This is a genomic window from Desulfocastanea catecholica (assembly GCF_054657295.1).
Window position 1 is genome coordinate 114,639 of record NZ_BAAHYZ010000010.1, and the last position, 57,671, is coordinate 172,309.

The following is a 57,671-nucleotide window of genomic DNA, read 5'->3' on the forward strand; positions in this document are numbered from 1 at the left end:
GTGCCGAATATCTTTTGACTGGGCTTCATCGACGATGACAAGCAGGCCGATTCCCATGTTAAAGGTTCGATACATTTCGTCCTCCGGGACTTCACCTAATCTCTGCAGAAATGGGAAAATAGGCGGCAAGGGCCAGGTTGTCGTATCAAGGACCGCTTTATAGCCTTTGGGCAGAATGCGCGGGATGTTGTCGATAAACCCGCCACCGGTATTGTGTACCATGCCATTGAGAGGATAGTTCTTCAGCACGTTAAGAACCGCCTGGACATATATTTTTGTTGGTCGCAACAGCTCTTCGCCTAAGGTGCAGCCCAGTTCGTCGATGTGCTGTTTGACATCCAGCTGATGGTCGGCAAAACATATTTTTCGCACCAGGGAATAGCCGTTCGAATGGAGGCCGCTGGAGCTAAGGCCGATTATCTGGTCGCCGGCACGGATATCCGACCCATCAATAATCGCATCGCGGTCAACAATTCCGGTAACAAAGCCGGCAAGATCATAGTCCTTGTCCTTGTAGAGGCCGGGCATTTCCGCCGTTTCTCCACCCACAAGTGAACATTGCGCCTGCCTGCAACCTTCAGCGATACCGGTAATGACCTCTTTGGCGATATCCAGTTCCAGTTTTCCGACGGCAAAATAATCGAGAAAGCATAAGGGAACGGCTCCACCAACAATAAGGTCGTTGACACACATGGCGACAAGATCGATGCCGATAGTGTCATGTTTGTTGCAGAGTTGAGCGATAAGGAGTTTGGTACCAACACCATCCGTCGAATTGACGATTACCGGCTTTTTGTATTTCGTCGTATCGATAGCTATATGGGAAGAAAATCCACCGATCCCGCCAAGAACGCTGCGCTGGTGGGTTGAAGCGACAATTTCTTTGATGTTCTCGATGAAAGCGTTGCCCTTGTCGATATCCACACCGGCTTCACTGTATTTGCTCTTTGCTGGTTCGCTCATAGTTAAAGATTGCACATTGTTATAATTTTTGATCAGGAAACAGATCCGTTTTCAGAGGAAGATTTCTGCTATAATATTAGGAGAGTTTTAAAAAAGCAATGCAATTGCATCAAATCACGATAAAAATCGATTACCAGGAGAGCATTGTAAAGTGCATGTTGAAATATTTTGGGTGTTTTGTTAGATAATCCTCCTATGAAATTATTTATTCTTCTCGTCGGCCTTGTTTTGGTTCTGGAAGGCATTCCTTATGTAGCCGCACCCGAGGCGATGCAGGAATGGCTTAAGAAATTGAGTGGCATCAGCCCTGGCCGGCTTCGGACTGTTGGTCTGCTGGCCATGGCCATCGGGCTACTGATTATTTTCGTTGTCCAAAAAACATCTCTCTTCCAATAAACAGCTACAGGTAGAGAGTGCATTGTCCCATCGATGTACCTGTCCCGAATCTGACAGGGGTCCCTTCACTTACAATGTTCTATGGTGCAAATTATGGAAATTAAAACTAAAACAGAAATGATAGGTAATGAAGGGATAGTCATCCTCGATATGGTCAGGCGCTTAAACAGGCGTGGTGCGATCGATCATCTGATGAAGCTCATTCAAAAAACCCATCCGGCGGATATGGCCTGGGTCTACCGCCATCTGACAGAGACGGAAAGAAAAGCAGTCTTCAATATCATCGTTAAAACGAACTCCTTCGGTGCTTTCTTGAGCGAACTTGATGGTTTGCTGGTCACCGACCTGGTCAAGGGCCTTTCTCCGCAGTATATGGCTGATATTCTCTCCGACATGCCCTCCGATGATGCGGTGGATATCCTCGAGGTGCTTCCTGGTGCCTTTGCCGATGAGATCAGAGAACACATGGGCAAAAAGGACCGGGATGAAGTCGAGGAACTTCTGCGCTATGATCCCGAGACCGCCGGCGGTTTGATGTCTCCTGATTTTATGTATCTTGATGAGGAGATGGTGGTCAGTGAGGCGATAAAAAGTGTGCAGAAGCGAAGTGAAGAAAAAGAGATGGTTTTTTATCTGTACATCACCCACGGCGACCATAAGCTGTCTGGGGTGGTTTCTCTGCGGGAGCTGCTGATGCACCCGGCAGATCGCAAACTCAAGGATATCATGAACCCTCATGTCATTTCGGTGGCGACCGATACCGACCAGGGGGAAGTTGCCCATGTCGTGGCGAAATATAATATTCTTGCAGTACCGGTGGTTGACTCGAATTACACCCTGGTTGGGATCGTCACGGTCGATGACATTATCGACGTTATCCGGGAGGAGGCCTCGGAAGAGTTTCTGCAGATGGCCGGTGCCGGTAAAGACAGAGAAATTTTACTCAAGTCGACTACTCAAAGTGCGTTTATTCGGGCGCCGTGGCTGTTTGCCTCATGGATAGGCGGGGTGACGGCAATGCTGATCATCGGTTCGTTTGAAGAGGAGCTGTCAAAGCTGATTGCCCTGGCGTCCTTTATTCCTGTCGTCATTGGTATGGGAGGCAACATTGCAACTCAGTCCTCTACTATTGTCGTGCGCGGGATTGCCACCGGCAGGATAAATCTCGATGAATCTTTTCGTGTCGTGTTTAAAGAAATGCGGGTAGGACTGATCTTGGGGCTTATCTATGGACTGTTTCTTGGTATCGTTGCCTACCTGGGTTTCCCCGAACCTGCCCTCCTGGGTGTTGTCGTCGGCCTGTCAATTTTTTTCTGTATGGTCATGTCCGCCACCTTAGGCACGATGATCCCCCTCATCCTGAAAAGGTTCGATATCGACGCAGCAATAGCCACCGGACCCTTTGTGACGACCTCCATCGATATCCTTGGAGTTCTGATGTTCTTTATGATTGCCAAATATTTCCTCAACCTCTGATATCTGGCACAGAGCAGAATAATCTCACGAGCCGCTGCCTATGCGAACCTCACCTCTTGCAATTATAGTCGTTGCCGGTCTGGCTATCTGGCTGCTTTTTACCCCCATTAAAAGGTTTGTCAGCAGCTATAATGCCGAGCCGCGAGCCGTCACTGCCCGTGGCGACCTGGCTGCCGATGAGCTGAATACCATTGACATCTTCCGCGCCAATTCTCCAGCAGTCGTCTATGTCACCAGTATCGCCCTGCGACGGGGATTCTTTTCTTTGAATGCCGTTGAAATTCCTCAGGGAACCGGCTCGGGTTTTGTCTGGGATAATCAGGGACGTATAGTTACCAACTACCATGTCATAAGTGATGCCAGCCGGGTCCAGGTGACCATGGCCGATAATTCAACATGGAAGGCTGTCTTAGTTGGTGCAGCCCCCGACAAGGATATCGCCGTCCTGCAAATAGATGCACCCAGCTACCTTCTGAAACCAATTGTCATCGGCAGCTCAAAGGATTTGCTCGTTGGCCAGAAAGTCTTTGCCATCGGAAATCCTTTCGGGCTCGATCAAACTATCACATCCGGCATAATCTCAGCCCTCAATCGGGAGATCAAGGCTATTACCGGCCGGGTGATACATGGAGTGATCCAGACGGATGCCGCGATCAACCCAGGAAACTCAGGTGGGCCTCTCCTGGACAGTGCCGGCAGGCTTATCGGGGTGAATACGGCAATTTTCAGTCCCTCCGGCGCCTATGCCGGAATCGGTTTTGCCGTCGCGGTCGACGTGGTCAACGGTATCGTACCGCAGCTTATTAAGCATGGCCGAATTATCCGTCCCGGGATCGGTGCGACACTGGCCGATGAGCGGCTTGCCTCAAGTTTAGGTGTCGAAGGCGTATTGATCTTAGGCATCGAACCAGGCGGTCCTGCTGAGAAGGGCGGTCTGCAGCCGACGACCCAATATCGCGGAGAAATTATCCTCGGCGATATCATCATCGGCGTGGCGGGAGTCCGTATTCGATCTTTAGAGGATTTACTTACCGAACTTGAACGTTACAAGGTTGGTGCGGAAGTACCATTCACCATTGTAAGAAACGGTAGGACACTTGAGGTTACCCTTCGCCTGGCGGCAATAAATTAGTACCTTACAGATTGTTTTTTTACAAGAAACAATCTGTAAGGTACTATCCCGGCTTATTCCCCGTTTACCGGGGTTAGTAAATCACGCATTTCCGGCACCGGTAAATGGTTATAGTCCGGAGGAGGTACTGTCCTGTGGTTTTTCCGCTGCACGGTTACCAGGTTTTTTGAAATTTTTGCGTGAGGCAATATTTCTTGATCTGGCAAGTTCCCGCATATCTTTCGTTTTATCTGATTCGTCAATAATTTCCTGGCCGACTATTTCTTCTATGACATCTTCCATGGAAATAACGCCGGTCATCGTTCCGTATTCGTCCACTACGACAAAAAGATGCTGTCGCCGCTCGAAAAAATCCATAAAAACACGATGCAGCGGCGCGGTTTCAGGAACAAAATGGGCAGGTCGTTTAAATCTGGCCAGGGGTAACTTGTTTTTCCCTTCCGCGGCAGCCTGCAGGATATCTTTACGCATGACAATTCCCGTCACATTATCCGGTTCGCGGCTGTAGATAGGGATACGGCTGTGGCTGCTCAGTTCAGTCAGGGTAGCCATGGCGTTACCCACGGTAATATGCTCGTTTATGGAAAAGGTCACGGTCCGGGGGGTCATCACCTGCCGGACAATTTTTTCTTTTAGTTCGAGGATATTGTTGATAATATTTGCTTCATTTTCTTCGATGTCACCTGATTGTCTGGAAAGAGCGGCAATGGTCTGAATTTCTTGCGAGGATATCGAGTCTTCAACTTTTTGCGGCAGCAGTTTGGTGATGAATTTTGAAAGCCACAGTATTGGCGCAAGGATAAAAACCATGGCGCGCAGGGGGTAGGTGAGCAGGGGTGCAAGTCGGAAGGCATAGGCGACGCCGAGGGTTTTCGGTAAAATTTCGGAGAAAATGAGGATCGTCAGGGTAAAAACAGCGGAAAAAAGAATAAGATTTTCCTGCCCGAAAAGTTTTGCTGCGGCGGCCCCGGCAACGGATGCCCCGATGGTGTTGGCAATGGTGTTCAGGGTAAGGATTGCGGTTATCGGTTTTTCTATATCGGCACGGAGATGCTGCAGGTGTTCGGCAGAGGGATGACCGCTTTTCTTGAGCATTTCCACTTGACTGGCGGAAATGCTGTACAACATCGCCTCACAGATGGAACAAAGCGCGGAGACGGTTATGGCAAGGGACACTGAGATGAATAATGTTTGCAGCACCGGTGTGATACCCTCGAAAATTTGCACCATAAATATTTAACTATTCTATATTGATATTTGAATTATACTGTAAATTATCAGAAAATAAAGCGCCAGAAAATAAAACATCATCAACAGGAATCAGGCAGACTATGAAAATCACAAAGGTTGTTGTTGCGAAAAAAAAAGCGGAACAGTACGCAGGGGAACTTCTTGTAACATTTGTCGCTCGGAACGCCGAAGGTGACCTTGTCGGTGACAGCCTGCTCAAACCACTTTTACCGTCGCTGCATGGGTTTAAAGAATTTTCAGCAAAAAAAGAACAGTATTTTCAAATGTATCCATCTGTCAGTCCGATAAAGGGATTACCGCCATGTAAAAGACTTTTATTGCTTGGGCTTGGGGATATTACGGCAATGTCCGATCCCAGTGAAATATCTGAGCTGCTGCGAACTGCCGGGGGAATTATAGCCGGTCAGTGTAAAAGGAACATGGTGGCGACTGCCGGCATTAACATTCCTGAACTTGAAAGTCTGAATGAGGCCCTTGTTGGGGAATATGTCACGGAAGGGATTCTTCTCGGCGCGTATCAGTTTTTGAAATATCAGAAAAAAGACGACGATGTTTATCCCGGATTAAAAAAAATTGAGTTCTTTTCGCACGAGCACGGTAACCGGTCGGATATCGGTAAAGGTATCGACAAGGGAGTGAGCGGGGCACTCGCTGTCTGCGCCGCAAGGGATATGGCCAATGAGCCTGGAAATTGCTGGACCCCCTGGCATTTTGCCGACTCTGCAAAAAAAATAGCAAAAGAATTAAAGCTGAAATGCACCATCCTGGAAAAATCCGACATGACTCGCCTGGCCATGGGCGGCATCCTTGCCGTCAACAAGGGGTCAGAGGAAGCACCAAAAATGGTCATTCTCGAATACAATCGGCAAAAAAATGTCGATACGGTACTACTGGTCGGAAAAGGACTGACCTTTGACTCAGGGGGGATCAGTCTCAAGCCGGCCCAGGGCATGATGGACATGAAGTATGACATGTGCGGAGGCGCGGCCGTACTGGCGGCGATGGAGGCTATTGCCCGGGAGCGCCCCGAAGTCAATGTCGTCGCCATTGTCCCTTCAACGGATAATATGGCTGGCGGCGGTGCAGTAAAACCTGGGGATGTGATTACCCATTATGGCGGTATTACATCGGAAATCGAAAATACTGATGCGGAAGGCCGCCTTATTCTGGCCGACGCCATTGCCTATGGCATTGAAAAATACCAACCTGCCTGCGTCATTGATCTGGCCACACTTACCGGGGCGGTGATAATCGCCCTGGGTCATCACTATTCCGGGTTGCTGAGTAATAATGACCAGTTGGCTGCACGACTTGTTGCCGCCGGAAAGATGTGTTGTGAACCTCTCTGGCGTTTACCCCTCGGTGAAATGTATGCAAAACAGATAAAATCAAAGGTTGCCGACATAAAAAATACCGGTGGAAAACCGGCAGGCAGCATCACCGCAGCAGAATATCTGCATAAATTTGTCGGCGAGGTTCCCTGGGCCCATCTCGATATTGCCGGTACGGCCTGGGACTTCACGGAAAAATCCTATATGCCGGGCGGCCCCTCCGGTGTTGGTGTAAGAACCTTGATTGAACTGCTCAGATCATGGGAAAATGGCAAACTGACAAATGACAAATCCTGAAATAGGGCAGAGGAGCAATGTTGCAGAAGATTCTGGTGGTAGATAATGAAAAGGTCGTTTGTGATGCCTGTCATTTCGCTCTCGGTCAGCTGGGTTATGGGATCGTTTGTGTCAAGGAAGCCGAGGCTGTTGCCAGAGCGCAACAGGACAGTTTTGATCTGGCGGTGATCAATACCATCCTTTTTGAGATGACTGGGCTGGCGATCTTTAAAACTCTGCGACAAACAAACCCGGGAATTATCGGCATACTTGTTACCGACAATACCAGTCTCGATCTGGTAACCGACGTACTGCATAACGGATTCAGCAGGGTGTGCAGAAAACCACTTGATCACCGGCAGCTGGTCGAGGCGGTGCGCGACACCATGAAAATTGCCAGGCTTCAGGAAGATGCCACCCGTAGAAAAATATTGTTGCCCCTGTATAATGTGAGCCAAAGATTCATTGCTGCAGAAAGTGAGCAGGCTGTCTTCGAAGAATTGGCGGATGCGGTATCCCAGGAAGTGAAAGTACCTGCTGTATCGGTGATGATGTTTGATGAGGGTGCACATTCTTTAAAAGTTGTAGCCTATCGTGGCCTGGCTTCCAGGTATGTGGAAAATCTGCGGATAAAACCCGGTGAACAGATCGCCGGCAGGGTGTTTCAGTCCCAAAAGTCAATTATCCTTAACAAGGTGAATCAACAGCTGAGCCCGTACCTCGACTTCATGAATCGCCGGGAAATTTCCGCAGCAATGTCATTTCCCATGGTCAGCAAGGGCAAAGTCCTCGGCGTTGTCAATGTCAGTGAAACCAAGGAAGGGATGTGTTTTCGGGAAGCCGATATCGAGATGCTGTCAATCATTGTCGACCAGGCAATGATGGCTGTGGAAAATATTCGTACCAGCCGGGAAAGGGAAGAAAACTGCAGAATCAGGGCAATGCTTGAGCAGTATGTCTCTCGGGAAGTATCGAATATGCTGATAGAAAGCAGGCAGGATCTACTCGATGTCGGGCGCGTCGAACCGTTGACTGTTCTTTTTGCCGATATTCGAAATTTCACCTTGCTGGTGCAGCATCTGGAACCGGCACAGTTGCGCATGTTTCTCAATAATTTTTTCGACATGTTCGGCAACATTGTTTTTTCCCACCAGGGGATGCTGGATAAATTTATGGGCGATGCCGCCCTGGTGATTTTCGGTGCTCCGGTGAAAATAGACAGTCCCAATATCGCGGCGGTCTCGGCTGCGTACACCATTATGGTGGAGTTTGAAAAACTGCGTATTTCCTGGCAGAAAAAGAATACCATTTTTGCCAAGGTGGGCCTCGGTATAGGTATTAGTCGAGGGCCGATGTTCCTTGGTAATGTCGGCTCTGCACAGAGGCTCGATTATACCGTCATCGGGCCTGATGTAAACATCGCTCAAAGGCTGGCTTCTAAAACGGGCTATGGGCAAATACTCATTACCGACCGGGTCCAGTCAACATTGACCGGCACCTTCCCGCTCAGAATGCAAGGCAGCATGGTATTGAGGGGAATGGAATCCGGGGTCACTGTCTACTCGTTGTCTGTAGCGGATTTACCGCAAGATCAATAGCCAGGAGCCTGCCGGGTAATCGACCGCAAACAGCACCTACATCTCAAGGTCTACGATCCATGTTCCACCGTCGACAGTTATCTCGTCGAGGTGGCGGAGTTGTTTACCCCGTCTTGTTTCCGTAGCATTGTTTACCATAACCTCGCCATTCTGGATCCTCATCTTAGCCTCAAACCCATCTTGAACGAGATCGGCAAGTTTTAGAAATTGGCCGAGCCGAATCGGCAGGTTTTTCACCTTTATTCTTTTGTTTTGAGCGGACATCTTTTTTTGACCTCCTGTCGGGGCAGGTAATGGAGGGAAAGGTTGAATGTAAAGTTGTTCAAATAATTCAATTATTGTGGTATAACGTTAACGTGTTGTTTTTTGATGATTTGTATATTCATCATTCTCAGTGGAGAGCGGTCCTGTCGTTTGGCAGGATCTTAAGAGAAAAAAGCTACGCGTATATATTTCGAGGTTACGTATAATAATTTTACATGGGGGTTGAGATTATGCAAATGAAAACAATTGGTAATTTTTGTAGTTTAATTCTGTTGATAGGTCTGATGACCGGATGCATGAATGGTACCTTTGGCAGAAGCGGAACAACCGCACAGCCGATAGGCGACGATCTGGCTAATGATACGACCATGGTCGAAAGTTACGGGGATATTGATTTACCGGCTGAGATGAGCTTGATAACCGATAAGAGTATAGCCATGAGTACCGATTCCTTCCAGGGTGGTATTCACAGTTACAGTGGCCGTGTGCAGGTCGGTTCTCTTAAAGATTATCTCATTGCTTCCATGCGTAATAACCAATGGAAACTGGTAGGTGAAGCGTCCTATAAAAACGTCATGCTTGCCTTCACCAAACCCAACAAGACATGCATGGTCGTTTTATCTGAAGGTATAGGCGGAACATTAGGTAAAACCCAGGCCGATTTTTACGTGACGGTCGATGTGGCGGCGATGAAACGAACCAATCCCTTTAACGCGCCGGTCACTCAGTAACCTTGTAACCTTCTCATTCCGCCCACCCTGAGGTAAAATGGACAACCAGGCCTTTGCATGATTGTCCATTTTACCTCAGGGTGGTTTTTTAGCCTTGGCACCAGAGGGAAGTGGCTGGTCCTGCTTTTCGTAAGACTACAACAAAAAAAGCCACCTAGAAATTAATCTAGGTGGCTGTAATTGCTTGGTGACCCCAAGGGGACTCGAACCCCTGTTACCGGCGTGAGAGGGCGGTCTGGTGCGTATTTCACCTGAAATTACTAGATATTTCGCACAAAAAAAGCCATTCTCGACCATAAAAAGCCGTCAAAAAAGCCGTCATTTTAGATCGGTATTTTGGCGGCTTTTGCTTTTTTTTTCATCATTTTTTCATCTGATCTGACCTTCGTATCATCGACTTTAGCATTAACAGCTTTGTCCATTTTCTCAAATCTGTAGAAAACAACTCACCGCAGGACTGCACGTCATCTTGCATTCCGGACGGATTTTTTCAGAGCAATATAGTGTACCCCTCTTTCTGTAATGGAGATGGAGCGAAGAGGGTAACATGTCCGAAGTTACTTCTTGGTCAACCAGCAATGGGAGGAACCTTCTAGTAATGCGAACCTTACTGAGTGGGGGACATGAAGAGTCGCATGACATGAGAGTGTCACGTATGGTTTCGTGAGAGCCTGAGGGTGAGATTCCCCTGGGCGACTCAACTCAATAATTGAAACCGTGACAGCAAGAGATTTTTTGGAACTTATCAATTATTGAAACTGCTCCATTCGGCGCCGTTATTTCGAAAATAATATTGAAATTCTGGAAGTGCCAGAAAGCTCCATTTCGATCCTGATATTCGGGCTTGATCAAGGTCAAAACACTCAGGAATTATGTTGCGAGATTGGTTTTGTTGTGTCTTTTCCTCTCTGTTTGCTTTTCCACCCTCCTTTTGTAGTTGTAAATATTTATCTCTTCTTCCTCCCTTTTCTTTGGATTTCCTTCTTTTCCTTCCTTGCAAGAGGCTGACGGGGAGGTAAGAGATGGCCCAATAAGTTATGTTGCAAAGAAAAGAATAATCATTCCCAAAAATTACATAACGTTTTGAAATGATAAAGAAAAAGAGGCAGTCAGTATTTTGCTTGAAAAGTGAAATAATTTCAGACAGATAGGTCAACTCGCAACATAACAGGAATTAGTTAAACATTTCTTGACTCCTTTTGTTAGAATATGTTATGAAATAAGCAGATGATATGAATCATTTAATCTCATAAAGACAAAGCCAAACCTGCCGTAAGGCAGGGACGGAAAGCTACGGGTCTCAACAGATAGCCGAGCTGCCTTGCGAAAAGGTGGTTCGGCTATCTGTTTTTAATGATTGGATCATTCCTCTGCCAACAATTTGATGTAATGGACAAAACGGTAATCTTAATAGTTCCGTGTCGTTGGGAATTGAGGGTACAATAACCTATCGGTGCACCTACCCCAAGCTTGTGCACTTTCTACAAGATGGTTGTTACGCCAGGATTTGCATCCAGTGCAAATCCTGGCGGAGGCTTTGAATTAGTTCTGCCAGCAAAACATGGCAGAAGGCGTACATCTAACCGATGGGTTAACTCGATGTCACATAAATGCTCAGGGTTTATCGGCCTTGGATGAAGGGGTGGTGTTACAGCCTTGTTAGAAACTTTCTTCATTAGGAGGGAAACATGCCAATCGCAGTCAGCTATCCAGGAGTTTATGTACAAGAGCTCGCCAGTGGTGTGCGCACCATTGTTGGTGTCGGTACGTCAATCGGCATGTTTATTGGTCGTGCCAAATCTGGGCTAATGTTCTCGCCGACTCAGTGTTTGAATTACGAAGACTTTACACGCAATTTCTCTGCGGAATACGCAAATTCTGATCTGGCGCGAGCAATAAAACTGTTCTTTATCAATGGCGGCACTCAATGTTATGTCACACGCATAGCAAAAGGAGCGGTCGCTGCCACAGTGACGCTGAGAAACGATACCCATAATGCCGATGTACTGCTTGTTACCGCGAAATCCGCAGGTCTATTCGGCGAATCAATCCGTGTTGCAGTCAATTACAACACAACATTGCCTGAAGCGACATTTAATTTAGAGGTTTTCCGCTGGAACAAGACGTCAACAGGAGCGCTGCAGAAGACGCAAGTGGAGAACTATGTAGCATTGTCCATGAACCCAAACCATCCGAGGTATGCTCCTGATATCATCCATCCGTCCTCAGCCTTAATCGATGTAAGTGACCTTGGCGCCGCCGTGGCAACCGATGGATACTCCCAATCGGGTTATGCTCTCTCGGCGTCCACGGATACGATATTTCGAACTCAGTGGCGAAGTATGTTAGGTGCGGCAAGCACTAACAATCGCTTTCGTATCAGCGTTGACAGCAATGCGATGGTCGAAATCGACCTCAGTAGCATCGATTTTGACGAAGCGCCTAGCGCAACAAATCCAAATCCCCTCAATACGCCCGCGACAGCTCAAGCAAATCTAGCAACGCGGATTCAATCTGTAATCAATATGGCGTTACCGGCCGGCTCCACAGTAAGCGTTTCAATGCAGCCAGGACCAACAGGTTCCGCAGGTGAAGACAACGCTTCAACCGTGCTGCTACGTATAGCCTCGTTAAATGGCGATGTATTAATCGAACCGGCACAAAACAGCGACCTAACGGTTCCTCTGATGCTGGGAACCGCACAAGGTGGGCGCGAAGTATCAAAATGGGCTACAAAACGACCGGCGCCGTGCGGATACGTGACCTCGATAGGCGATATAACAGCATTTGCACAGCGCGAACAAACCGTGTTTGACACTATCGTTGTCAATGGCAACGATGTAGATGTATCTGCCGTGGGCGCATATTCAATCGGTACGTTGGTGCCCCCGCCCGCCGGAATCGTACAACCCCGTATGTATCAGGATGCCACTGCGACCACCCAGAACAACGGACGAAACGGGGTGCGTGAAAAACTGGCCATTATCGCGTCGGCAATCAATGCCCAAAGTCTGGCGGATAGCAATTTTTCATTTAGTGCGGAAGTGTGGGGTGATCGTCTCGCGGTGATACCGACCGGAGGCAACGACAACGGATTGACAACTGTAACCACAGAGCTGGGCGCCGCAGCGGGCCCAAATTTGTCAACGTCCTCCCCCAATGCACGTTATTACTCACTCGGAGCCACGGGTGTAGGACCGTACCAAACCGCGGGTACTCCGGCAAACGACGGCATTGCCCCGGGAGCATCGGATTATGAGATGGCATACACGGTCATTGATCGTGAAGTGGACCTGTTCAATTTGCTGGTACTTCCCAAGGATGCCGACCACTCGGAAGCGACAACACGCAAATTGTGGGGTCCGGCTTCGGCGTTTTGCCAAAAGCGCCGCTCTTTTCTTCTGATGGATCCGCCTTCAGATTGGAGTGACTCTCAAAAGGCCGTAGACGCAAGTGTTGGCGTCAATACCCTGCGTGTTGGCCTGGTAAAAGACCATAGCGCTGTGTTCTATCCGTGCTTGAAGATCGACGAAAACGGCAAAGAAATTTATGTAGGCCCCTCCGGAGCCGTTGCCGGACTAATGGCACGTATTGATAGTACCCGAGGTGTTTGGAAGGCTCCCGCCGGTACAGAAGCCGACTTGCGTGGTGTAATTGGCGTCGAAAAACGGTTTTCCGACGGCGAAAATGGCGTGATGAACCCCAAGGCGATCAATACGATACGCGTCTTCCCCAATGGTATCGTGAACTGGGGTGCGCGCACTATGGATGGTGATGATAGTTTCGCTTCGGAATATAAATATATCCCCATACGCCGCCTCGCCTTGTTCCTGGAAGAAAGCCTGTATCGCGGATTGAGGTGGGTGGTATTTGAACCCAATGATGAACCGTTATGGGCGCAGATTCGACTCAACGTAGGGGCGTTCATGCATAACTTGTTCCGCCAGGGAGCATTCCAGGGGGCTTCACCTCGTGAGGCCTATTTTGTTAAATGCGATGCTAGCACCACGACGCAAAACGATCGCAATCTAGGAATCGTAAATATTGTCGTCGGTTTCGCCCCGCTCAAGCCTGCTGAATTTGTTGTGCTCTATCTGCAACAAATTGCTGGTCAAATCCAATCCTAATTCCATAAGGAGCGAGCCCTCATGCCACAATTTGCTGTGAATACTCATCGCTTTGACCCTTATAAAAACATGAAATTTCGGATTAAATGGGATGGTCGCTATGTTGCTGGCGTATCCAAGATATCAGCGTTGAAGCGTTCCACTGAGGTTGTCACACACCGTGAAGGGGGCGATCCAAGTACGTCCCGTGTTTCGCCTTCGGTATGGAAATTTGAGCCGATTACCCTGGAACGTGGCGTGACCCATGATGTGGAGTTCGAAACTTGGGCAAATAAAGTCTATAGCGTTGAAGCTGGAATCGTATTGTCGTTAAAGGATTTCCGCAAAGACTTGACCATCGAATTGCTTAATGAGCAAGGCAAGGTCGCCAAAGCATACAAGGTATATCGCTGCTGGGTGACCGAATATCAAGCCTTACCCGAACTCGATGCGAATGGTCACGCCGTGGCAATCGAACACATGGTACTTCAAAACGAGGGTTGGGAGCGCGATACTGACGTCGCAGAGCCCACTGAAACCTAAAAGAGGCTAAACCATGCGACCTGAGCGCGTGATGCTGCGATTTGTTCAGCAAGCGGCCGAACGCCCCGGAGGAAGCGAGCCGCACTATGTCGAACTTCGCGAACTCTGCGGGCACGATGAAATAGAACTGGACGGTGTCAATACAGCGGCCGCCTTGCGTTTGCTCGGGCGTTTGATGGGTGATGCCCCTGAGATCAATACAAGCGACCGCAATCCCAACGTCAGGAAACTATGCGCGAGTGATCGTGATGCTCTATTCGCAGCTCTACATCGGCAGCGTTGGGGAGACCGCATAGTTTCAACTCTATCCTGCCAGGGATGCAGTCGCGAGTTTGACTTGTCGTTTAACTTGTCCACCTTGCAGCGGTCGATATACGGCGACGCGAAACAAGCATCCTTAAAATTGACATCAGAGCAACATCTTACACCCCCGCTCGCCGAGCAAGAACTGGCGGCGGCTGATTACGGCGTTGCAGAAGGCGTTGTCTTTCTGGCCTCATGGGTTGCCGGAAACGCTGACATTGACAGTGGCGGTATGACCTCCGAAACACTATCCCGGCTCAGCGACAGGCTCGATGCGGTAGCTCCGCTGCTTGATGTTGATCTCAAGGCAATCTGCCCCGAATGCGGTCACGAACAAATCGCCCGATTTGATATCCAAACATTTGTCATGCAACGTCTGCTCGGTGAACGTGAACAGCTATTGCAAGATCTTCATTGTATGGCGTTGAACTATAGATGGAGCTTGTCGGAGTTATTATCGCTGCCGACATCGACGCGTCGCGCCATGGCTGAGAGGTTGGTATGAATTACTTCGAACGTTTACTGACACGAGCCTTGGCACAAACTGGAGGGAATACTCAAAGCTTGTTCGATCCTTTCGAGCAAACCGTCGCCGACCTCGAATGGCCGATCTCCAAAGCCGTTCCAACAAACGAAAACAGTGACACAGCTAATGCGATACTGCCTCTCACTTCGCTCGTTGTCCACGAAACGACGTGGTTGAATGGCAAGGCAAGCACCGAGCAGACTGATATATCAGACTCACAGGCACAGGCGATGGCGGAACCAATGACGTCCGATCTTCGAGTCGTACCACCATCAGTTATGCCTAAACCACCAGGCGACGATAATCCGGCCGTAAACCACGACCGCGATTTGGGGTCCGTGACAGAAACGAACCACCATGCCCTGCAACATGCCGATGAATTCATGCGCGCGTTGGGCGTGAATGCGAGCATTGGGACGTCTGTTTCGCCGCGTACGGAAAAAATCGAACCGACCAAAGCGCAAACCGCCAGCGCCATGGCGCCATCACAATTGGTACGTCCACCCGTCGTACCCGTCACACCTAAGACAAGTAAGGAGCGCCCACCATCATCAGGCAGCAGAAGCGCTGATACTGTTTCTGAATCGTCGGCGCAAAAAAACAACGAGCCCCGCGAATCCTTAGCCGAAACAACAATACCCACTCGACTGACTACACCACAGATCGAGACCCATGTTGTGGTTCGTACGTCGTCAATCAGTTGGGTTGAAGAAATACAACAGTCAAGGTCTCGCGCCTTCGGCATGGGGCAGTTATGAGTTTACTCGACCTTAGCCTCGTAACCCGCACCTTCACCAAGTTATTGGAGACGCGTATACCTCTTTTTCCCGAGTGGCCTGCAGGAACGACCCTAACGGTGTCGGCAGGTGCCCCGGACCTGGTTAATGCGACTTACGGGTTGAGTTTCTATTTGTATCATGTACGAGAAGATGCGCATACCAAGTCGCAAGATTGGCAAGCAGATGATCCGGTACCGCAACGATTCAAGCCAATGGGATTGTCTTTGTTTTACGTATTGGCACCGCGCAGTAACATAGATGATGCAAATCAGCGTGCACTGACTGAGCAGTTGATTATGGGATTGGCGTTAAAAACCCTGCATGACATGCCCTACATCGACAATTCCAGTAGCGTTATGACTCCGGGTGGGCCGGTATTGATAATGCCTACGACGATGCGCGGACGACAAAATCGCCTGCGCATTCAGTTGCGTCCCACGCCGGTGGAGGACGCCAGTCAATACTGGCAAGCGGGTACGCAACCCATGCGCCTGACCGGATACTACGAGGTGGCCGCAACGCTGCTGCAGCCCGACGAGCCGTCGACGCGGCGCGGACGCGTATTAACGGTGGGCGTGCATACGCTGCTGCTCGGACAGCCTATAATTGAATCGACCCGCAATATGTTGACATTTACGTTGCCTGGCGAACTCGATGCGCGCACGCTGGAATTGTCGCCGGCGGAAGTTCCCTACGGTGCGACATTGGAGCTGGTTGGCGCCGATTTGAAAGGAGACAGAACGGCCTTATTGCTCAATCATCGCGATTTCGCAGAGCCCGTTGAGGTTGATGCTGCCTGGGCTCTCGTTAGCCGTGGCGATCGCTTAACGGTTACGGTACAGCCGAACGTAGGAGCACAAGCCTTGATACCGGGTATCTATGGCGCCATTGTACAAACCACGAAACGCAGTAGCCTCCCCAATGGTTCCCAGCGTGATTTTGACGCGTATTCGAATGAGGCCGCGTTTGTCATCGCACCGAGTATCAATACTAGTGCGACCAATGCTGGTGTAATTACGCTGACGATGAATGGCTTTGAACCGCACGGCCTCAGCGTTGACGAAATATCGGTGTTCGTCGGGTCCACTCGTTTAACCCGCACAGCAGCGAATCCGCCCACGGCCGGACAATTTCACACACCCGTAGCGCCAATTGCCGAAATACACGATATCCGTTTGCGTATGCCGGCCGGTACCACGCCGGGAAGTATTTTACCGATTCGCATCATCATCCGTGACGCCGAATCAGGACCGCATTGGGAAGTTGCACCATGATTGCCCCGCAGCCGCAAGCGCGGTTTCGCGACGAGTCCTCCGGTGACCGAACGGGGTATATCGAACGCGATCGTCAGCGAGAGCGCGTTATCGCCGCCATGAATGGTGAATTTCTGGAATTGCCGGCAGGTCGTCTTACCGATTTGGCATATCTTTTCGGGCTTAGTCCCCTCGATGTTGATACTCTGGCGGTTTTGTGGGTGGGCGCATTTGATCCGGAGTTACGCCTTCAGCTTGCCAAACGAGAGGTCTTTTGCGGACAGATAACCGCCCGCTTGATCGCCAATTTGTTTGGACATTCTCCCCGCGTGCTATTAATGAGCGAATCGCCGCTTTTGTTGTGGAAAATGGTACAGGAGCATCCATTTGTCGATGGCGGTGCCGCGTTGACCTTAGACCCAGCCATTTTGGCATGGCTGGAGGGTGATCACGAGCTCAATCGAGCCCTTGCGGGAAGGGTACAGCTGCTCGCCAAGGGACATGAGTCATCTCAATGGGCAGTTACACAGCTTGCAGAAAAGGTACAACATGGTCTGCAACGCGGTCAGCGCTGGCGGGTGCAACTTGTTACCGACGATATGCTGGCCGCAAGCTGGTTCGCCGCTGCATTGGGGGGTCGGGTCAGTTTGCCTGTTCTTCATGTCCGTGCAGGCGAACTCTCAGACGAAGCCAATAGTGCCGTGTACCTCCACCGCCAGGCTTTCCTGGATAGCTGTATTCCCTGTGTGTTCATTTCAGACGCAGCGCTGACACGGCCGACAGGAGTACTGGCCTACCCGGTTCAAATAGTTCTAGGAAAAGGGACCTTGCCGCCCGCCTCTGACGTGCAGGATGTCGAATACATACTACCGTTGCCAGACATCGACGAGCGTGAAGCTCTGTGGCGAGCGCTCTGGCCTGAATCCGCGGCGTGGTCTGCGCACGAGCTGGCCGACCTCGCGTTGTGTCATGAGGCGAGCGTGAGTGATATCGCCGAAGCCGCACGTTCAGCACCTTCGAGTGCTGCCCAGGCGGCGCTTTCGCTACGCGAACAAGCGCGCGGTGATTTGGGCCCCCTTGTGCGTCGTATCGATAGCCCTTTCCTCTGGAGTGACCTCGTGTTATCCGAGCCGGTGCATCAACGTTTACAGGAAATAGTCTTCGAGGCGCGAGAACGAACACGTGTATGGGCAGACCCGTCGGCAGCAAGACTCTTTCCCTACGGTCGCGGGCTGGTTGCATTGTTCGCGGGGGCGCCGGGTACGGGCAAGACCATGGCCGCCCAAGTCATCGCGGCAGATCTTGGGCTTGACCTGCTTGCAGTCGATCTCTCGGCAGTGGTCAGCAAGTGGGTGGGCGAGACCGCGCAACACCTTCAGAAAATCCTGTCATCGCGCGCGTCCCAACGTGCCATACTACTCTTTGACGAGGCCGATGCACTTTATGCCAAGCGTGTGGCGGAGGTGCGCGACGCACAGGACCGCTTCGCCAATGTCGATACCAGCCACCTCATGACGGCGCTCGAGGCATATCCCGGCATTGTGCTACTGGCGAGCAACCTCAAGGGCAATATCGACAGCGCCTTCCTGAGGCGTATCCGACATGTGGTTGACTTCCCCAAACCCGACGGCACAGCTCGCGAACGAATTTGGAACCTCGCTGTGGAAGCTTTGTTCGGGGCGTCTGAAGCACAGCGGCTTGCGCCCGATCTGCAGCGCATCGCGAGCATCGAAGCAACGGGCGCGTTGATTAAAAGTGCGGCGCTTTCGTCGCTGTTTGCTGCGCGACGGACGGATCGGCCGCCAGATGTCATACTGTTTGGCGAGATGCTGGCGCGTGAGTTGGCTAAGGAAGGCGTGGGATTGTCGGCGCGGGAACTTGAAGACGTGCTGGGTGATGGGCCATGAAAGGACTCGCAACCCAAGCAAGAAATTCAAGAAAACGCGGACAGCTGGCAACTTCGAGTGTACAGCGAAAGGCTGCAATTCGTATAAGCCAAAGCGATAGCCACGAGCGTCAAGCTGAGCAACGCGGTGTGATGTTTGCCCGTGGCCAAACAGGCCTTTCGCATGGTCTGTCGAGCGTACCGGCTGCGGGATTTGTACTGCCAACGAGCGTTGGCGAACCACTGCCAAGTGAGCTCCGTGCGTCGCTGGAAACAGCGTTTGATGCACAATTCGCTGCTGTGCGAATCCACCGCGATGCCCCGGCCTCACGGGCAGCGGAAAGACAACACGCAAACGCATTCACCAGCGGCACCCATATTTATTTCAATGCAAATCGGTTTCGACCGGACCTGCCCGCTGGACGTGAATTATTGGCACATGAAATCGCGCATGTACTACAGCAGACGGCGCGTGCCGGCTCCTCTCGGGTGCAAGCAACGGAAATTCAAGGCAACGCCGATGTGCAACGTGAGTGGCGCAGCCCATTAACCAGTACGGCGTCAATTCCCGAAATCGATCAGATATTGCTGACGCACCGTAACGCGTTGACCTCCGGCAGCGCTGAGTACGGTCTGATCGACACCTTGCTGCGGCAATACACTGCAGAGAACGCTCAAAACAGTGCTGCCGGTATCGCCTATTGGGCAACTCGCGCCGCCCATGTCCTGTCCGACCAAACCGATCCGGTACTGGGCAGCACACCCAATAACTCCCATATCGCAGTTGCCTCGGCCCTGTATGACGCCTTAAAGGCCAGTTCACAAACGGGTGCCGCCGCCCGCCTGTTAAAAGACCGCTCTGATTTAACTACCACGTTTTTCTCAGCGGAGACCTATCAACAATATGCCGAATCCTTGGGCACAAACATCGCTTCCCTCATACAGCGTGTTTATGCTGACTGGTATGGTTCCAGCTGGTTTGGTACCACCGGATCACCCCGTTTTATGCTTGACCTTACATTGATGACACTTCTGTCACCAACGGTTAGAAACATAGCTTATCACCGGGTTAGTGCTGGTATTCTTTTAGATGTTGTGGACGCTGAATTGAATCGGCGCAATAACGGCCAACTTGGACCGAATGAACTGCATTACATTACGGTAAATGTTGCTTTGGAACTGGAGGCTATACGCCATACGACGCTAACCCGGGTACGCGACGAAGTGGCGAGATTGGCCGGTGTCAGTGAGCGTAATTTAAGCGATATCAAGCTTAGCTGGGCGCGAACACTACTGAACAACGTAAATAGATCATTACGTGAACGTGCGCAAACATATGCCGCCACCACAGGACCGACACCCAGTGTTCGGATGGCACGCGAAACGCTAAATATTTGGTTTGATGACTTTGCTCCCGCACTGCGCGACATGGCGCAATACGCGATTGATTTTTGGGCAGGTGTCAGTCTGTTCTCCCAAAGCTTGAACGACAATGCTGCCATGACCGGCCTCGGCATTACCGCAGCGTCACAGCTTTCACAAATCGAAACAGTCATTCCCGGTTATAAGCAACAATTAACGGATTTTATACGGGCGATTCTGGCACGCCGGTCGGACGGCAGTCTTCACGACCCAGCAACATTTGTCAGCCAACGGGATGCAGCGGTTAGCATGCTCGACCGAGAGGTAAGACTTTTGGTTGAGCGTCCCTTGGCCGATCGCTTGATCGACGCCTTGTCATCGAGTCGTGCCGGTCGCCAAGCCTTTGAATTTAGTGCCACCAGGGCAGCAGCGGCATTGCCACCGGCTACGCGCGCCCTTTACGCTTGGGCGCTGCACACGGCGACTGACTTAAGGCACATGGCGCGCACCGGCTATTCGGCCAGCGAAGATGCCGCCATGATTGCGCGACAGCGTAGCGTCGATCCCCACGCTATGGCAACTGATCTGCGTGATTTCTTCCGTATACGATTTTCCAGAAAAGTCTTCACGATAGCACTACTAGCCGGTTGGGATGATTGGCAAACCCTCGTCCGGCCGATTCTTACTGCCCAGGAAATAAGAGGGGTTGGCGACAGTGGCGCACCGATAACCGGTGATTATGTTGCGTTTCGTGGTGACTGGGCATTACATGAGGGCGTTTCCATTACCCGCATGGAAGAGGACATACCGACATCACCACGCGGTTTTGAACCGTTACACACGCGAGACTTGGTTAACTTCTTTGTTGCCGAGGAATATTTCGCAGTCAGTGAGGAAATAAACACGGTATTGGGCAACACGGCGTGGACTTACGGTTTAACGGCAGAGCCGGTGATCAATACGGCGATGCACAACGCGCGCGCGCGTTTTCGTCCGCAGCGTTACGTTATACCGGAATGGGAGTGGATAACGCCCTGGTTTATACGCAATGGCCGCAACCAACGCGATCCGCGCACCGAGTTACGTGTTTTACTCAGACAACATCCCTTGACCACGGGTTTAATTAATCGCCTGGTGTCAACACATACCAATGTCGCCTGGTCGGTCAACATCGGTGAGCACCAGGGACGCCGTGTACCAGTGCTATGGGCCATGCCTACTCCGTTCTACATTATAGATAGTCTTAAAGAAATCCCCGAAGTTAATGCACTGGTGATAGAGGGTATACCGACTTTAATACGGGTTATGTCTTCCCCTCAAGCGGGCAGCTTCTTGGGAGACAACTTACAACCGCTGCAACTGCCTACGCTACCGTCCCACCTGTCATTGGCGACACTGACGCAAGACCAATTGATGAACCTGGATACTTTGGTATGGTGGAATGTATGGCGCGCGATACTCGCCGTATACCAAGGCGCACAGCGTAGCGGATTGTTACGCCGTTTGCGCAGTGCCATGCTCGCGGCTCACTTGCCACAGGACTTGAGGACACAACGTCAACAGGCGTATCAACAGGTACTACTGGATCAACGCACCGCGCTAACGCACGAAAGGAGGCGCCGTATCGAGACCCAATGGCGACCGGCGCTGGAGGCTTTTGAATCCCGTTCATTTAACCGTTACCGTATCCCAGGCACCCGCGACAGAATCATCGAACGCTTATTGGCAGAGGAAATAGCAACCCGCATTCAAAGCTTTGTAGTATTATTTGACAACCGCGAAGAGTCACGAGCGCAAACAGCAATGGCATTGTTAGAATTGGCAGACACCATCAACGCCAAACTGGGCAGTGAACGGCAGATGAGCAATATTATCCCTTGGGTTCGCATGCTGGACGAGTCGCTGATATGGGCGAACGGCCCGGGCGCCAATGCAACTTTGCGCAATACTTACACCGTGCCGAATGAACATGGCAATACAACACTGTTCGAACAACGCCGGACTCACCTGCAAAATGTGATGGATCACATGGCAACCCGGCTACGTGAACAATACCGGGAGTGGGGTGTGGTTGGTGTCGCCGGTGATAATACCTTGGAAAATACGGGTCACGCGCATCCAGTCGGAAATACGCATCGTACCGTGGGACGCAACCAACCGTTTACCATTGACGGCGTGAATTGGGAAATACTACAGGTCCATACCAATTTCACATTCCATCCGGGCACACCGGCGCTACGCTCCATGCAGACACGCTCTATAGGGGGGTCAATTCTGAAAATCGGCAACGGTCCGGAGTTGGCTGATGATCAACGCCCCAGCGTTCCATTAATGCAAATCAGTATCAATGCAGGCGACCCCATCGACTTGATGGCAAACAATCCGGAACACACGGAGCTTCTAACCAATTTAACCTGGGCGGTACATCAGCACGCGATTCTGGAACAATTAGGCGACCTGGCCGCAGTGATCGAGACCTTTGGCAGTGTCATGATGGATGCCGCTGAACTATTCCCCGGAGCTGGGCAAGCCTTGGCCGCCGCGCGTTTGCTAACCACCGCTCTGGAGTTTGCTACCAGTGATTTGCCCGGTATGGTGGCCGACCTGGTGACCAATCCGCGAGAAACCCTGGAGAACATGCTAGGTCGATTGACCAGCATGATGCAAACTGAAAATCTACTCGGGTACTTGATATTCAGTGATAGTAACTTTGAAGGCTTCATCCGCGCACCGCGTGGCGCTACCCGATCGAGCGTCGCGCGAGGCAGTACCAGCCTTACGTTGCAACGTTTGCTGAGAAAGTTGCATAGCTTAATGCGCAGTGTCGGTCGTGTGTTTGCCCGGGTTCACGGCAACGTGCAGGATCGTCGCCAACAGCTTGAACAGATGGTTCAAGGCTCCCCTTGGGCGGTTCGCCTGGTGCAGATCATCGGCGACTATTATTTATTGATTGCAACGCTTGCCGACTATGCATCTGAATTCGCAGCCGATAGGGATGCGGCACTTGCCGAATTCAATCCCGCCAGCCTCAGCGACAACCTTAATAATATGATCAATGCCTTGGGTGAATTGGAGCTACCGGAGGAAATTCTGCCTTTGGAGGATCTAATTAATGTCTTAATCGACGTCATTGGCCATCGTCTGGGCGGCAAATACAAACTTGGTGTACGTATCCTGTTACAACTCTTGGATTATATAGGGGCACGGCAACGCGTAGTCAATGCCTTGGCCAATGAGCTACGCCGAGCTGACGTCACCACAGAAACTGTCTTGCCAATGTGGGAAGAACAAGTCATACCAGCCATACGGCGTTATTTACAAGACGCACAATCGGCGATACGCAATACCCTCAATGACACCTTTAATGCCTTTGAGGCACCGTTAAACCTGGCGGAACCACGCCCACAGATAAATCTCTCCGGTACCGAGTTCACCGCGGAAGGTCCCGAGGCACAACCATCCCTGACAGGTGACATCCATTCACAAATCAGTGAACAAGCCGGTGGTTACCTGGGCCAAGCGCAGGCAGGAGAGCTATTGCAAAATATTGCCAGCAGCGGTGGTGAACCGTTACCGCAAACGATGCTTGACGAAGCCCGAGTGCGATTCAGTCAGGATTTCTCCCATGTACGCCTGCATCGCGGTTCCAATGCCAGCCGACTAACAGAAGCAATAGGCGCATTCGCGTTGACCAGCGGCAGTCACGTGGTGCTGGGTGGAGGCGTACCGATTGATAGAGGTTCACGCGTTCTTTACCATGAGTTGGCGCATGTGGTTCAACAAACCGGGGTACAGACACCAGACCGTAGAACCCTTCCGTTACCGGGACGACCGGGCCGCGGGCTGGTTTGGAATGCGACAGACGAAACCCAGGCCGATACCCTGGCGACGACAGCAATGCGGGGCGATACGCGTCACATGGCGGGCATACGCCATCCTGGCTCTCGCATTGACGCTTGGCAACCGGCAATGATCGAATTATTGGGTCAACGCTTCTTGCGCCAAATGGTAGATGTCAGTTCAATACGTGAAGAAGTTGAAGATATTGACCGTACCCAAACCGGCACCGGGCGGCGCCTAATTGGGCGTGACGTACGGCATGCGGTCTCACATGTGGCACGAAATCTTAACAGCGTATTCAGACCCGGCAGTTCCGGACTACACACCACAAAACGAACCTATCAGAATAAACTGAACATCATATCCGAACACCTTCTCAACACGCGAACGCGCACGGATATCTCTGAGGCCATAGAAGACATCGCCATCCGATCCAGTTGGGAAGCCGAACCCGCACGTGGACGCCAACCGGCGCGCATGGCCTTGAACATACATGAATTCACCAGACGATTGGAACGCTATATCCTCGGCAAAACCGGCATCATGCTTGAATTAAATGCGGCACAACGCGGTCACGGCAGACGCGCCACCTTTCGCCACCCGAATAACCCTTACCAGAGTGCCGAAGTCAAGTTCGTTTTTCTCGCAGACGTGCATGGCAATTCGCGTTTATGGCGCGAGGCCCTGCAGTATCGCACTGTCGTGGGTGGAGCGCGTGGTGCCATCATTCCAGAAGCAGACCGTGCTACCCTGCGACGGCAGATACGTGCCATCCTACACGATCTCGGCCCGAGCACGTCGATTTGGCTAAGCAACGACTATCGATTCTCTCACCGGATTTTCAGTGCCGCTGAAGAACTTGCCAGCTTGCAACAGCGCGGTGGCATCGGCGGCATTCTTGCACCAGGGGACCTCCCCTCCGTCGACCACTACATCAACACAACCGGTACAGACGCCTCAGGTGTTAACGGCAATATACGCCTGCACCTAGGCACCTATAGCCAAAAAACCAGTGGAGAGCAATCGGGAAGGGAAAGAGAATCTCACCACATTACACAATATTTGTTGGTCGAATATTTTCACAATGGGAAACAAAACTATGCGGAAACCAACCAACGTCGAGCCGGCTTTCCACTGTTGAATAAAGATCTGGCAGCCTACGGCCCGGATATGCATTTAACCGGCAGCGGTAAGCCGGACCGGTTTACCGATATAAAGATTGATGAACTGGACCAAGACCGCGGTGGCAAAATGCCAACCATTTTACTTGCCAGACCGACACACAGGCGTGGCAATTTGCATGTATCCCCGAGCGCAGATGACTTTACCGATGCCGGGGTCAGCACCCAAGCGGGTGCTATTAACCATATCTATAAAAATGCCCTGCCGCGTGAGCAACGCGACTTGGAACGGCGTGTTGCCAACGATGAACGTCCCTATTCCGAATGGGAAACGTATCGCTCACGTCATAATATACGTCAACCCATCATCAACGCCATGCAAACAACCTACCGCTACATGCGCAACTACATGCAGCCACAGCTGAGAACAGCTCTAAAGACCATAGAGCGAGACTACTATAACGACATCTATGCAAGTCAGCATCCAAGCAGTTCGACTGAGCCTTTGACAAGAGACCACATGAACCAAGTCTGGAACCGGGCGGTGCGGCATAACGATGTCGGTGACAGTTCCCGCAACATAAAGGGTTTATCAGATTACGGATGGAGAGTTTAAGATGTCCAATACTGGCTATTCACGATCTCCCAAACTGCTCAAAGGCGCACTGATTTATTTCGGCGCCCCCATGCTCATTCCGATCCCCAATATCATCATCTTCCAATATAACCCTGAAACAATGACGCGTACCCTGACACCGTGGCAGCCGCCGCAGCGTACTCTGCATTGGGGCGAAAACGATGTCATTAACCCGGAAAATCGCTATGAAGCCTTGTCGCGCGAGCAGCGCTTGACCCTGTCGCAACCGTACGATCCGGCGGAAACGTTCACTCTACAACTGGAACTCGACGCGACCGATGCCCTCGAGCGCCCGGAATATCATCCGGTGGCAGTTGTTTCCGGGGTCGCCGACCGCCTCGCCGCCATCGAAATGTTGATGTACCCGCCCGGCGACAGCCTACTCGGTGGGCTGCTGGGCACGGTGTCGGGATCGGTGTCGTTTTCAGGTGGCGGTATCAGCGGCGGGTTTGGCGTCGATAGCGCAGCGGCGACGCAAATCGAAGCCAAGCCGGTGCCGGTGGTGCTGTTTTTCTGGGGGCCGGGGCGCATCGTGCCGGTGCGCATCACCAGTTTGAGCATTGAAGAACAACAATATTCGCCGTTGTTGTATCCACTGCGCGCCAAGGCAACCTTGGGTTTGCGCGTACTCGATTTGGACGATCTGGTACGTGTCAGCGGCGATCCGGCCACCGGCGCCGCGGTGGATATCGCCAAGGCTTGCTACAAGTTTACGCGCGGGCAGAAAGAAGCCTTGGCGTTGGCGAATCTTGCCAACAGCGTAGAGTCTATCATCGGCATGTTGCCAATATAACCGTGAGGGCCCGAACCATGTTCGACAACAAAAGCCGTTACGCAAAATTGAATCTGGTGTTGATGATCGATGCTCGCGGACGCACCGTTCCGGTGGTGCCGCCGGCGCCGGCGCTAGACCAAACCTTGCGGGGTATTCACTTGCTCCGCCAGGGTGAGCGTCCCGACCACCTGGCCACGTTGTATTTGGGCGATCCGAGCAGTTACTGGCGTTTGGCGGAAATGGCCAACGCCATGACCGCCGAGGTGCTTTCCGAGCAGCGCCAAATAAAAATTCCAGACCGTCGCTAAGGAGTGTGAACGTGCCCCTAGCCAATATTCTTATCAACGGCCTGCCCGACCGCACACTTACGCAACCCAATGCAGTGGAGGTTGTCGAAGCCGTCGGTGAATGGACTGTCTTTCGCCTGGAATATAATTTGACGTTGGACAACGAAGATATGCCACTATTGACCGAAGAAAGGTTGGGACCGGACAGCGCCATCGCGATTCAAGTGCGCGACGGCGATGCCTTCGCGGTCTTGGTCAACGGACCCGTCACACAACAAAAGATTCAACTGTATACTGGCGGCGAGGGCTCGAGCCTGCAGGTCATGGGTGGTGACTTGCGCATCACCATGGCGCGCGAACACCGTGTCAAGGTGTGGCCGACGACAACCGACAGCGGTGCGGTACTCGATATTTTATCGAACTATGAAGTAATGCCGCTGGTCGTTCTGCCCAGCACGGTCGTCCACACGGAAAGCAAGAATACCTTGACGCAACGTGAGACCGACTGGCATTTCGTCAACCGCATAGCCGAGCGCAACGGCTGCTGGTTTTGGTTGACCTACGACCCCGTGCTGGCGCTGGCGAGTGCCCACATCAAGCGCCCGCCGGTAGACGAAACACCGGTACTCGATTTGTACCTGTCGGGATCGAATCGAAACATCGAAACGTTCAGCCTGCAATGGAATACCGAGCGCACCGTTTCGGTCAGCTCCCAAGCTATGGACCTGGCCACCCTGGATGCGATGGACGGAGCGGCCGATCGCTCGCCATTGACCTCCCTGGCCTCATTGAGTTTTGCCGACATTGCAGCGTCCAGTCAAAAAGGCCAGTTGAGCGTGCCCATTGACGATGCCGGCGATCTAATCGTACGCAGCGAAGCGGCCTTGATCGAAGCGAGTTGGTTCGTGCAGGCACAGGTCAGCGTACGCTATTCCGTTTTATCGCAAGTTATTCGCAGTCACACCGTGGTCAACGTACATGGTGTGGGCGTGCGCCACAGTGGCAAGTATCTGGTGAGTCGGGTCGCTCACCAAATCACAGACGACGATCATGTAATGGTCGCCGATTTAATTCGGAACGGTTGGAACGCGTGATGGGGGAGTAAGATGGCAACGGATCGTTTAAGCAGACTGGAGAACGCAGTTTACCAGCGCGTCTATGGCAAATATGCCGGCAAAGTTATCGATAACAACGACTCGGCGGGGTTGGGGCGTTTGCTGGTTTCGGTTCCGGCGGTGCTATTGACCGAACAAAAATGGGCCATGCCCTGTGTTCCTTATGCAGGACCGAATGTGGGTAGCTATTTCTTGCCACCTGTAGATGCCGGGGTTTGGGTCGAATTTGAGGGTGGTGATGTTTCGCGGCCGATTTGGGTGGGCTGTTTTTGGGGCGATGGTCAATTGCCGACACAGGCTACCGACCCTGATCAGCGCGTTTTGGTAACGGAAACTTCGGAGCTCAGCATCGACGATAGTGCCGGCAAGGTTTTGATCAAGAACAACCAGAACGTCAGCACCACGTGGGATGCCGACGTCGCCACGCAAGCCGGTGATACCGCGACACATACTGTTGCCGCCAGTGGTATCGTGAGTGAAAACTCACCCGGCAAAGTGGAGGTCGGCAGCAGCGGTGTCAAGATAAACGACGGTGCATTTAGCGTAATGTGAGAACCCTATGACGAACCCACTACTTACCACCGCAAGCAGTCTGCAATGCCCGCATGGTGGAACGGTCAGCATCATTTCGACCAACATACGGGTATCGGCCGACAATGCACCTCTCGCGTTGCTGAGCGATACGTTCACGATCAGCGGCTGCCCGTTTCAAATTCCGATAGGGACCGGCACGGTGCCGCATCCCTGTGTACGGGTGCAATGGGTGCAAGCAAATACCCAGGTCATGGTCAACGGTACGCCGACCTTGTCAAACACCAGCAGCGGCCTATGCCTGGCCGCTGATCAGGCACCGCAAGGCATGATCAGCGTTGTGCAAACCCAATCTAAAGCAGCGGGGCAGTGATGGAAACGTTTACCAGTTTGCGTTATCCGTTCGCCATAGATCCGGCGCAAGGCCGCGTGGCGCAAGAAACCGATTTTAGCGCCCACGTCGAGCAGTTGATCATGCAAGTCTTGATGACCGAGCCGGGCGAACGGGTGCATCGTCCGGATTTCGGCTGCGGCATCAAGAGGCTTGTGTTTGCGCCTGGCGGAGAAGTCGCAGCGACTTTGGCTCAATCCGTGATCTATCAAGCGTTGAACAAGTGGCTTGGCAACGTGATCAGAGTTAACGAAGTGACGGCGCGCGCACATGACGCAATGTTGGAAATTCGCATAGGTTACGTGGTACGTGCACGTGGCGAAAAGCGATTTCTTAACCTGCAGGTGACGTCATGAGTATCGACCGCCTCGACCTGATACGCGCCTCAACCACCCTGACAGGCATTGACTTTGTCCAAGTCGCGCCAAACCAGACGGAAATATTCGTATTTTTCCACCACGATACTCTGCCCGTAGCGGTGCGCAGCGCGCTGGTCGCCTTGGTTTCGTCGGACTTCGCCATTCTGGGTGAAGGCCAAGTCGACCCGCCTCAAGTGAGTGTGGCGCAGAACGTTACCCCTATGCCGAGTTTCGATGGTCGTGAAGTCCTGCACTTGATCGTCGATGCACCCGGCGGCTTTGGCTATTATCGACTGCACATCGAAAGTGCGGCTATCGATCCGTACTACAACGACTTGCGCTTCAATTTCAAAGTCAACTGTTCGAGTGACCTCGATTGCAAAACGCAACCTCGCCTGTGTTCCGAGGATCTAACCAGTGATTTTCCAGTCGATTATCGGGCGCGCGATTTCTGGAGTTTCCGCCAAGCTTTGCTAGATTTTGCCGCCCAGCGCTACCCTGACTGGCAAGACCGGCTCGAAGCCGACCTGGGCATGGTCCTGGTCGAATTATTATCGGCGCTCGGCGATGAATTTTCTTACGCCCAAGACCGGCTCGCGCGTGAGGCTTATTTGGACAGCGCGACACAACGGCGTTCACTCAGGCATTTGGCGCGTTGGGTCGACTACGCCATCGACAACGGCCACGGCGCCTTTGCCTGGATTGATGTCACCGCAATCGCGCCCGGCGTGATCAATGGCGGTACTTTGATCAGCGATGAACAAGCGCAGACTTTTTTCGAGTTCGGACGCGGATTGAACGATCGCGACAAGGGATTTGCCGTGTCGACACCCAATGAACTCTCACCGCATGGCTGGGATGAAAACGACACGTGCTTGATCGCCGGTAGCCGGCAATTGACTTTGCAGGGAGCGCATGCCGCAAGCTTCGTGCCCGATCCCACGATCGATCCGGTCGGTAAATGGGTTTTATTGCAAACGGTACCAACCGATGCCGCGTTGCCGGTACGGCGTCTTATGGTTCGCGTAGTTGATGCAAAAGACCAGAATGACCCGTTATTAGCGCAACCGATTACCCTTATCCGTTGGGATGCGCCGACACCGTTCGATTTGGACCTCGATACTTTGAATATACGCCTCAATTTATTACCCGCCACATCGGGCAAGACCATTGAAACGCGTTTTCGCATTGGTCCGGCGGCCAACCCGGCAGACCCCGACGCTCATCTGCCGCAGGCGATTGAGCGGGTTGGCATCAACAGCTCTTTTTCATACGACAACGATATTGGCCGTGTAAAGACCCTCTTTTCATTAGCCGACTCCGATCAAACCCCCTTGGTTTGGATAAATCGTAACGGCCAATCGCGTCCTGAAATCGAACTAATCCATGAAGGCGACGGTCCTTGGCCTTGGGTGCCATCCATGGTCGGTGAGGAAACCGTCGCAGCCTCCCAAAAAGCATTTACCCTGGAAGACGGATTGTTCCGGCGCGTCATCGGCTTCGAGCGTATGGGCCATGTTAACGAATTTGTTGACTACGCCAGCAGTAACGGCAGCACCATACGTTTTGGCGACAATGAATTCGGATTGGCACCCGCAGAAGGATCGAAATTTACCGTGCGGTACCGGCTTGGCAATGGTCGCTTGATGAACGTCGCACCCGAAACACTTACCCACTTTGCGCTTGGCCTGCCTGCTTTTGTCGGCGGGATCAGCAATCCCCTGGCTGCAACTTTAGGGCGCGATGCCGAAAGTGACGAACAGGTCCGTGTTAATGCTCCACAATCCTTCCGTGCATTGACCTATCGTGCAGTGCGACCGGAGGACTACGCCGCCATCAGCAAACGTCTGCCGTGGGTGCAGCAGTCAGGTGCGTCCATGCGTTGGACCGGTAGTTGGAGTTCGGTGTTTGTCACGCCGGATTCTCTCGATGAGGCAAACTTGTCACCAGCGCACCGCATCGACTTGCAAACGCTGATGGATCGGGTACGCCAAGCGGGCCGTGAAGTCAAAGTGCTAAACCCGAAATATGCGAATATCGATTTGGAAATCGAAATCTGCGTGGCGTGTAATGCCTACCTCGGCGAGGTCAAGGAAGCCGTTTTGCTGGTCTTGTTTGGTGTCGACGGCAAAAGCGGCTTCTTCGATCCAGACAATTTCACCTTTGGAAAGCCTTTATCACGTTCGGCGCTGATAGCCGCCATTCAAAACGTCTCTGGTGTCAAGGCTGTCGAACAAATGCGAGTGCGCCGGCATGGCTGGTTTGACTGGCGTGATTTTATTGAATTTGAATTGACCGTTGGTATGAACGAGATCGTGCGCATCGCAAATTATCGCGATTGGCCGGGACGTGGGTCGGTCAAACTGATGATGGAGGGTGGTGCATGAGCTGCAAATGCGACAAAACCGAATTCCCTCACCTGTTAAACATCGCTGCGGGGCTCAGACGCTTACCCCGCTCGTTGGGCATTTTTGCTGATTGGCGTCACCCCATCCTGGATGCCATCGGGCGGGATCCTGTGCTTGATGATTGGCGGGCCAAAGTGCTCGGGCAGACCAAACAAGACTTGGGGCTGATGCTCGTCGATATGGGTGCCTATGTGTTTGATGTGGTCAGCTTCTATGACCAACTGATCTGTCATGAAAGCTATTTACGAACCGCACAATTGACCGGTGCGCAACGTCGGATGGTCGATTTGCTCGGCTTCTTACCGCGTCCGGCCTTGGCAAGTAAGGCTTGGCTCGCTGCCCATGCCGACGGCAAAAAAGTTGTGTCGCTGCCGACGGGCAACGCGTTTCGCAGCGGCGAATTCGACGGCAATGCCCCTCAAATCTTCGAGTTGAGCAGTGCGACTGCGATCGACCCGCGTTTAAACCTTTTTACGATCGATCGCATAGTCGCGACCCAATGGCCCGCCTCGTTCAGTGAATTTCTCGCAGAGCCGTCGAGCATAAGGGTTCAAACGGGAGATTGGGTTGTATTCGACTTCGCCAGTGCGTTGACACCGGTGCGCATTATCAGTTTTAAAAAGTATCGGTTGCGAGCGCTGCCGGCAGCGCGCCTAGTCGGCCTGTCGACGACCGTCACCCCACCATCGGGGCAGACCTACGTCAATACCCGCGTACTGGGCGGCGGTGCCCGTGCAGGCGCATGGAAGTTGGGAACTGCGAGCGGCGAAACCGCGGTTGTGTCGGGCAACACCGTATTGATCGACACACGTGTGGCGATTCGTGCCAACGATGTCGTGCTGTTCGAATACGGCAATGAGACAGCGGCGTGCCGCGTGTCGAGCGTTAGCGAAGAAAAGCGTCAGTTGCTCTATCCGCAGACCAGCTCCATTGAAGATTCCGCACATCAGGTCAGCACACTGACCAGCCCGGCTATCTATGTCACGGTGTCAAGGCTGACACTTGATAGCGCCTTGCCCTGGAGCAGTCCAAACACCAATCAATTGACCGTACACTATGCGCTGACAACAGCGGCCAAGATCGTCGCTCCGCCCAAGGATACGTTGCTTCAAACCGACACTATCAGTCTTCCCGCCTTGATTGATGCACCGCGCGTAACGCCTGAAAATTTTTTGTTGCAAGACGTGCACGAAGAAGGCGTGTCCAATACCGGCACCTTGGACGCATTGAAACGCACTGTGACTCTCGACACCACCACGCCCTGGGAACAACAATTAACAGTGCCGGTGCAATTATTCGGGAATGTGCTACATGTTACACGCGGTCAAACCGTACAGGGTGAAGTCTTGGGTCTGGGTGATGCCAGCCAGGCTTGGCAATATTTTCATTTGAAAAAGAAACCGTTGACCTATCTGAGCGCGAGCAATGCCGCCGGGCGCGTTACTACCCTGCGGATTCATGTTGATGGCGTGCAATGGAGCGAAGTCGAAACCTTTTATGGCGTCGCATCTGATGCGACGGTCTACACGGTCCGCCATGATGACGAAGGTCAAAGCACGATAACTTTTGGCGGCGGAGCCCGTGTGCCGAGCGGCGCGCGTGTCATTGCGAATTACCGTTTTGGTGCCGGTAGCGCGGTACCGCCCGCCGGATCTATACAGCAAATAGCCAAACCTTTGGCGGGATTGCGCAGTGTTCGCCAAATACTGCCGGCGTTTGGCGGTAGCGATGCGGAGAGCGCACAGGAACTTGAGGTGTATGGTCCGCGTTCGGCCTTATTGCTCGGCCGGGCTATTTCTCTCGCAGATCTCGTGGCCGCGGCACGTCAAGTCTCGGGAGTCAAAGCAGCAAGTAGCTCCTGGCGCTGGGACGCCGCCGGACTGCGTCCGGCCGCCGTCATTACCTATATCGGAGACGCCCAACTGCAACCGGATTTGATGGCCAAATTGCGCTCCTTGTGCGAGCCCGATGCACCGATCACCCTGGAGAGATCAACCCCGCAATACGCGAAACTCAGTATCAATGCTGCCATAGATAACCGCTACGATCCCGATCAAGTCGTCGGCGAAGTGCAAGACGTGCTATTTGCAAAAGTCACTTTGCCAGGCTCCGGCGGTTTGTTGCGCACCGAAAACTTAGGCCCGGGCGAAGCAGTGTTCCAGAGTACCATCGTCGCCGGCATTATGAGTGTCGACGGCATCCAAACCGTGCAGTCGTTGCTATTCAATAACCAGACCTTTACTCAAACCGGCATTGCACCCAATCTTGGCTGCCATTTTGATTTCAGCCTCGGCGGCGTTTGGATCAATGGGCAGGCGGCGGCCTAAGTCATAGGAGCATAGCATGTCCAACGCACGTGATACCTACCAAGAATATTACAGTGATAAATTATGGGACTGGCTGCCGGCGATCTATCGCGAGCTCGACGGACTCGAGGGTGGCAACAGCTTGCGTTCCTTGTTGCAAGCGATAGGCTCACAAGCAGCCTTACTCAAGCGCAGCCAAGACCGTCTCTGGGACGACATGTACGTCGAACTTGCTGACGATTGGGCGTTACCTTATCTGGCCGAATTGGTCGCCACGCGTTTAGTCTCAGCGCTTAACACGCGTGCGCGGCGTGTCGACATCGCTAAAACAATCTACTATCGGCGGCGCAAAGGCACGGTGGCGGTAGTCGAACAATTGATTGCCGACATGACAGGTTGGGACGGCAAAGTCGTCGAAGAATTTCGTCGCCTGGGCCGCTGCCGGCACGGATTGGACGGCATAGCTCAGACCGGTAGCTTAACGCAAACCCCGGAAGGTGGCTGGGCCGATCTGCGCCACGTGCGTGGTGCCGGCCTTGTCGGGGATCCCTTTGACGAGTTTCACTACACGCCCGACGTGCGTCGTCCACAAGGCCGATTGGGTTGGCGTGGCATCGCCAAACTCAGCTTCCATCTGTATCCATGGCAGGCAGTGGAATTTAGCGGCGTGCAGCCGCACCGTTTTGCCAGCTTGGCGAATGGTCACGACAGTTTCACCTTCGATCCAAGCGGTCGTGACATAGCCCTGTTCAGCGCCAATGATTTGGAGCGCGATTGGAGTGCCTGGAGTACCGCCGCTGAATGGGCCTTGCCGCGCCCCATCACCTGCCGACTGCTTGGTGAAGCCGTATATGCGATCAATGACGGTGTCATTGCCTGGATATTGAACGGTGCGCCGATCCCCTCGCTGGCACAGCGCAAGTCCGCGGCCGCTGACTTGCGCAAACTCGGGACAGAACGCTTTTTCAACGCGGCAAGCCTACACCGCGTTCTCAACGGCTTGCCGCGAGGCGCGGTGCTCACGTCGGCGGGCGTGTTGGCCGGGCTACTGAACCGAGCCCTGGTCTCCGATTGCGGTAGCGCTGCGTTATTAGCTGATGACAGCGGCCAAGCCGCGTACACCGAGCCTGCCCTAGCCGTGGGCTTTGCCGGCGCCTCGACGTTGCCGCGCGACCAAGTTCGCTCCGCCAATCTTGCCAGTTGGAGCCCACCGACACTCAGCGGCATCAACGCCTACATCGATCCCGAACGTGGCCGTTTTACCATGAATCTCTCGGGCCGGCCCAGCGGCACGGCACGGGTGCGCTACCACGCGGGCCAATCCGCACCGATCGGCCCCGGTGCCTACGCGCGTACCTCGTTGAACGTAGCCCCAACCATCACGTGGCAAAACGGTTCAATGGTGCCGGGCATTCCCGCCAACGGCATCCTCGAAATCGTCGACAGCTGCACTTACAACGACCCGCCCGACCAGCTCGCAGTGGTTGCCACAACCGTGTGCGCTGGAGAAGCACAACGCCCTTACCTCATATTGGCCAGCGACTGGATCTTGAGCGCAAGCGGCACAAGCCGCCACTTGACACTCGATGGGCTATGGCTGGGTAGCCGCACCAGCCATCGATTGGTCTTGACCGGCAACTTCGAACAGGTGAATTTGCGCTATTGCACCTTAGACCCCGGTGGCGTCGATGCAGCCGGGGGTGCACTAACGCCATGCACTCTGGTGGTCCAAGGATTTGTGGAAAATTTGGTTATCGAACGCAGCATACTCGCGGGTATCAGTTTGCAAGGCGCGAGTGCCAGTGTCGAAAATTGTCAAATAAGCGATTCCATAATCCATAATAGCGTACCGGGCAGCACCGCTCTCCAAATACCGCGCACCACATTGACGTTGCGTCGTTGCACCGTCATTGCCGATATACTGACAACCCTAGCCGTTGATGTCGAGCGACTCGACGCCAGCGACACTTTAATCGCCGGTAAGGTCGACGTCACCGATACCCAGAGCGGCTGTTTTCGCTTCAGCGCACGGGCCCCGCTGTCGCTTGTGCCGCATCCCTATAAATCGCACGAAATCGACGACTTGCCGCGACTATTCCAGTCGCACCTATTCGGCGAAGCCCGCTATGCCCAACTGCTGGAGGTTGCTCCGGTGGGAATCCGTCTGGGCGCGGAAAACGGGGGCGAAATCGGTGTATTCAGCGCCGAGATCAATCCGATAAAACGCACCAGCTTACAGACTAAGGTCGACGAATACTTGCCATTTGGTCGACTGCCCCATTTTTTTGAACACTATTAATCGTCCCGGAGGACATTATGTCTACCATCGACTTATCTCGCCAGGCCACCGACTTCCGTAAGCATTATGCAGGCGTGCGCATGCAACAAGGCCGTGTGCTCACCGACGACGACTTCAACGAAGCCGCTCTGTTGAATGCCGAGGATCAGCGTCGTACACGCTTGCATACAATTGGGGCCTATGGCGCACCCGATGCCGGCTTTTTGACGAAAAATGTAACCGTCGTCTCAGGGAAACCAAGCTTCACCTTGAGCGCTGGCAACCTTTATCTCGGCGGGCTCCATCTCGAACTCACCAAAGACCAAGCCTTTCATTTGCAGAAAAATTGGGTCAATTTCGACCCGGCGGCGGACTGGCCCACAGCTCCGGCCGCGGGCCGGACACGCGTTGACCTGGTTTGGATAGAAGCCTGGCAACAACCGGTTACGGCCATCGAAGACGAAGAACTGTTTGAAGTGGCCTTGTCCGGTGCCGATACCTCAGTGCGCCAACGCACCATGCATCGCGTGCACATTTTGACCGACGCCAGTAGCGACGAATGCACGGCGGCTTGGAATAGTGCATTGACCAGCACCAGTTTCTCCTCGCTAGGCACCTTGGCCCCGGACATGGAACTCGCCACCACGGCCAAGCTCATCGTCGGCTTCAGCGCACCCAAGAGCATGCCCGATCTATGCTCGCCACCTATTGCGGGTGGTTATCTTGGTGTGGAAAACCAAGCAATACGTGTACAAATGATTAGCCCCACTACCTACACCTGGGGCTATAACAACGTTTCACCTTTGTATCGTGTACAAGCCAGTGCAAAAAACGGCCAACTTGTCAAAGTGAAGTTATTGACCGAACCTAAAGATGCGGTGCATTGGCCGCTGCAAAACCAAGTCATCGAAATTTTGCCCTGGTCTGCGGTACTGTCCAATGGCGAACGAATTGCAGACATCGCCGGACACTTGACCAAAGTCACAGTCAGCTATAACCCGGACGACAAAACCTTTGAAATAGGTACGCCACTGCCTGCTAATTTCGGTACCCAATGGAAAACTCGCAGCGACAAAAGTGACTTCTACGACGGCACTTCTGAACAGGACTTTTTTTTCCTGCGCGTTTGGGACCGCGGTGATGACCTCACTTCGCCCGCTGCAATACCCATAGCCACCGGCAATTTGGGTAACACCGGTTTAACTGTCAGTTTTAGCGGCAGCCCGTTGCGCACAGGTGACTATTGGATCATAGCCGCGCGCCCCGCGGCCCCGGATGTCGTCGTGCCTTGGGAAATCGGTAGCATTAACGGCCGCGCACCGCATGGTATCCGTCGTTATCGCGCACCGCTGGCATTGATACGATGGAAATTCCAGAATGGAAAACGCCTGGAACCTGAGGTGCGAGACTGCCGTGCGCCTTTCGTCTCGTTGACGTCCCGGTGGTGGAGGGGAGGATGTTCGATTGTTGTGGCTCCTGTCCCTGGTTGGGAGAGGCTGTTGGGTTATTTCCAGGAAGGACAGGATGTAAGCATCTGCTTTCAGGTGGGTGACTTTAATTTGAATCAGACTCTGAAATTTAAAAAACTCAACTCCGTCAAGATGGTCGGTGCGGGACCCGGTTCTCGAATTATTGTGTCCGGACACGAGACCGCCTTCCTTTTTGATGGTTGCGAATCCACCATCGTTCGAGATCTTCATATCGAATCTCGACCTTCTAAATCCAATATTCAGATTAATGAAAAGCACTTAAACGGAGCCATAACCTTCATAGATTGTACGAATGTTCAGGTGAGCGATTGCGATTTCTCTTGTCCAGATGCTTCTGGTCGCAGGCAGAGTTGCGTGACAATTCGCTGCAAAGAAAACGAAACAAAGGATCGCATCCTGATCGAGCGCAACCGGCTTCTCGTCGGTGCTTGGCAGACCGGGATTTTGCTTGTAAACGCCGACCACGCCGTAATTCGAGAAAACCATATATCAATGGCAGAAGTGCAGAAATATCCGTTTTTTTCGCTGCCCGAGGTTTTCGTCGGCATCTTGGAGTCAGTGATTATGGCAGGTTTCAGCACGGCGGCATCGTCCGCTACAAAGGAGATCAAATTAATAAAATCGAATTTACGGATCAACGTCGTCGCAACATCCTTGGCTGAACCTCTACTGCGTGATTTTGCTAAAATTGCGCCAAAGAACGTGGCAACCGCCCCCGGAGGTGAGGAAGAAGCGCTTAGACGATTTTCCAGAGGACTCGCGGCTGGACTCAAGATAAATTCACTTTCGAAAGCCGGGCGGAACACGCTTGAAGTGATCCGCCAATCCTTGCGCGCGTGCGGCCAGGGGATTGTAGTCGCAGGAACACGGGTTGGAATTGCTCAAATCCTTGAGAATATTGTAGAGGATGCGATACAGGGAATTCATATCGGACTATCCAATCCGGAGGTTGCAGGTCCGGAATCCGTGAAACAGGTCGTCCTCTCCCGTAACACCGTGCACTGCCTGATTCCGCCGTCGTATAGGCGCGATCGGCACGGCATTTTCGTAGGGAATGCAAGGAGCATCAGTATCACCGACACCGTTGCAACATTGAGCCGCACTGAGATTAAGGATACGAAGGAAACGGAAGTGGAGGGGATACGCGTTCATGGAGTACTGGGGCCTTTCATGGTAATTCGGCAAAACAATCTCAGTGGATTCCCGATTGGGATCCGTGTCGTCCCGGAAAACCAGCCGATACCTGCACGAATCTGGGTGGTTGCCGAATTGTTGGCAACCAATTCGAAAAGAGCCTTGGATGCTCCGGCGCAGATACAGCGAGACAGGATCTCGCCATGAATCGGCAGTGGACGAGACTATATTTCCAGCAGCCTTTTTTATTTGACTGCATCAACAATTTATGTCATCTTATGATTGCTCATGGTACAAAGACGCTTGGTGCGCAGGAAAGTACGGTAACGTATTGTTGATGGAATGATGTAAGCAGGATTCAGAACCGTAAGCCGCGTGTTGGCATACCTAACTGGAAAGAGCGAAGCGTCGTAAACTCAATAGCCTGAGGGTTCGACTCCCCGTTCCATGGGCGCCCAATTCAAGGAACATGGTTAACGTTGTTGAATACGATATCCAGTGGCCTCGCCTGTTCGCTGACGAGAAAGCTAGAATTCTTTCTGCACTTTCCACCTTTGATCATCTATTTGCTACTATGGAGCACATCGGCTCCACTGCCGTTCCAGGCTTAGTAGCCAAACCCGTTATAGACATCCTGATCGGAACAAGATTCGCAGAATTGACAAAAGGACATCTTGAAGCCTTGCGTGGTCTTGGATATGGCTATATCCGGGCTCGAAGGAATGGTCTCTGCCTCTATCGGGGTCACCCGCGATCCCATTTCGTTCATATTGTCGAAATTAATTGTCCGGAGTGGTGCGATCTGCTGCTTTTCCGTGATTTCCTGAGGGCGCATTCTGAAGAAGCCAATAAATACGGCGAGCTAAAAACTAAATTATCAGGAAAGTCCCAGCGCCCCACAGATTATATCCAAGGCAAGCGTGCGCTGGTTCTTGAAATTCTCCAGAAAGCGCGACGCTGGAATTACAGCTAACCGGAAAAAAGGGGACGCATTTATTTTTTTCTTTAATCACGCATAACACCTTAAAGTTAACCGACCTCACTTCCAGTTTGAACAAGTTATATAGAGCCGCAATATTGCGTAAGGCTTATTTGTGCTTGGTAACCATCTTTTTCAGGAGCCTGTCGGTTTCCATTGGCAACCAGACGAAGACTCGAAAAGTTAAGAATCCTGGTTTGATTTAAAGTCGATAATATGTATCATTTGCTTGGCCAGATTTGTCTTTACATCGCGCAAATCAGGTCAACTTATCTTTGATAAATCTTAGCATTTCAAAACAAACGTTCGCTTTATATTCCAAGTGATGGACACAAGTGTCCATTCTCCGGCGACCGTATTCAGACCCCGAAACAAAAATTGTCTGAAGCCCAGTATTTGTTTGATAATGCCGAATACCGTTTCGATCGTGCTCTTTCGGTCTGCGTAAGTTTTACGGTCCTCGACTGTCTTCAGTTTATATCTCATCTTGTCGCTCGGCTCTGCGTCTTGCGGCATGGTTCGGGGGGTAATAAATCTCTCCACGAGCGGCTGGTTGTGCTTTACCACTATTCAGTGGAATGAATGGCTCAATCTCGGACTTCTTACAGGCGGTCAGCTTGTCACTGTTGAAATAACAGGCATCGGCCAAAATGGTATCCACCTTACCCAGTTTATCGGGCAGGGCAGCAAGAGATGCAAGGGCCGGCACCAGTTCCTGCTCATCGTTTGGCGCTTGGCTGATGTGCGATTCGACGATAAGCATGGTCTCGCCATCCACTGACGTCTGACCATTATAAGCCTGAACAAATCCCTTGTCCGAGGATGGCATGATGCGGGATTCTTCGTCAGTCAATTTAGCCTGATCTTTCTTATGCGGCCCCAGGGTGGCCGTTTAGGACCGCGCCCACGAGACTTTTTGTCGGTCTTCCTGGATTTTTCCTTGCGGGCAACGATTTTCTTCTCGTACTCTTTCCTGCTCCTAGTGCACTGTATAATTTAATATTTTGGATACAACCGTTTCAGTTTGATTCGAGCGTCATCTGTTTTAAATTGCCAGTCTACTGTTGTTTGTCGGTTGTTACGATCAATATTCCATGCCGCCACCTTTCCCCGCATCTTTTCAATACAATCGATTCGGACTGAAAGGCACTGACGCTTCAAAACACTGAGTTCAATTTCTGCTATATTGAGCCAATTCCCATGCTTTGGTGTGTAATGAATCTCCAGGCGATTCACCAATTTCCTTGCTTCCTTGGGAGGAAAAGCCAAATATAATGAGGCGACGTTGTGAGTATTGAGATTATCCATTATCAAAACCACCTTCTCGGCATCTATATACCGTTCTTCAAGCAAGGTAGTCGTTGAGCATAAAAACTCTACGAAACGTACAAGGATAACGTCAGCAATGGAGTTTATGTGGCAAAAAAAACTGAGATAACCGAGCAAACAAGGCGCTTGAGAGGGACGCTATTAACGTCGCGCCCCTCAGCTTCACGTTAAAAGTCACGATATACTGTAGCGTTAGCCAGAGTTTAAGTTTTGTGCATGGTTTTGTGTCATATGGAATTCCACACCCGTTCTAGCCGGCGGGCCGGAGAGTCGAGCGCCCCCCCGTCGATGCTGATGATTTGTCCAGTAATCCAACCTGCCTGATCAGAAAGTAGGTAAACGACAAGATTGGCAATATCTGTACTGGTGCCAAGTTTCTTTAAGGGGTGAAGCTCTGTCAGCGCCGAGGCAACCTTTTCATTGGCCAAAATCGACTCAGCCAGCGGGGTCTTCGTTAAAGAGGGGGCAACGGCATTGATCCGAATTTTGGGTGCCAGCTCTGAGGCAAGGGACAATGTCAAGCCGCTCACAGCACCCTTTGCCATCCCTACGGAGGGAGAACCGCAACACTAGAAAAGAGAACCACCGAGGGGCAACCAGCACTTTTTTTTAAAGCAGACAACCCACCTTGTATAGCAAGTGCCGCGCCCAGGGCATTTACTTGAAAATCCTGAAGAAAATCAGCCCTGGTAAGTCGTCGAATACTGCCGAAGGTGATGGTTCCAACGCTATAAACAAGTCCATCCCAGGGAGCGGCGAATTCCTCAGTTACCCTGGAGAAAAGGGTTTCTTCGCAGACATCTCCGACGGTGAAGTCGGCATCCAGTTCAGCTGCGAGTGGAGCAAGCTTTGCCTTGTTCCTGCCAACGAGGTGGAGGTCGTGTCCACTTGCCCGTAAAAGCCTGGCGGTTGTCGAGCCGATCCCGCCTGAACCGCCATATATCACAATCCGCTGCGCAATGATACGCTCCTTCCTGACTGTTTGTTCCATTGGTCAAAGAAAATAGTACCCCTGTTAGGGCAAAATGTCCTCTGCTAAAATACAATCAATGCCGGGAAGCAATTTTTCCGATGCGTATCAACGCCAGCCAGCAGACAGGGAGGTAGGCCGCCGCCCACCATGGCATATCAAAGCAGAGTGTCGACGACGTATCACATGTCCGGATGAGTTTGTGACCGGTCGCGCTATACGAGCCGATCCGCCAGCTCCAGAAATCCAGGTCCCTGAATTCACAAATCGTGAAGGGCAGCCGGAGAGAAAACAGTGTCTGCACCCGCCCCTTGCTGCTCAGCCGGATATGCCGATCCCGGCAGTCGACAGCAAAAACAGAAGGCCCCCATATTGACCAGAGTTGGGTATCTGTCAGGATATCCCAGACGCTCTCCGCCGGTGCCGCCATGTTCCTGCAGATTGATATCCTGTTGTTTGTAAAGCGGATCATGTTCGGCTCACTCTCTTGTTGTTTTCAAATATATTTTCGTCATATCAGCAGCTTCAGCCGAGGTACGGAGCCTGATTTGGTGGAAAAGTATTCTGCATTTTTCAAGGGAAAGCTTTTTCACCGCAGTTATCGACTCAAACTCATTGCGGGCGTGAGGAAATTTGTTATCGCCACTCGATATCTCTTCTTTTATGATAATCTTGGAATATATCAGTGCCTGGGCACAGCACAGCTGCCATTTTTGTTGGCTGACCCTGCGTCCAAAAATATAGTCCAGCGTCAGTTCATCGCCAGGACTCAGAAGGCTGCCGTGGAGGGTGAGTATTTTCAGGGCCTCTCTGTCAATGTCCCGGATTCGAAGGCGCCATTCTTTTGAGAGACTTTTGCCAAGCAATCGCTTCAATAAAAGATCCATTGAACCGGCCTCGATATACGTGTTTTTTCCTGGAACCAATACTTCGATAATGCGCTTTGCCCGCAATGAATCACGCAGGATGAATCGCCTGGCATCTGCCATGGCAAAGGCATTCATGGCCGCCAGTATTTTTGGGAAATCATCGTCACCGACTTCGGTATAGTACTCTATCAGACATTTTGTCGCCTCATGTTCGGCACAATACACAGCATGGGCAGGCGTGTTTGGGGGGATTTCATCCGGGCGATGACCGTCAGCAAAAAAATATTGGATCCACAGTAAATGATCAAAATATGGTTCAACCTGCATTATCTCTTTTCCGGCCTTGAAGCATTACCGGAGCAGTCGGTACTGACCCAGGGCAAACGCCGGATAATCTATATCGAGTTCGAGCAAATGGTCTTCGAGCTTGACGGCACCGCCAAGTGCCTAGTGGAAATCAGGATGAAGAGGCTCTTCAAGAAGAATGACATCATGTTCCTTTATGATCCTGGCTGTAAGTACCAGTGTTTCCGGACGATGGGTAGAGTAACAGAGGGTTATGTTGTGCATACACAGAAACTAATCATGATACATGTCGATTGACTACAGAAATTGACAGCCTGTGAAGAAATTCCCGATACATGGAAAGACCCCATTAATGATCGAGTGATTTTCACACAGCCCTTGTTGCTCGATGAGTAACAAGGGCTGTTTTTTTTATCAAGGCAACGCCAACTAAAATGGCTGAGCAGGTGTCAGTGGTGCTCCCTTCTTTGCACTGTGCAAATCCCAAGATAGCCGTCAACTGTTAAAAAATCGCCAGTGTCAATAAGCGATGTCGCATTCACTACTCCGGTGATACAGGGAATTCCATATTCCCTGGCGATAATTGCACCGTGTATCAGCATTCCGCCCCGTCTCTCGATAATCCCGGCAGCCAAAGGGGCCAGAAATGTCATAGTTGGATCAATCGAGTCGATAACCAGAACTTCACCTTTCCTGAAATATTTAAGCTCTCCTCCAGGAGCGATAACCCTGGCCTTTCCCCTCGCTATGCCACTGCTTGCCGCCTGACCTTGCAGTTGTCGAACTTTGACCCGTTTTTCAGGCTGGTGAGAGTTTTGCGCGACAGAAGGTTGTGAACCTGCCGTGGGGCGAATACGACCATGAAGCATCTGTATGAGATCTCTCACAGAGCTTTCGGGGGTGACCAAAATGCCTCGAGCTTGAAGTCGTTTTCGGGCATGGGCCTTGGCGCGTTCCAGTTCCTGAGCGATTCTGCCGATATGAATGTTATCGTCGTCACGAATACGGTAGCTTGCTCGCGCCATCTCAAGAAGCTTTTCAGGATCGACTGGCAGTTTTTCTCTCGCTTTGGCAACAAACAGAGATTTCAGTCGTTCGGAATTATCATCTACTTCCAGTTGTCGCCCCTGGCGGGCACTATCAAGAGATGTATATTGCAAAATCATGGCGGTAATCAGGGCATTGATGCTCACTTCCTCTCCGCCTCCAAGTGCTGCCATAGAAAAGCGGGATTTCAACTGCGTGAGTTTTTGTATAAAGACCTGATTGTCAATTTCTTCTAGGGTGTCAGTCTGAAGAGCACACCTTAGAGAGTTGTCAACGCTCACCATCCTGGCGCATTCATGTAACAGTGCATTACGTTCTGTGCTGAGCATTTCCTGCCCGGTCAGCAGTGCCACGAATTCAAACGGATCGGCTGGTTCAATAATGTCGTTGTAGATTTCCCCAAATAAGCGCACCCCGTGGGCGAAGGGAATGAAATCATTCCAGTAGACAGTTGTCCACTGTTCATTGATGTTTTCCCGACGGTCCAGCTCATCGGCGAGTTCGGCGTCGGCTAAACTTTCCAGCACCACGCTTGCCAAGAAACTCGAATCGTTATCCATCTTCGGCAGGAGCTGCTTGGAGATATTTTGCCAAAGCTGCAAGAGGTTATCGTAACTGCGATTCAGGCTCAAATACCAGGCGCGCTTATCGGACTGATCCCCTCCATTCCTGCTGGCGGTTACAGGTCGGGACTGGAGAATATGGAAATGACCATTGCCTCGTGTCCATTCAACATCCTGGGCCATGCCAAAGAATTTTTCAAGTTCGATTCCCAGGGATGCCACTTTTTGTACCTGTTCTTCATCTAGAGGAGGGACTGCCTGCAGGTCAGGGCGCAGCTTTTGTCGCTGAACCCCTGCATTTGCGGAGCGAAGAAATTGATATTTACGATCTGCTGGCGGACTGTGTATTGGCGGTTTTTCTATGTTCCGGTCAAGAATCCACCGATCTGGTTCAACATCTCCATCAACCAGGCCTTGATTGAGGCCGTAGACTGCCTCAATTATCAGTTGCGATACATCGAGCGGGTTCTTGCTGAAAACGACCCCGGAACTTTCACCTTCAATAAAATTCTGGATGACGACTGCTATTGTGCTGCTTGCCACTTCCAGGCCAAGTTCCTGTCGATAGAGAATGGCTCTGTCAGACCAGAGGGAGGCCCACACTTTTTTTATTTTTTTTAGGACCTGGTCAATACCCGACACATTGACATACGATTCATGAAGACCGGCAAATGAAAGAGCACTGCCATCCTCTCCAGGGGATGAGGAGCGAATGACTACCGGTTGGTTGTTAAATTGTCGGCGTATAAGTTCTGATATATCGAGACGCAGTTCTGCTGGATAAACGCCATGGAGAAACAGGTTCTGGATACGAAGAGAAACATCCCAAATCTCTTCCCAACGCATCTCCTTGAGGTCTTTTCGGTACAGGAGAAGGTTGATTTTTTCTCGCAGATGGTTTTTTTCAACAAACAGCTCGTACCCACTGGTTCCGATGCAGGCGGGTTTTGGTACCGGTAAACCGGCGTTATAGAGCTTGAAGAGAGCCTGGCCTTTTCCGCCAATGACCGCGCTTAGATCGCCTTCTGTTGGTTGCAGGGTGTCAGGAAAATAAATCACTTTCATCGCCTAGCCTGTATTCCATTACATCTTGAAAACGGGAGACCAATACATAGTGGGAGACCGCTATCTTGACGAAAGCTGTTGTCGGAGAGGTAAGAAAATTTTCAAGATAGGGATGTCTCTGCAGATATATTTTCTCGTATCCCGGTCGTTCTGACTGCCCAATAAGCTGCGCTTTTCCTATGACCGTGACCGCAAGGGCGGCGTGAAAATCATTCTCGCTATTGGATCGGTTATCGATGAGAAGGGAAACTCTCGATTCTTGCATAAGGTTTTGATGTTTTCGGGTCGATTTGCCGGTGGCAACAACGATGTTAGCCAGTTCAGGTGTGAAGGCAAAGGCCATTAAGCTGGAATACGGCTGCCCGTCTCTCTGGGTGGACAATACTGCCAGCTGTTGACTGCCGAGCAGGTTTGCTATTTTTTTCTGAATTTCCTCTTCTAAAGCGGACATCCTTTCTCCCGGGTCAAGTTGAGTGCCTTACAAAGTGAGTGCCTTGCAAAGTATTTTAATTTTTCTTGAGCAATTGCCAAAACGCCTTTCTTCTGCGTTTGGTGGAATGCATCCCGTAAATCTTTCAGCATAACTCTTCAACAATCGCCTCTGCTGTTTTGCGGCCTGAGAGCAGAGACCATTGAATTCCCGGCAGGCTTTGATGTTCGCCGCAAACTCGCAGATTTTCACCAACTGGCTCGGGAAGCTGGTATGGGTCCGGGGTAGGAGGTTCCTGGTGTGGCAGAGCATGCTCTATGTGGTATGTGCGAAGATGATCCCAGTCTCTGGCTGCATTGCCAAACCAATCAATGCACTGGCTGCGCACCTGGTTTTCCAGATCTTCCTTGCCGAGATATTTCTGCCCTAAAACTACGACGGCAATAAGCGTTTTACCTGTTACGGAATAACTTGGTGCTACCAGGCTCGGGAAGGCTATGTTGTTGATTGGCCCTTTACCATCTCCATTTAAAACGAGAAAAGGATCTTTAAAGGGTGGTCGCCATTGACCAGCGAAATACAAGCAACTCTCGCCGATGGATGAGTGAGAGGATGGCTGCCCCAAAAGATGTTCAAGAGCTGGTTGCGATGTCGCAATAACGACCTTTCGGCCGATAAGTTTACTGCCATCAGCGAGAGTGACAACAGTGCCGTCGATATGTATTGCTTTGCAGTTCAGGCGAACGGCTCCCTGGGGAAGCTTTGCTGTTAATTGCCTCGGTATATCGCCCATGCCCTGGGAGGGGAGTGCGGCATCTCCTTTAGCAAACATGCGGAAAATATATTGCAGAACACGACTGGAAGCCTGGATGCCCGGGTCAAGGCAGGCTCCGGCAAAAAATGGCCCGAAAAATCTTTTTATAAACCCTTCTGAAAACCCCTGTTCATGCAGAAAATCGATGGTTTTCTGTTCCGGACGAGTAAAAATTCTGGCAAAGCTATCCTGACCTACTGAGCGAGCCAGGCGCACCATGCAGAGACGGTCTTTCAGGGTACCTATCGGCGATGTAAGAGTTGACAGAATATATCGGGGATGATGTCGAGGGTCGGCAATAATATGGAAATTCCCATTGTATCGTACAGCCACGCCAGCCGGGAACTTTTGCAGTTTCAAATCCTTATAGTCCAGTATTTTCTGAGCTTCGGGATACCCGGTCTGCAGCACCTGGAAGCCATGGTCAAGACGGAATCCATCTTTAACATCTGTTTGAATTCTTCCGCCGGGTGTATCTCCAGACTCGACGATGGCAAAAGTGAGATTGTTTTTCTGGAGCGTAAGGGCGCAGCTCAATCCCGCGATTCCCGCACCGATGATAACAACATCAAACTCCATATTTTCTTACCTCCTGTGTAGTATGAGACCGGATTTTCTCCTTGTATTGTCATGAGTCAAGCAGGATAACAGGTGGAGGATGGACCAAGCCTTCAATCCACCGCGCGGGCCACCCTTGCTGTCCATTCAGAGCCCCCAGCAGAGCTCCCAAAACTGCCCCGCGACCGGCATTGTCGCCGCCGCACATAGTGTTGGCAATCATTCCGTCCTCTGGTGCGTCTTGATATTTGAGGGCAAGATAGAGTGTTGCCGGAACAGATTGCTCAACATAACAGGCTGATGAGAAATGTCTCCCGACAACAATCGAATCCGGGTAGTCGGTCAGGTTCTCAAGGGTCTGGGCGTCGAGGTCCAGTGCTGACTGGCTCGCCCCGGCGGCTATGGAATGATGGAGTGTTTGTCCCTGCAGAAGGTTGAGAAGGGTGATGCAAATCAACTCACCCCATTGTCTCATGGCAGAGCCACCATGGGTTAACCCAAGGTGCTGCAAGGAAATTTTACTTGCAGCAGCGGCGTTCTTGGAAAGCGCAATGGTCAACGGCAGCATCAGGCTGAAGCCGCCAATATGTTTTTCGTCCATCCGGCCACACTGAGAAGGCTCTTTGCCTTTGCCATAGTTGATGAAAAAATGCCTGAGATACTCTTCAACATAGGTATCCTGATGACTGCCGGGGGTGGTCATGAAAGCAATAAGCCTGTTGAGCCAGGATGTGGCTGAGTAGTTGCCGTCGGCCTCAAGCAGGAGCAGAAGTTCTCTTGCCAGCTGAACATTGAGGGTGTTTTCCCCCGCCCGAAGGAACTGGTGGTAATGGATATCTCTTTTGCCCCAGTATTGTGCCTGATCGTGGAGTATGTCAGCAGTTCCAGGCGGCGCTGAGTAGGATGAACGCCAGAGAATGGAGTCGGGATGTGGATTACGGGGGGCCAGGTAATCGGTAACCCTGCCATAATCCTTTACGAGGGCCTCGGTGTTATAATACCAGTGGACCGGCATTGCCAGGGCGTCGCCGATAAACATGCCGAGAAGCGCGCCTCTCAGCCGATCTGTTGATGTAATGGCGTTGCTCATGTGAATTATCAAAGCTCCGTTACGCTTTTTCAGCTTTAGTAGAAGCAATCCTTCATTGATTGACTATCTTTCCCACCACATATGGGCCATCCGGAATTACCGCAACGTTCTTGTGCTTTTTCAGCAAATCATCGACGGTAGCCTGGCAGTCCATGACTTTGATTCCCTGAAATCGAGCAACATCCTCTTCTGACAGCCCCGGAGAATAAATAAATATCTTACCGGCATGAGCCAGAGCCTGATAAATATTTTGCGCACACCACTGGTCAATGACGAAATTGTCCGGATCGCTATGATGGCGGTTAAAGTCAGCAGGGGTTGGGTTCGATCGCATAATAGTGCAGAATTCTTCGCTGCCCAGGCCTTCTTCACAACCGCAGGTAACAAGGATCGTGCCGTTTTCCTTGAGGATATCCCGCGCGGCAATAAGACATTTTGAAACCTGGTAAAAAGTTGCATCAAGTGGGTAGCCTCCTGCGGAAGTGACAACCAGATCCACTTTTTCATCCAGGTTTGCCACCGCGTGTTCGGCAACGAGCTGGCATCCCGCCTGATGGGCAAGATCATAATGGCCGCCAAATACGCCTGCCAGCTGACGTTCTTTGTTGATGACCACATTAAGAATGAAATCGACTCCTGCTTTCTCTGTCACCTCCATGGCGTACTGGTGAAATAGATTGTTTTCCAGCCGGCAGTTTGCCTGTTGCAGTTGATCTATCACCTTGAAGGAATGCATGAATTTCATTGTTTCAAAGCTGGAGATGCCTGGCAGAATCGATTTTCGACTTCCTGAAAAACCTGCATAGAAATGTGGCTCAATCAAACCGGTAAGAATTTTGAGATCGGCGTCGAGGTAGTGGCTGTTTATCTCAATGGGTGCGTCGTCAATTCTGGCAATTTCTCTTAATTCCTCTGTTTTCTGGCAGTAATGATTGATGATTTTGTAGTTGTCCATGATCTCTTTGCCAACCATGGAACGAAGCTCGTCGCCAAGGTTAGGCCGATGCATACCCGTAGCTATGAGAATGGTGATATTCTCAGCGGCCATACCTGCCTCTTCAAGGGTCTTCAGTAACGGGGGAAGGATGATTTTATTGGGGACAGGTCTGGTTATATCCGAAATGACAATGCAGGCGTTGTTGCGGCCTTTGGCGATTTCTTTGAGCGGAGGAGTGCCGATGGGGTGGAACAGAGCATCAAGGACAGCAGATTCTGGGTTGGTAAGCGCTTCTGCGGGTTTGTTCTCAATGAGTAGGGTGGAATCCGGCAGTTCGAGATGAATTGTCTCTTTTCCGCATAACAGATTGGCTTTCATAATCGTCTCCCTTTGCTATCGGTTTTACGCTCAAACCATGGGAAAAAACCATTGGTTCTCGCCTTGTAGGCTGCAAATTCCGGATTCCCCTCATATTTTGCCTCAAGCATGGGAATGCCCGAGACCTTGAGGAGGAGAAAAGCGATGGTCAGTGGGCTGATCAGTCCATACAGGCCGAATGGCCCAGCCAGGCCGATAAAAAAAATGCCCCACCACAGCGTTGCCTCGCCAAAATAATTGGGATGGCGGCTATAGCGCCACAGCCCATGCATGATGATTTTACCTTTGTTGGCGCCGCCTCGTTTGAAGACGGTCAGTTGCCAGTCGCTGATCGCTTCAAAGAAAAAACCAAGAGAAAAGAGCAGTATTCCAAGAAGATCGCTCCATGCCAAACCACCCCCCGGTGCCCCGATGCTCAGCAGTATCGGGCTAGCAACCACAAAAACAACCGCACCCTGGAGCATATAGATCTGCAGAAAGCTGCGCCAGATTATGGTGTCGCCCCAATCCTCACGAAATTTACGGTAGCGAAAATCTTCCCCTTGGCCGCGATGCCTCAGGCCGATATGCAGGCCAAGACGCAATCCCCAGAGGGTAAGAAGTGCCAGTAGCAGCAGGGGGCGGAAATGCACAGTCAATCCCTCATTGAGAAACCATGTTCCCCAGCAGGCAACAAGAAAGGCGGGGCCATAGGCAATATCGACCAGACTGTTGTCACGGGCCTTGAGACCGACAAGAAACATACAGCACATATAGCCAAAAAGCAGTAAAGCGGCGGTAAGGAAGAGGGCGGCCATGGTCGGATTCTCCTTTTTTTGCTACTGAAGCCAGACACCTATCAGGTATGAACCTCCACCAACCAGAGTGCAGAGCAGTGTCCCCCAGGCAATGTCAACGAGGACCACGGCAATCGGCCAGTTGCGCAGGGTTGCCAGATTGGTGAGATCATAGGTGGCATATGTGAAAAAGCCGAAAAGTGCTCCAAGCAGACAGGTCCTGGCCAGAGACCCGGCCTCAAGCCCCGGTCGCACCGCAAAAAAGATAATGCCGACGATATAGACGAAGTAGAAAAGAAAGGCCGCCGGCCAGTTCACTTCAGGGCTGAGCAGGTGGTGAAGTTGCGTCTTGTAAAAATTTCGTGCGGCATAGCCCAGCCAGATCATGTCAATGGCAAAGAATACCGGAATGGTCAGAAGGTAGAGTTTCACCCAAAAAATCATGCTCATAATAAGTTACCCTTGTTATGGAAGATAATATTGCTTCGAACAAAGCCCTGCTTCTCCACGTTCTGAACTATTTTTTCTAAAATATCAGGGTGCATTTCCGGGGTGCGGCTGAGTATCCAGAGATATCGCCTGTTCGGGGTTCCAACAACTGCGTATTCATAGTCCCGGCCGAGGCCGATAATCCAGTAATCTCCGCGGAATGGCCAGAAAAAAGAAACTTTGAGTCGGGCATTGCTGTCTTTGTCGACCACCCAGGCACGTCCCTTGGCCTCGCGCAAACTGCCATCCTGTTCGTCCCGGCAACTGTTTACTACATCTATCTTACCGTCAGGGCGAACGGTATACATGGCGGTACTGTCCTTGCAGTCCTTTTGGAAACTGTTTGGGTAACGGCCGATCTCGTACCACAGGCCGACATAGCGATGAAGATCGACATGGGAAACGGTCTGCAAGGGTGGTGGTTGGCTACCGTGTTGGGAAGAAACGCAAGAGCTGAGAAGGGTGAGTAATGCGATTACAGTAAAAGATTTCATAAAATGAACTGAGGCAATGGGTTGACTGGGACCGCCGCATTGTTGGTGATCGGGGGTATGGGTCGCGAATGCAGCGTCTTTTCCTTTTGAGTTTTTAGGCTTTGTTTTGAACATCGTCTTTGTCTGACTCATAAAAGTTGTCAAAATCACTTTTCCAAAAAGGAATTCCAAAGTAATGGTAAGGCAAAAACCTTTATTCTTTGATAATCATTACCCAAGAGGGGTCAACTGGTCGCTCTTCATGAACTTGGGTCGACTTATGGTTAATATTCAATCGCGCTGTGACAAACCGAACAGAATACTCGTGAAAAAAAACAATCCGACTTATGGTATCAGGATAGGATATATCTGCAATAACGGATCATAACATGGCTTGTGAAGAAAGGGACCCTATGCGCTTTGGTCTGTGCTGCCACTTTAAAGATGAGAAAATTGCCTTTCGGATAACCACCGCCAGGGCACTTTCCTCCATGCCGCGCGGTGAACAGCTGAAAAAGTTGTCCGGACTCTGCTATGCCAATAGCCAAAGCCTCGTTCAGGCAGTGCACACAGTCCATCGCCTTGGCATCGGGGCATTTCGTGTCATGTCGCCGCTGTTTCCACGGATGACCCATCCCGAAGTTGGTTACAGCCTTGATGATCTCCCCGATGGAGAAAAAATTGGCAACCTGCTCGGCGTCGTTCGATCTTTTGCGCAGCAGCATGACATTCGCCTCAGCTTCCACCCTGATCAGTTTGTTGTCCTCTCCTCACCTCATCCTCGGGTTGTTGCCAGTTCCATCCGGGAATTGGAGTATCAGGCATGGTTGGCGGAGGCAGTAGGAGCGGGTGTCATTAATCTACATGCCGGCGGGGTCTATGGCGATAAATTATCAGCTCTGCAGCGTTTTAGCCAAGTTTTTGCCGATTTGCCGGAGAATGTGCGCAGCCGCTTGACCCTGGAAAATGACGATGTAAGCTATACCGTATCCGACCTGCTGCCGGTATGTGACAAACTGGCCATTCCCCTGGTCTATGATGTTCATCACCATCGCTGCAAACCGGATGGTTTGTCAGTAGAGGAGGCGACTCAGCTCGCCGCGGCAACATGGCAGCGCCAAGGGAGGGAGCAATATTGCCACCTGTCGTCACCGAAGACCGGCTGGGGGGAAGGGAATCCCAAACCTCATGCCGATTATGTAAATCCAGATGATATTCCCGCCTGTTGGCGGGAGCGTATCATGACCGTCGATATTGAAGCAAAAGCAAAAGAGTTGGCGGTTATTCGATTGATGAAGACCATGAATAATGGATTGTAGACAATGAAACACTATCTGCGAAGGATCATTTTTATGAGCATTTTCACTACATTTCTCTCGGCTTGCGCCGGGAAAAGCGCAAATCATCCGGGAGTATCCGATGGTCGACTGGCCGCCTGCCCCCGTTCTCCAAATTGTGTATTGAGCCAGGCTGAGGACGAGGCACACCGAATAACCCCGCTGGTTTTCGAAGATACACCTGAAATGGCCTTTGTCCGCTTAAAGCAGGTACTTGATGGTCGGGGAGATACCACCATTATTGAAGAACGTCCAGGCTATCTGCGGGTTGAGTTCCATACTCTCCTGTTTGTCGATGACGGAGAATTTTTGATGGATGCTGAGCAGCGGCTTATTCAGGTTCGCTCCGCCTCGCGATTGGGATATTCGGATCTGGGCAAGAATCGCCGGCGTTTGGAAGAGATCCGGCAAAGCTTTACTGAGTGAGAGTATAACCCGCAGGGTTTCATTTCAACAATCAGGCCATGGGTCAATCCGATGTTTGAATATCGTCAGCAGTATGGAGCGTTTGCCATTGGGCAAAAGCCATAGTCCCTGTCCATAAAAGGGCCCAAATTACTGCAAGAAGTGCCAATGAAGAAAAAAGTGGCCAGTGAAAGGTGGCAGCTCCAAGTCGACCTCCAGCCCAATAGGCAAGAGGTCCGCCGAGCGCGCCAAAGAGCGCTGAGACCAGTCGTCGCTTTTTCATCCACGCCAGACTGTGATGTGGCAGGAAGGCCAGGGCTGCCCAGATCACTGCTAACCAGAAGGGGATGGGAAAGCCTGTCCATGTGAAACTGAAGAAACCGATGCCCTGAAGAATGGAGTCTATGAGCACACCTATTGGCAGTAGCAGGGCAATCATCTGCAGGTCAGCACGCCGGTTCGAAGATAGAAGAATGTTCAGAACCAGGAAGGGCAGGGCAAAAAGTGCCCCGGCATGGCCCCCGAGGACGCACAGAAACCAGATTGCCTGGTTAATCCCGATATTAATGAATGGATTCACTCGCTCACCCCATCAATGGTGTTTTTCGGACGGTTTGCCAGAATGTGTACGACGCTGATTGACTGCTCCTGAAAGCCTCCTTCGCAGTAGCAGAGATAATACTCCCAGAGTCTTCTGAAACGCTCGTCGTAGCCCTGTTCCCTCAGGGAGGGAAAAGCCTCGTTGAAACGTTTTCTCCAGTCGCGCAGAGTCCTTGCATAATCAAGCCCAAAGTCTTCGAGATGGCGAACGACCATATCGGTCTTCGATGTAATGAGAGTGAGCATTTTGCTGACCGACAGAATGTGGCCGCCGGGGAAGATATGGTGCTGAATGAAATCAACTGACCGGGAATATTGGTCATATTTTTTGTCACGTATGGTGATCGCCTGAAGCAGCATCATGCCGTTATCACCAAGCAGATCTCCGCATTTTTTAAAAAAGGTCGGTAAGTATTTTCGCCCTACTGCCTCGACCATCTCGATGCTCACCAGCTTGTCAAAACTGCCTTGTAAATCACGGTAGTCGCTTCTCAAAAGGGTAATACGATCAGCAAGACCAGCTGCCAAAATGCGGCTTTTTGCCTCTACATATTGAGCCTCGGAAATGGTGGTTGTCGTAACATGGCAGCCGTAATTGCGGGCAGCATGAATGGCAAAACCGCCCCAGCCACTGCCTATTTCGATCACCCGGTCGGTTGGTTTCAGGTCGAGTTTTTTACAAATGGTTTCAAGTTTATGAAAGGATGCTTCTTCAAGACTGCTTGACTCCTTTGGATAGATCGCAGCCGAATACATCATGGTCGGGTCGAGAAACGACTTGTACAGCGTATTGCCAAGGTCATAATGGGCTATAATATTTCGTTTGGATCCTTTTCGAGAATTGTGTCGGGTGACATGGCCTAGCAGGCGAAAAATCTGGAGAATCCAACCCAGACCACGTTCCATGCGATCCAGCAAGTCCATGTTCAGCACCATTATCCTCGACAGTACTGTGAGATCGTCAACATCCCAGAGATGACCGATATACGCTTCTCCTGCGCCAATAGATCCGCCGAAGACTACCTGGCGATAAAAACTCGGATCACGAATGGTTACATAAGCGGTGAGAGTCTCGTCTGAGCCAAAGGTCCACCGGTTTTCACCGTCCTTTACAACAATTTGCCCAAAATGCATGGCACCGAGCAACCTGAAAATCATCTTTTGGGACAACCTGTCAAGAATGGATGGCGTTTTAGTGTCAACGGTGCATCTCTCATTGGTGGCTGCGTTGTTCATACTGCCTCCTTCGCATAACGAACGTGCGGAATCTTTTACTTTGCCTAACACTAATTCTTTCTGTATATCATTATAAAAAGCGAGGTGTTGTTGGCCACCATAATTTCTTCTATGTAAACCCGAGGCTTTGCCGGGGGACAATAAAAGTTTGACAGTTCCTGAAAAATCATTAAGCCTCACTGTCCTGTGAACCGATCAAAGTCACGAGGAGGAGGCTTCATGAACAACACGCAAAGCTTAAGCCACTCGAAATGGGAATGCAAGTAAACATAGCGCGGACCCATATGGGTCAAAAGAAGAATTGTGCTGGTATGATTTTTTCGGCACGGGTTATTTCGTTTCAATTGTTGGTACCGATGAAGAAGTTGTACGTGCGTATAAAAGAGATAAAGAGAAAGAAGATCATGTATTGAACAGCTGTTGCTATTTCGGGAAACATCATAAGGTGCATGCTATACGGTTACTATGAGGTTGCCAAACCTTATGTATATTTTTTGATCTTCAGCTTCTTCCTCGCGAATCTAAACGAGATCATACTTGCTTTCGGTCATTAATCCGGGTTCTATTACTCGATAGGAACACGATTTACATCCGTTCCTCCAACGACCCTGGTGCCGAAATTTCAACAAACTCTCGGTGCGCTGATTTTGGGGCTTGAAAAAAGATGCCGGTAACCTGCATGCCTGATACCCATACAGATCAACCTTTGACCTGACCACAGAGATAATAGACGAGATATAAAAAATGGAAGAACAGTCTATGAACCTGGTATTTTGCAATTACTGCCCAGGGATTTGCTGTTATCGCCAGGAGGGGTCGACCCTGTATCTGACCGCCATCGATATCAATCGGCTGGCCCGGCATTTTCAGTTGACCGATGGCGAGGTGAGGAAACGATTTCTGGAAGGTAAAAACACCTTTAAAGTGAAACCGGACGGATCCTGTATCTTCCTCCGTGACGATAGGTTAAGCAAACGCTGCTCGATTCATCAATGGCGGCCGCAGCAGTGTCGCGATTTTCCCTATGGCAGGCCATGTCCGTATCTGCAACGGGATGACTTGTTGTCGCAAATTATGCCGCGGATTGAAAAAAGCCTCATGAAATCTATCCCGACAAATTGACGGTTTTGCTTAACAAGAAAGGCTGATATACCCATAAAGGTGGTACGGCACAAGTGGACATTAACCTTTCCATATATCATTTCAATAACCAAACTCTTCGATCTTACTTGACACTTCTAGACTGTTAACTTGAATTGAAAACAGGACAAAACTTGGCATCCTCTCGATCTTCAACGGTCGCAAGATCGCCATATTCTGCACCGGCAGCAAACACGCCGGCGAAAACCTGGCGGCCATTCTGGACAAGCGGCAACACGGTCTTGATCCACCTATCCAGATGTGTGATGCCTTGTCGCGCAATACCTCCGAAGAGTTCCAGATCCTGCTGGCAAATTGTCTCACACACGGCCGCCGCAATTTTGTCGAGGTGGCCGACCACTTTCCCGATGAATGTCAATACTTCGTCGAAACATTGGGGAAGGTCTACCATTTTGACGCAATTGCCGCCACGCAAGGCATGACGCCTGAGCAGCGCTTGCGTTTTCATCAGGACAACAGCGGCCCGTTGATGAAAAATCTGCACCAATGGCTGGAACGGCAGTTTGCCGAGAAGAAGGTCGAACCTAATTCCAGTCTGGGAAAGGCGATCAACTATATGCTCGACCATTGGTCGGCGTTGACGCTCTTTCTCCGGGTTGAAAAGGCGCCGTTGGACAATAACGTCTGTGAACGGGCTCTCAAGATGTCAATTATACATCGAAAAAACTCTCTTTTTTTCAAAACCAAGCATGGGGCATATATCGGCGACCTGTTCATGAGCCTCATCCACACCTGTTTTCTCGGCAACATTAACCCATTTGAGTACCTGACCGCACTGCAGAGAAACAGCGCCGACCTCTTTGCTCATCTGCACCGCTGGCTGCCTTGGAATTATAAGGAGAATGGCAGTGTGCCAGCCTGTTGAGTTAAAGCAGCGACAAAGCGGTCCCTACACATCTTGACGGTTGCATGGTATCATGACGAGCAAGATGAACTCCCCATGCAGGTGTTGCGCAAGGCTTTTGATGCTGGGATGATAGGCAGTGATATTCCAAAAGAGTTTGGTGGGCAG

Annotated in this window: 49 protein-coding genes, 2 pseudogenes and 1 riboswitch (2 of these 52 cut by a window edge); of the genes and pseudogenes, 31 read left to right on the plus strand and 20 right to left on the minus strand. The window is 51.4% G+C overall.

From position 1 onward, the window contains the following. A protein-coding gene (gene purM, locus ACYQ8U_RS11130; RefSeq protein ID WP_459945617.1) for a phosphoribosylformylglycinamidine cyclo-ligase crosses the window boundary here: on the minus strand, positions 1-963 show its 5' portion. The gene continues 93 nt to the left of window position 1, outside the view; only the first 963 of its 1,056 coding nucleotides appear in the window; the start codon lies at positions 961-963; its stop codon lies off the left edge, out of view. Between the two features lie 195 nt (positions 964-1,158). Here purM and ACYQ8U_RS11135 point away from each other — a divergent pair, with 195 nt between their 5' ends. The 3 genes from ACYQ8U_RS11135 (at position 1,159) to ACYQ8U_RS11145 (ending at position 3,967) form a co-directional block, all read left to right on the plus strand. After that, a complete protein-coding gene (locus ACYQ8U_RS11135; protein WP_459945618.1) occupies positions 1,159-1,359 on the plus strand; it encodes a DUF2065 domain-containing protein in 201 nt (66 codons plus the stop codon). A 93-nt stretch (positions 1,360-1,452) separates the two neighbouring features. Then, positions 1,453-2,835 (plus strand): magnesium transporter, encoded by a 1,383-nt coding sequence (gene mgtE, locus ACYQ8U_RS11140; RefSeq protein WP_459945619.1) that lies wholly within the window; start codon positions 1,453-1,455, stop codon positions 2,833-2,835. Between the two features lie 40 nt (positions 2,836-2,875). Beyond that, positions 2,876-3,967, plus strand: coding sequence for a S1C family serine protease (locus tag ACYQ8U_RS11145; protein ID WP_459945620.1), 1,092 nt, complete (start codon positions 2,876-2,878; stop codon positions 3,965-3,967). A gap of 108 nt (positions 3,968-4,075) precedes the next feature. Here ACYQ8U_RS11145 and ACYQ8U_RS11150 read toward each other — a convergent pair whose 3' ends face one another. After that, entirely contained in the window at positions 4,076-5,197 is a 1,122-nt protein-coding gene (locus ACYQ8U_RS11150) for a hemolysin family protein (protein ID WP_459945621.1), read from the minus strand. A gap of 101 nt (positions 5,198-5,298) precedes the next feature. Here ACYQ8U_RS11150 and ACYQ8U_RS11155 point away from each other — a divergent pair, with 101 nt between their 5' ends. Both ACYQ8U_RS11155 and ACYQ8U_RS11160 read left to right on the plus strand, forming a co-directional pair. Beyond that, entirely contained in the window at positions 5,299-6,846 is a 1,548-nt protein-coding gene (locus ACYQ8U_RS11155) for a leucyl aminopeptidase (RefSeq protein ID WP_459945622.1), read from the plus strand. Between the two features lie 17 nt (positions 6,847-6,863). Further along, positions 6,864-8,423, plus strand: a complete 1,560-nt coding sequence (locus ACYQ8U_RS11160) for an adenylate/guanylate cyclase domain-containing protein (protein ID WP_459945623.1) — start codon at positions 6,864-6,866, stop codon at positions 8,421-8,423. Positions 8,424-8,459: 36 nt separating this feature from the next. Here the strand turns inward: ACYQ8U_RS11160 and ACYQ8U_RS11165 are convergent, their stop codons facing one another. After that, a complete protein-coding gene (locus tag ACYQ8U_RS11165) occupies positions 8,460-8,687 on the minus strand; it encodes an RNA-binding S4 domain-containing protein (RefSeq protein ID WP_459945624.1) in 228 nt (75 codons plus the stop codon). 296 nt (positions 8,688-8,983) lie between these two features. Here ACYQ8U_RS11165 and ACYQ8U_RS11170 point away from each other — a divergent pair, with 296 nt between their 5' ends. From ACYQ8U_RS11170 to ACYQ8U_RS11260, 20 genes and pseudogenes are all read left to right on the plus strand, one after another. Continuing rightward, the gene (locus tag ACYQ8U_RS11170; RefSeq protein ID WP_459945625.1) at positions 8,984-9,418 is read left to right on the plus strand and encodes a hypothetical protein; all 435 of its coding nucleotides are present in this window, start codon (positions 8,984-8,986) and stop codon (positions 9,416-9,418) included. 1,250 nt (positions 9,419-10,668) lie between these two features. Further along, a riboswitch (cyclic di-GMP riboswitch) is annotated at positions 10,669-10,742 on the plus strand. A gap of 364 nt (positions 10,743-11,106) precedes the next feature. Further along, positions 11,107-13,545, plus strand: coding sequence for a phage tail sheath family protein (locus ACYQ8U_RS11175; RefSeq protein WP_459945626.1), 2,439 nt, complete (start codon positions 11,107-11,109; stop codon positions 13,543-13,545). A 21-nt stretch (positions 13,546-13,566) separates the two neighbouring features. Continuing rightward, on the plus strand, positions 13,567-14,067 hold the full coding sequence (locus ACYQ8U_RS11180) for a phage tail protein (RefSeq protein ID WP_459945627.1): 501 nt from the start codon (positions 13,567-13,569) through the stop codon (positions 14,065-14,067). 13 nt (positions 14,068-14,080) lie between these two features. Next, positions 14,081-14,875, plus strand: a complete 795-nt coding sequence (locus ACYQ8U_RS11185; protein WP_459945628.1) for a hypothetical protein — start codon at positions 14,081-14,083, stop codon at positions 14,873-14,875. Further along, positions 14,872-15,654, plus strand: a complete 783-nt coding sequence (locus ACYQ8U_RS11190) for a hypothetical protein (protein WP_459945629.1) — start codon at positions 14,872-14,874, stop codon at positions 15,652-15,654. Before ACYQ8U_RS11185 ends, ACYQ8U_RS11190 begins: the two co-directional genes overlap by 4 nt. Beyond that, positions 15,651-16,949: a Pvc16 family protein gene (locus ACYQ8U_RS11195; RefSeq protein WP_459945630.1), complete on the plus strand. Its 1,299-nt coding sequence runs from the start codon at positions 15,651-15,653 to the stop codon at positions 16,947-16,949. The genes ACYQ8U_RS11190 and ACYQ8U_RS11195 overlap by 4 nt, the downstream gene beginning before the upstream one ends. Beyond that, entirely contained in the window at positions 16,946-18,835 is a 1,890-nt protein-coding gene (locus tag ACYQ8U_RS11200) for an ATP-binding protein (protein WP_459945631.1), read from the plus strand. The genes ACYQ8U_RS11195 and ACYQ8U_RS11200 overlap by 4 nt, the downstream gene beginning before the upstream one ends. After that, positions 18,832-25,752, plus strand: coding sequence for an eCIS core domain-containing protein (locus ACYQ8U_RS11205; RefSeq protein WP_459945632.1), 6,921 nt, complete (start codon positions 18,832-18,834; stop codon positions 25,750-25,752). The genes ACYQ8U_RS11200 and ACYQ8U_RS11205 overlap by 4 nt, the downstream gene beginning before the upstream one ends. Before the next feature lies 1 nt (position 25,753). Continuing rightward, the gene (locus tag ACYQ8U_RS11210; RefSeq protein WP_459945633.1) at positions 25,754-26,566 is read left to right on the plus strand and encodes a hypothetical protein; all 813 of its coding nucleotides are present in this window, start codon (positions 25,754-25,756) and stop codon (positions 26,564-26,566) included. A gap of 17 nt (positions 26,567-26,583) precedes the next feature. Then, complete coding sequence (locus tag ACYQ8U_RS11215) at positions 26,584-26,856, plus strand: hypothetical protein (RefSeq protein ID WP_459945634.1); 273 nt, start codon at positions 26,584-26,586, stop codon at positions 26,854-26,856. An 11-nt stretch (positions 26,857-26,867) separates the two neighbouring features. Further along, positions 26,868-27,929 (plus strand): hypothetical protein, encoded by a 1,062-nt coding sequence (locus ACYQ8U_RS11220; RefSeq protein WP_459945635.1) that lies wholly within the window; start codon positions 26,868-26,870, stop codon positions 27,927-27,929. Between the two features lie 12 nt (positions 27,930-27,941). Then, on the plus strand, positions 27,942-28,502 hold the full coding sequence (locus ACYQ8U_RS11225) for a phage baseplate assembly protein V (RefSeq protein WP_459945636.1): 561 nt from the start codon (positions 27,942-27,944) through the stop codon (positions 28,500-28,502). Positions 28,503-28,509: 7 nt separating this feature from the next. Beyond that, positions 28,510-28,854, plus strand: coding sequence for a hypothetical protein (locus ACYQ8U_RS11230; protein WP_459945637.1), 345 nt, complete (start codon positions 28,510-28,512; stop codon positions 28,852-28,854). Next, the gene (locus ACYQ8U_RS11235) at positions 28,854-29,228 is read left to right on the plus strand and encodes a GPW/gp25 family protein (protein WP_459945638.1); all 375 of its coding nucleotides are present in this window, start codon (positions 28,854-28,856) and stop codon (positions 29,226-29,228) included. Before ACYQ8U_RS11230 ends, ACYQ8U_RS11235 begins: the two co-directional genes overlap by 1 nt. Further along, positions 29,225-31,618 (plus strand): baseplate J/gp47 family protein, encoded by a 2,394-nt coding sequence (locus ACYQ8U_RS11240; RefSeq protein ID WP_459945639.1) that lies wholly within the window; start codon positions 29,225-29,227, stop codon positions 31,616-31,618. The genes ACYQ8U_RS11235 and ACYQ8U_RS11240 overlap by 4 nt, the downstream gene beginning before the upstream one ends. After that, positions 31,615-31,896 (plus strand): annotated as a pseudogene (locus tag ACYQ8U_RS23560) (hypothetical protein); the annotation flags it as partial. The gene ACYQ8U_RS11240 and the pseudogene ACYQ8U_RS23560, both read left to right, overlap by 4 nt. 1,497 nt (positions 31,897-33,393) lie before the next feature. Further along, on the plus strand, positions 33,394-33,966 hold the full coding sequence (locus tag ACYQ8U_RS23565; RefSeq protein ID WP_488193404.1) for a hypothetical protein: 573 nt from the start codon (positions 33,394-33,396) through the stop codon (positions 33,964-33,966). Between the two features lie 16 nt (positions 33,967-33,982). Then, entirely contained in the window at positions 33,983-36,244 is a 2,262-nt protein-coding gene (locus ACYQ8U_RS11250) for a hypothetical protein (RefSeq protein ID WP_459945640.1), read from the plus strand. Between the two features lie 17 nt (positions 36,245-36,261). After that, positions 36,262-39,054, plus strand: coding sequence for a DUF6519 domain-containing protein (locus ACYQ8U_RS11255; RefSeq protein WP_459945641.1), 2,793 nt, complete (start codon positions 36,262-36,264; stop codon positions 39,052-39,054). 262 nt (positions 39,055-39,316) lie between these two features. Further along, a complete protein-coding gene (locus tag ACYQ8U_RS11260) occupies positions 39,317-39,820 on the plus strand; it encodes a GrpB family protein (protein ID WP_459945642.1) in 504 nt (167 codons plus the stop codon). 291 nt (positions 39,821-40,111) lie between these two features. Here the strand turns inward: ACYQ8U_RS11260 and ACYQ8U_RS11265 are convergent, their stop codons facing one another. From ACYQ8U_RS11265 to ACYQ8U_RS11295, 7 genes and pseudogenes are all read right to left on the minus strand, one after another. After that, positions 40,112-40,342 carry a transposase gene (locus ACYQ8U_RS11265; RefSeq protein WP_459945643.1) on the minus strand — a complete coding sequence of 77 codons (231 nt, stop codon included), beginning with the start codon at positions 40,340-40,342 and terminating at the stop codon, positions 40,112-40,114. Then, positions 40,302-40,679, minus strand: a complete 378-nt coding sequence (locus tag ACYQ8U_RS11270) for a transposase (RefSeq protein ID WP_459945644.1) — start codon at positions 40,677-40,679, stop codon at positions 40,302-40,304. Before ACYQ8U_RS11270 ends, ACYQ8U_RS11265 begins: the two co-directional genes overlap by 41 nt. Before the next feature lie 143 nt (positions 40,680-40,822). Continuing rightward, positions 40,823-41,176, minus strand: a pseudogene (locus tag ACYQ8U_RS11275) (transposase); the annotation flags it as partial. A gap of 206 nt (positions 41,177-41,382) precedes the next feature. Continuing rightward, positions 41,383-41,685 (minus strand): SDR family oxidoreductase, encoded by a 303-nt coding sequence (locus ACYQ8U_RS11280; protein WP_459945645.1) that lies wholly within the window; start codon positions 41,683-41,685, stop codon positions 41,383-41,385. Positions 41,686-41,702: 17 nt separating this feature from the next. Beyond that, positions 41,703-42,146, minus strand: a complete 444-nt coding sequence (locus ACYQ8U_RS11285; protein WP_459945646.1) for an SDR family NAD(P)-dependent oxidoreductase — start codon at positions 42,144-42,146, stop codon at positions 41,703-41,705. Positions 42,147-42,201: 55 nt separating this feature from the next. Continuing rightward, a complete protein-coding gene (locus tag ACYQ8U_RS11290) occupies positions 42,202-42,597 on the minus strand; it encodes an SRPBCC family protein (RefSeq protein WP_459945647.1) in 396 nt (131 codons plus the stop codon). Positions 42,598-42,604: 7 nt separating this feature from the next. Then, positions 42,605-43,321 carry a hypothetical protein gene (locus ACYQ8U_RS11295; RefSeq protein WP_459945648.1) on the minus strand — a complete coding sequence of 239 codons (717 nt, stop codon included), beginning with the start codon at positions 43,319-43,321 and terminating at the stop codon, positions 42,605-42,607. On the opposite strand from ACYQ8U_RS11295, the gene ACYQ8U_RS11300 reads away from it, so the two are divergent. Further along, positions 43,295-43,597 carry a hypothetical protein gene (locus ACYQ8U_RS11300; protein ID WP_459945649.1) on the plus strand — a complete coding sequence of 101 codons (303 nt, stop codon included), beginning with the start codon at positions 43,295-43,297 and terminating at the stop codon, positions 43,595-43,597. The genes ACYQ8U_RS11295 and ACYQ8U_RS11300 overlap by 27 nt on opposite strands. Positions 43,598-43,749: 152 nt before the next feature. Here the strand turns inward: ACYQ8U_RS11300 and ACYQ8U_RS11305 are convergent, their stop codons facing one another. The 8 genes from ACYQ8U_RS11305 to ACYQ8U_RS11340 all read right to left on the minus strand — a co-directional run bounded on the left by ACYQ8U_RS11305 (position 43,750) and on the right by ACYQ8U_RS11340 (position 51,941). Next, the gene (locus ACYQ8U_RS11305) at positions 43,750-45,969 is read right to left on the minus strand and encodes a PEP/pyruvate-binding domain-containing protein (protein ID WP_459945650.1); all 2,220 of its coding nucleotides are present in this window, start codon (positions 45,967-45,969) and stop codon (positions 43,750-43,752) included. Continuing rightward, positions 45,953-46,426: a pyridoxamine 5'-phosphate oxidase family protein gene (locus ACYQ8U_RS11310; RefSeq protein ID WP_459945651.1), complete on the minus strand. Its 474-nt coding sequence runs from the start codon at positions 46,424-46,426 to the stop codon at positions 45,953-45,955. Before ACYQ8U_RS11310 ends, ACYQ8U_RS11305 begins: the two co-directional genes overlap by 17 nt. Positions 46,427-46,550: 124 nt before the next feature. Next, positions 46,551-47,798, minus strand: coding sequence for an NAD(P)/FAD-dependent oxidoreductase (locus ACYQ8U_RS11315; RefSeq protein ID WP_459945652.1), 1,248 nt, complete (start codon positions 47,796-47,798; stop codon positions 46,551-46,553). A gap of 49 nt (positions 47,799-47,847) precedes the next feature. After that, positions 47,848-48,867 carry an ADP-ribosylglycohydrolase family protein gene (locus ACYQ8U_RS11320; protein ID WP_459945653.1) on the minus strand — a complete coding sequence of 340 codons (1,020 nt, stop codon included), beginning with the start codon at positions 48,865-48,867 and terminating at the stop codon, positions 47,848-47,850. Between the two features lie 52 nt (positions 48,868-48,919). Further along, complete coding sequence (locus ACYQ8U_RS11325) at positions 48,920-50,182, minus strand: nickel-dependent lactate racemase family protein (protein WP_459945654.1); 1,263 nt, start codon at positions 50,180-50,182, stop codon at positions 48,920-48,922. Continuing rightward, the gene (locus ACYQ8U_RS11330; RefSeq protein WP_459945655.1) at positions 50,179-50,979 is read right to left on the minus strand and encodes a DUF1295 domain-containing protein; all 801 of its coding nucleotides are present in this window, start codon (positions 50,977-50,979) and stop codon (positions 50,179-50,181) included. The genes ACYQ8U_RS11325 and ACYQ8U_RS11330 overlap by 4 nt, the downstream gene beginning before the upstream one ends. Positions 50,980-51,000: 21 nt before the next feature. Beyond that, the gene (locus tag ACYQ8U_RS11335; protein ID WP_459945656.1) at positions 51,001-51,408 is read right to left on the minus strand and encodes a DUF2177 family protein; all 408 of its coding nucleotides are present in this window, start codon (positions 51,406-51,408) and stop codon (positions 51,001-51,003) included. After that, entirely contained in the window at positions 51,405-51,941 is a 537-nt protein-coding gene (locus ACYQ8U_RS11340; RefSeq protein ID WP_459945657.1) for a lipocalin family protein, read from the minus strand. Before ACYQ8U_RS11340 ends, ACYQ8U_RS11335 begins: the two co-directional genes overlap by 4 nt. Positions 51,942-52,309: 368 nt before the next feature. Between ACYQ8U_RS11340 and uvsE the strand changes: the two genes are divergently transcribed. Both uvsE and ACYQ8U_RS11350 read left to right on the plus strand, forming a co-directional pair. After that, positions 52,310-53,239 (plus strand): UV DNA damage repair endonuclease UvsE, encoded by a 930-nt coding sequence (gene uvsE, locus ACYQ8U_RS11345; protein ID WP_459945658.1) that lies wholly within the window; start codon positions 52,310-52,312, stop codon positions 53,237-53,239. A gap of 33 nt (positions 53,240-53,272) precedes the next feature. Beyond that, positions 53,273-53,683, plus strand: coding sequence for a DUF1499 domain-containing protein (locus tag ACYQ8U_RS11350; RefSeq protein WP_459945659.1), 411 nt, complete (start codon positions 53,273-53,275; stop codon positions 53,681-53,683). Between the two features lie 43 nt (positions 53,684-53,726). Here the strand turns inward: ACYQ8U_RS11350 and ACYQ8U_RS11355 are convergent, their stop codons facing one another. Continuing rightward, positions 53,727-54,242 carry a DUF2878 domain-containing protein gene (locus ACYQ8U_RS11355; RefSeq protein WP_459945660.1) on the minus strand — a complete coding sequence of 172 codons (516 nt, stop codon included), beginning with the start codon at positions 54,240-54,242 and terminating at the stop codon, positions 53,727-53,729. Further along, on the minus strand, positions 54,239-55,498 hold the full coding sequence (locus ACYQ8U_RS11360) for a class I SAM-dependent methyltransferase (protein ID WP_459945661.1): 1,260 nt from the start codon (positions 55,496-55,498) through the stop codon (positions 54,239-54,241). Before ACYQ8U_RS11360 ends, ACYQ8U_RS11355 begins: the two co-directional genes overlap by 4 nt. A gap of 759 nt (positions 55,499-56,257) precedes the next feature. On the opposite strand from ACYQ8U_RS11360, the gene ACYQ8U_RS11365 reads away from it, so the two are divergent. The 3 genes from ACYQ8U_RS11365 to ACYQ8U_RS11375 form a co-directional block, all read left to right on the plus strand. Continuing rightward, the gene (locus ACYQ8U_RS11365; RefSeq protein ID WP_459945662.1) at positions 56,258-56,620 is read left to right on the plus strand and encodes a YkgJ family cysteine cluster protein; all 363 of its coding nucleotides are present in this window, start codon (positions 56,258-56,260) and stop codon (positions 56,618-56,620) included. A gap of 238 nt (positions 56,621-56,858) precedes the next feature. After that, positions 56,859-57,524: an IS66 family transposase gene (locus tag ACYQ8U_RS11370; RefSeq protein WP_459945671.1), complete on the plus strand. Its 666-nt coding sequence runs from the start codon at positions 56,859-56,861 to the stop codon at positions 57,522-57,524. 75 nt (positions 57,525-57,599) lie between these two features. Continuing rightward, positions 57,600-57,671, plus strand: partial view of an acyl-CoA dehydrogenase family protein gene (locus tag ACYQ8U_RS11375; RefSeq protein WP_459945663.1) — the 5' portion only. Its footprint extends 519 nt past the window's final position; the window shows 72 of its 591 coding nt (coding positions 1-72); the start codon lies at positions 57,600-57,602; the stop codon falls past the right edge of the window.

What these genes read in the sequence shown, in the direction of transcription:
- ACYQ8U_RS11135 (WP_459945618.1), top strand. Translation starts at nt 1,159, where the DNA reads ATGAAATTATTTATTCTTCTCGTCGGCCTTGTTTTGGTTCTGGAAGGC.
- mgtE (WP_459945619.1), top strand. Translation starts at nt 1,453, where the DNA reads ATGGAAATTAAAACTAAAACAGAAATGATAGGTAATGAAGGGATAGTC.
- ACYQ8U_RS11145 (WP_459945620.1), top strand. Translation starts at nt 2,876, where the DNA reads ATGCGAACCTCACCTCTTGCAATTATAGTCGTTGCCGGTCTGGCTATC.
- ACYQ8U_RS11150 (WP_459945621.1), bottom strand. Translation starts at nt 5,197, where the DNA reads ATGGTGCAAATTTTCGAGGGTATCACACCGGTGCTGCAAACATTATTC.
- ACYQ8U_RS11155 (WP_459945622.1), top strand. Translation starts at nt 5,299, where the DNA reads ATGAAAATCACAAAGGTTGTTGTTGCGAAAAAAAAAGCGGAACAGTAC.
- ACYQ8U_RS11160 (WP_459945623.1), top strand. Translation starts at nt 6,864, where the DNA reads ATGTTGCAGAAGATTCTGGTGGTAGATAATGAAAAGGTCGTTTGTGAT.
- ACYQ8U_RS11165 (WP_459945624.1), bottom strand. Translation starts at nt 8,687, where the DNA reads ATGTCCGCTCAAAACAAAAGAATAAAGGTGAAAAACCTGCCGATTCGG.
- ACYQ8U_RS11170 (WP_459945625.1), top strand. Translation starts at nt 8,984, where the DNA reads ATGAATGGTACCTTTGGCAGAAGCGGAACAACCGCACAGCCGATAGGC.
- ACYQ8U_RS11175 (WP_459945626.1), top strand. Translation starts at nt 11,107, where the DNA reads ATGCCAATCGCAGTCAGCTATCCAGGAGTTTATGTACAAGAGCTCGCC.
- ACYQ8U_RS11180 (WP_459945627.1), top strand. Translation starts at nt 13,567, where the DNA reads ATGCCACAATTTGCTGTGAATACTCATCGCTTTGACCCTTATAAAAAC.
- ACYQ8U_RS11185 (WP_459945628.1), top strand. Translation starts at nt 14,081, where the DNA reads ATGCGACCTGAGCGCGTGATGCTGCGATTTGTTCAGCAAGCGGCCGAA.
- ACYQ8U_RS11190 (WP_459945629.1), top strand. Translation starts at nt 14,872, where the DNA reads ATGAATTACTTCGAACGTTTACTGACACGAGCCTTGGCACAAACTGGA.
- ACYQ8U_RS11195 (WP_459945630.1), top strand. Translation starts at nt 15,651, where the DNA reads ATGAGTTTACTCGACCTTAGCCTCGTAACCCGCACCTTCACCAAGTTA.
- ACYQ8U_RS11200 (WP_459945631.1), top strand. Translation starts at nt 16,946, where the DNA reads ATGATTGCCCCGCAGCCGCAAGCGCGGTTTCGCGACGAGTCCTCCGGT.
- ACYQ8U_RS11205 (WP_459945632.1), top strand. Translation starts at nt 18,832, where the DNA reads ATGAAAGGACTCGCAACCCAAGCAAGAAATTCAAGAAAACGCGGACAG.
- ACYQ8U_RS11210 (WP_459945633.1), top strand. Translation starts at nt 25,754, where the DNA reads ATGTCCAATACTGGCTATTCACGATCTCCCAAACTGCTCAAAGGCGCA.
- ACYQ8U_RS11215 (WP_459945634.1), top strand. Translation starts at nt 26,584, where the DNA reads ATGTTCGACAACAAAAGCCGTTACGCAAAATTGAATCTGGTGTTGATG.
- ACYQ8U_RS11225 (WP_459945636.1), top strand. Translation starts at nt 27,942, where the DNA reads ATGGCAACGGATCGTTTAAGCAGACTGGAGAACGCAGTTTACCAGCGC.
- ACYQ8U_RS11230 (WP_459945637.1), top strand. Translation starts at nt 28,510, where the DNA reads ATGACGAACCCACTACTTACCACCGCAAGCAGTCTGCAATGCCCGCAT.
- ACYQ8U_RS11235 (WP_459945638.1), top strand. Translation starts at nt 28,854, where the DNA reads ATGGAAACGTTTACCAGTTTGCGTTATCCGTTCGCCATAGATCCGGCG.
- ACYQ8U_RS11240 (WP_459945639.1), top strand. Translation starts at nt 29,225, where the DNA reads ATGAGTATCGACCGCCTCGACCTGATACGCGCCTCAACCACCCTGACA.
- ACYQ8U_RS11250 (WP_459945640.1), top strand. Translation starts at nt 33,983, where the DNA reads ATGTCCAACGCACGTGATACCTACCAAGAATATTACAGTGATAAATTA.
- ACYQ8U_RS11255 (WP_459945641.1), top strand. Translation starts at nt 36,262, where the DNA reads ATGTCTACCATCGACTTATCTCGCCAGGCCACCGACTTCCGTAAGCAT.
- ACYQ8U_RS11260 (WP_459945642.1), top strand. Translation starts at nt 39,317, where the DNA reads ATGGTTAACGTTGTTGAATACGATATCCAGTGGCCTCGCCTGTTCGCT.
- ACYQ8U_RS11265 (WP_459945643.1), bottom strand. Translation starts at nt 40,342, where the DNA reads ATGCCGCAAGACGCAGAGCCGAGCGACAAGATGAGATATAAACTGAAG.
- ACYQ8U_RS11285 (WP_459945646.1), bottom strand. Translation starts at nt 42,146, where the DNA reads ATGGAACAAACAGTCAGGAAGGAGCGTATCATTGCGCAGCGGATTGTG.
- ACYQ8U_RS11290 (WP_459945647.1), bottom strand. Translation starts at nt 42,597, where the DNA reads ATGATCCGCTTTACAAACAACAGGATATCAATCTGCAGGAACATGGCG.
- ACYQ8U_RS11300 (WP_459945649.1), top strand. Translation starts at nt 43,295, where the DNA reads ATGATCAAAATATGGTTCAACCTGCATTATCTCTTTTCCGGCCTTGAA.
- ACYQ8U_RS11295 (WP_459945648.1), bottom strand. Translation starts at nt 43,321, where the DNA reads ATGCAGGTTGAACCATATTTTGATCATTTACTGTGGATCCAATATTTT.
- ACYQ8U_RS11310 (WP_459945651.1), bottom strand. Translation starts at nt 46,426, where the DNA reads ATGTCCGCTTTAGAAGAGGAAATTCAGAAAAAAATAGCAAACCTGCTC.
- ACYQ8U_RS11315 (WP_459945652.1), bottom strand. Translation starts at nt 47,798, where the DNA reads ATGGAGTTTGATGTTGTTATCATCGGTGCGGGAATCGCGGGATTGAGC.
- ACYQ8U_RS11320 (WP_459945653.1), bottom strand. Translation starts at nt 48,867, where the DNA reads ATGAGCAACGCCATTACATCAACAGATCGGCTGAGAGGCGCGCTTCTC.
- ACYQ8U_RS11325 (WP_459945654.1), bottom strand. Translation starts at nt 50,182, where the DNA reads ATGAAAGCCAATCTGTTATGCGGAAAAGAGACAATTCATCTCGAACTG.
- ACYQ8U_RS11330 (WP_459945655.1), bottom strand. Translation starts at nt 50,979, where the DNA reads ATGGCCGCCCTCTTCCTTACCGCCGCTTTACTGCTTTTTGGCTATATG.
- ACYQ8U_RS11335 (WP_459945656.1), bottom strand. Translation starts at nt 51,408, where the DNA reads ATGAGCATGATTTTTTGGGTGAAACTCTACCTTCTGACCATTCCGGTA.
- ACYQ8U_RS11340 (WP_459945657.1), bottom strand. Translation starts at nt 51,941, where the DNA reads ATGAAATCTTTTACTGTAATCGCATTACTCACCCTTCTCAGCTCTTGC.
- uvsE (WP_459945658.1), top strand. Translation starts at nt 52,310, where the DNA reads ATGGCTTGTGAAGAAAGGGACCCTATGCGCTTTGGTCTGTGCTGCCAC.
- ACYQ8U_RS11350 (WP_459945659.1), top strand. Translation starts at nt 53,273, where the DNA reads ATGAGCATTTTCACTACATTTCTCTCGGCTTGCGCCGGGAAAAGCGCA.
- ACYQ8U_RS11360 (WP_459945661.1), bottom strand. Translation starts at nt 55,498, where the DNA reads ATGAACAACGCAGCCACCAATGAGAGATGCACCGTTGACACTAAAACG.
- ACYQ8U_RS11365 (WP_459945662.1), top strand. Translation starts at nt 56,258, where the DNA reads ATGAACCTGGTATTTTGCAATTACTGCCCAGGGATTTGCTGTTATCGC.